Source organism: Streptomyces sp. NPDC059852 (genome assembly GCF_042731455.1).
Taxonomy (GTDB): Bacteria; Actinomycetota; Actinomycetes; order Streptomycetales; family Streptomycetaceae; genus Streptomyces.
The window spans coordinates 1-57671 of the sequence record NZ_JBHWJK010000028.1 but is presented as its reverse complement, the minus strand read 5'-3'; the positions used below and the strand labels follow the sequence as shown (position 1 = coordinate 57671).

Genomic DNA, 57671 nt, shown 5'->3' with positions numbered 1-57671 from the left:
TGAAGGAGAGGTCGTACGACGCCACGTCGTAGCCGGGGTTGCCCAGGTGGGGGTAGAGCCGGTCGCCGACGCCGAGCGGGGTGGCGGGGGCGCTCGCGGCGAGCAGGCAGAGGGAGACGGCGGGGATGAGCAGGGCGGGCACCTTGAGGCGCCGACGGGGTCCGGATCGGGGGCGAGGAGCGCCAGGGGCCGGTCGCTGAGCCTCGCTGCGGGAGGAGAGCAGCATGGACCACGGCTATCAGCGCGCGGCGACGGGACGTGGACGGCGCGCGACCGCCCCACCCGAACGGGTGGCCCGCGCTCTCCTCGGGCCCGCTGCCCCGGCCCCAGGTCGGCTGTCCCTCGGGCCCGCTGTCTTCTCAGGCCCGCTGTCTTCTCAGGCCCGCTGTCTCCTCAGGCCCGCTGGGCCGGGGCGTGCGCCCGGCTGACGTCGTACACGCCCGCGACCTCGCGCATGGCGCGCATCAGGCCGGGGAGCCGGCCCGCGTCGGGCAGCTCGACGGTGTAGGTGTGGCGGACGCGCTGCTGGGTCGGCGGCTCCACGGTCGCCGAGACGATCTCCGCGCCTTCCTGCGCCATCACCTCGGTCAGGTCCGCCAGCAGATGCGGACGGACGAACGATTCGGCGACCAGGGTGACCCGGCACTCCGCGGTGTCCCCCCAGCGCACGCCGACCTCCGCGCGCCGGGCGCCCCGCATCCGCGCCACCGCGGAGCATCCGGCGCGGTGGACGGTGACCGCTCCCCCGCGCACGGCGAACCCGGTGATCTCGTCGGGCGGTACGGGCGTACAGCACCCGGCGAGACGGACGGCGGCGCCGGGCCGGTCGGCCAGGACACCGGCGGCGGCGGGACGGCCGCCGGGCCCCTCGGCGCCGGGCCGGAACGCGGGACCGCTCGGGCTCCCGGCTCCTTCGGCGGGCTGCCGGAAGGGCGCGCCCTGCTCGCCTTCCCCGGGACCGGACTCGCCCGGCGCGGGATGAGAGGCGAGCCACCGCTGGATGGCGATGCGGGCGCCGGGCGTGTGCGCGTGCTCCAGCCACTCGCGGGACGGCTCGGAGGCCGGGTCCTGCCCCATGAGGAGCTGCACGCTGTCGCCGTCGCGCAGGACGGTGCTGAGGGTGGCCAGCCGGCCGTTGACGCGTGCGCCGATGCAGGCGTGCGCGTCCTCGCCGTACTGGGCGTAGGCGGCGTCCACGCAGGTGGCGCCCTCGGGCAGGCCCAGGGAGCCGCCGTCGGGGCGGAAGACGGTGATCTCGCGGTCCTGGGCGAGGTCCTCCCGCAGGGTCGACCAGAACGTGTCGGGGTCGGGTGCGGCCTCCTGCCAGTCCAGCAGGCGGGAGAGCCAGCCGGGGCGGGTCGGGTCGGCGCGCTCGCCGTCGCCGGCCGCGGTCTGCTCCTCCGCGGGGCCGGCGTAGGGGTTGCCGAGCGCGACCACTCCGGCCTCGGCGACCTTGTGCATCTGGTGGGTGCGGATGAGGACCTCGGCGACCTGTCCGTCCTCACGGGCCACCGCGGTGTGCAGCGACTGGTACAGGTTGAACTTGGGGACGGCGATGAAGTCCTTGAACTCCGAGACCACCGGGGTCATACAGGTGTGCAGTTCGCCGAGGACGCCGTAGCAGTCCGCGTCCTCGTTCACCAGGACGAGCAGCCGCCCGAAGTCGGCGCCGCGCAGCCGGCCGCGTTTTCGGGAGACGCGGTGCACGGAGACGAAGTGCCGGGGCCTGATGAGGACTTCGGCCGGGATGCCGGCCTCGCGCAGGACCGTGCGCATCTCGTCGGCCATCTCGGTGAGCGGGTCGTCGGCGCGGGCGGCGTTGCCGGCGATCAGCTCCCGGGTGTGCTCGTACTCCTCGGGGTGCAGGATCGCGAAGACCAGGTCCTCCAGCTCGGTCTTGAGCGCCTGGACGCCGAGCCGCTCGGCGAGCGGGATGAGGACGTCACGGGTGACCTTGGCGATACGGGCCTGTTTCTCGGGCCGCATCACGCCGAGGGTGCGCATGTTGTGCAGCCGGTCGGCGAGTTTGATCGACATCACGCGTACGTCGTTGCCGGTGGCGACGAGCATCTTGCGGAACGTCTCGGGTTCCGCGGCGGCGCCGTAGTCGACCTTCTCCAGTTTGGTGACGCCGTCGACGAGGAAGCGGACCTCCTCGCCGAACTGCTCGCCGACCTGGTCGAGCGTCACGTCGGTGTCCTCGACGGTGTCGTGGAGCAGCGAGGCGGTCAACGTCGTGGTCTCGGCGCCGAGTTCGGCGAGGATGAGGGTCACCGCGAGCGGGTGGGTGATGTACGGCTCGCCGCTCTTGCGCATCTGGCCGCGGTGCGAGGACTCGGCGAGCACATAGGCGCGGCGCAGCGGTTCGAGGTCGGCGTCGGGGTGGTGGGCCCGGTGCGCGTCCACGACGTGGCCGATGGCGTCGGGCAGCCGGCCGCGCGCGGTGGGGCCGAGCAGCGCGGCCCGGCCGAGGCGGCGCAGGTCGATGCGGGCGCGGGACTTCCTGCGGGGCACGGCGGGCGTCACGGCGCCCGATACCGGGCCTGGCGTCGCGGAATTCGTGGCCTCCGCACTCATGGGCACCTCCGGCTGCGTGGACCGGCGGACGGGGTTCCCCATGACGGACTCGGCACAGGGGATGGCGACTTCTCCCCGTCCGGGCCGGTGCTTGATGCTACCGAGCCCATCACGCGCTTCCGACCGCCTCCGGCCGAGCGTGAAACGGATCACCCATTCGAGCGAGGCTGCGCAGGTTTACGGTTTGCGCCATCCTGACGGGGCGGGTGCGCGCCGTCGAACGCGGCGGGACGGCGCTTCCCCGGGAACGGCGGGAGCGCGGGCCGCCCGGCCCGGACACCGGAGCGACCGGAACGCCTCAGCGGCCGAACGATTCCAGCCATTCCACGTCGATCTCGCCCTCGGCCACGATCACGGCGGGGCCGGTCATCTCGATCTCGCCGTCCGGCCGCTCGGTGATGACCAGGGTGCCGCCGGGGACGTCGACGGTGTACGTCGCCGGGGCGCCGGTGACGGCCGGGTCGGCGTCGTCACGGCGGGCGGTGGCCACGGCGACCGCGCAGGCGCCGGTGCCGCAGGAGCGGGTCTCGCCGGAGCCCCGCTCGTGGACGCGCATCGCCACGTGCCGGGGACCGCGGTCCACGACGAACTCGACGTTGACGCCGTCGGGGTAGGCGGTGGCCGGGCTGAAGGGCGGCGCCTCGGTCAGCGAACCGGCGTCCGCGAGGTCGTCGACGAAGGCCACGGCGTGCGGGTTGCCCATGTTGACGTTGCGGGCGGGCCAGCTGCGGTCGCCGACGCTGACGGTGACGTCTCCCTCGGGGAGGCGGGCCCTGCCCATGCCGACGGTGATGCCGCCGTCCTTGTCGATGTGCACCGTCTTCACACCGCCGCGGGTGGCCACCGCGAGGTCGCCCTCGCCGGTGCGCCCGGCGCGCTGGAGGTAGCGGGCGAAGACCCGCACGCCGTTGCCGCACATCTCCGCGACCGAGCCGTCGGCGTTGCGGTAGTCCATGAACCACTCGGCCTCGGCCGCCAGGTGCCGGGCCTCGGGGTGGGCCGCGGAGCGCACGACGTGCAGCAGGCCGTCGCCGCCGATGCCCGCGCGGCGGTCGCACAGGGCGGCGACGGCGGCCGGGGGCAGCTCGATGACGTTCTCCGGGTCGGGGACGATCACGAAGTCGTTCTCGGTGCCGTGACCCTTGAGGAAGGCGATCCGCGTGCTCATTCCTCGATCGTACGGCGCGGGTCCGGCATCCCGTACGGCGGTGGCGGCGCGGGGCCCCGCTCAGCGCAGGCGTGCCACGCGCCAGACGGCCAGTGCGACGATCGCCGCGAGCAGCAGGCAGTACGCCCCGACGACGCGCCAGTCCGGTCTGCGGCCGGAGCCGCGCGGCGGCAGGCCGGGCCAGGTGTAGCCCACGCGGCGGGCGGCCATCATGCCCCAGCCGCCCGCGCAGAGGCAGATCAGCAGCCCCAGCATGGCGATCACGGCACCGCTGTCGCCGAAGTCGAAGGCGAGCGGGAAGGCGAACATCAGGGAGCCGAGCGCGGCCAGGCCCACGATGGGCGCGAGCTGCCACAGGCGCAGCCTGCGCTGCGGGCGGAGCTCGACCTCGACCTCGGGGCCGCCGGTGTACATCTCCTCGGGCGTGGGACCGTCGTCGGTCACACCGCCGTCGGCGTCGGCGTCGTCGGTCACGTCCGGGTCCAGCCGGTCGGCGTCGGGCTCCCGCTCACCGGTGCCGGTGATGCGGTTCCCCGTGCCTTGTGCGGTGTCGCGAGGGCCGGCCTCCATCGCCACGCGCCCTCCCAACTCGGACTCCACTTGGTCGATCGAAGCTCGATGATGGCACGGTGACGCAGGCCCGGATGACGACCGGAGCGTCCCGATGCCATGACGTGATCAGGCTGTGACCGGTCGTTCGACCAACGCCAGGGCCAGCTGCGGAAGTTCTGTGACATCTGCCGCAGCCCCACTCAGCCAGTGCACCCGCGGGTCGCGTCTGAACCATGAATCCTGACGGCGCGCGAAGCGTTTGGTGGCCCGGACGGTCTCCGCGCGGGCTTCGTCGAGGGTGCACTCCCCGGCGAGCGCGGCGAGCACCTGCTGGTAGCCGAGCGCGCGCGAGGCCGTACGCCCCTCGCGCAACCCTTTCGCCTCCAGTGCGCGCACCTCGTCGACGAGCCCGGCGTCCCACATGCGGTCGACGCGGCGGGCGATGCGCTCGTCGAGCTCGGGGCGGGCGACGTCGACGCCGATCTGGACGGTGTCGTACACGAAGTCGTGGCCGGGCAGGTTGGCGGTGAAGGGCCGGCCGGTGATCTCGATGACCTCCAGGGCCCGGACGATCCGGCGGCCGTTGCCGGGGAGGATCGCCTGGGCGGCGTCGGGGTCGGCGGCGGCCAGGCGCGCGTGCAGCGCTCCGGAGCCGCGCAGGGCCAGCTCCTCCTCCAGCCGGGCCCGGACCTCGGGGTCGGTGCCGGGGAACTCGAGGTTGTCGACGGCGCCCCGGACGTAGAGTCCCGATCCGCCGACCAGGACGGGCCAGCGTCCCTCGGCGAGCAGGGCGTCGATACGCGCGCGGGCGAGGCGCTGGTACTCGGCGACGGAGGCGGTGACCGTGACGTCCCAGATGTCCAGCAGGTGGTGCGGGACGCCCTGGCGCTCCTCGGGCGTCAGCTTGGCGGTGCCGATGTCCATCCCCCGGTAGAGCTGCATGGAGTCGGCGTTGACGACTTCGCCGCCGAGTCGCTGCGCCAGGAAGACGCCCAGATCGGACTTTCCGGCCGCGGTGGGTCCGACGACGGCGATGACGCGCGGGGAGGAGGGTGCACTGCTCACCGCCCCAGTCTCGCAAACCTCGAGGGGTGGTCTCGAACGAGTTACGTGACGGTCCGTGTGCGGGGTCGTTGCCTGTTGCGAGGTTTTCGCCGCCGATTCGGTGGGGGCGGCGACCCGGGGGCGCAAACGGACGCACCGGACGACGCGGGATTTCGCCCGCACGAGTACCGTATGGAGTGGATATGGGCGTTTTCGCACGGATTTTTGGCAGGTCGAAGGTCTCGGAGGAGGCGTCGTCCGCCGAGGCCGAGGCCGGTACGGAGACGGCCGAGCCTGCGGCTGAGGCGGCGGAGCCCTCGGGTCCGTCGGGCGCCGAGGTGGAGGAGACGGCCCCCGCGGCGGCCGCCGACACCGAGGGGACCGGCACCGACGACGGCGTCGAGATCCCCAAGCAGCAGTCCGCCGACGAGGCCGCCGACAGCGAGACCGGTGAGGGCGCCCGCAGGTAACTGCCCCGCGCGGGAAGGTGAAGCATGGGTCTGATGGACAACCTGAAAGCCAGGATCGCCCCGGCCAAGGACAAGGTCTCCGACTTCGCACAGCGGCACGAGGACAAGGTGCACCACGGCCTCGACAAGGCCGCCAAGGTCGTCGACGAGCGGACCAAGGGCAAGTACACCGACAAGATCCACTCGGGGACGGGCAAGGCACACGGAGCCATGGGCCGCCTCGCGCACAAGGACGACGGTCCGGCGACGGGCGGGGGCACACCACCGCCGGACGCCCCGCCGCCGACCACCTGACCGGCACCTTCACGGACGGCCGCGGCCTTCGGGCGCGCGGCCGTTCGCCGTGCCCGGCCGGACCGGCCTCTACGACCAGGTGGCGACCAGGTAGCCGACGCCGTACGGCGCGTCCTCGTACAGCAGGGCACCCGCCAGGTCCGCCTCCTCGGCGGCGCCCGCCAGGACCTGCCACGGGGCCCGGCCCGACACCTGCAGCTCCCGGGCCAGCGCGATGTCCAGTTCCTTGAGGGCGGACACGTCGGCCGAACCCAGCGCCCGCGCGACGGACGCGTCGAAGGGCGCCGCCCGCTCGTCCAGATAGCCGGGCGCCTTCAGCGTGCGGCAGGCGCTGGCGTCTCCCATCACCAGCAGCGCCACCCGGCCGGCCCGGGCGGCGAGTTCCCTCCCCGTCCGGATACACCGCTCGGCGCTCGTCGGTTCCCCCACGCCGAGTCCCTCGATCGGGGCGTCCGGCCGGCCGGTGCGCTCCAGCAGCCAGGCGGCGACGGCCAGGGACGGCGGAAGCACGCCCTGGGGCTCCGCTCCGTCGGCTCCCGCACCCAGGCGTACGCCGACGTCCACACCGAAGCCCCGGAAGTCACCCGGCGTGCCCTGCGGGCTCGTCCCGGTCTCCTCGGCGGGCCCGACCACCACCAGCAGGTCCGGCCGGGCGGCGGCGAGCACCCCGAGCGCGTCCGCGCACGCGGCCCGCGCGGCGTCCAGCTCGGGGGCGGCGCCCGCCGCGACCTCGGGCACGAGGAGGGGCGGGCACGGGCAGACTGCGGCGGCGACAAGCATGATCGGCAGCCTACTGCGGCGCCTCACGGCTGCCCGGGACGGCTCCCTCGGCGCCGTCAGTCGATCGCGCAGCCCGAGGTGGCCACCGGCAGCGGCTCGGGCACGCCCACCTTGGGCAGGCCCAGCAGCACACCGGCCGGCTTGGCCTGCTCGGCGGCGTTGCGCTTCTCCCAGGCGTCGCCCGCGCGCGTACGGCGCACGTCGAGGACGGGGCCCTCGGCGAGGAGGTGGTGCGGGGCGGCGTAGGTGATCTCGACGGTCACCACGTCACCGGGGCGGACCTCCTGGTCCGGCTTGGTGAAGTGCACGAGGCGGTTGTCGGGGGCGCGGCCGGAGAGGCGGTGCGTGGCGTCGTCCTTGCGGCCCTCGCCCTCGGCGACCATCAGCTCCAGGGTGCGGCCGACCTGCTTCTTGTTCTCCTCCCAGGAGATCTCCTCCTGGAGGGCGACCAGCCGCTCGTACCGCTCCTGGACGACCTTCTTGGGGATCTGGCCGTCCATCGTGGCCGCCGGGGTGCCGGGGCGCTTGGAGTACTGGAACGTGAACGCCTGCGCGAAGCGCGCCTCGCGCACCACGTGCAGCGTCTGCTCGAAGTCCTCCTCGGTCTCGCCGGGGAAGCCCACGATGATGTCGGTGGTGATCGCGGCGTGCGGGATGGCGGCGCGGACCTTCTCGATGATGCCGAGGTAGCGCTCCTGGCGGTAGGAGCGGCGCATCGCCTTGAGGACGGTGTCCGAGCCGGACTGGAGCGGCATGTGCAGCTGCGGCATCACGTTCGGCGTCTCGGCCATGGCGGCGATCACGTCGTCGGTGAAGTCGCGCGGGTGCGGCGAGGTGAAGCGGACGCGCTCCAGGCCCTCGATGTTCCCGCAGGCCCGCAGCAGCTTGCTGAACGCCTCGCGGTCGCCGATGTCCGAGCCGTAGGCGTTGACGTTCTGCCCGAGCAGGGTGATCTCGCTGACGCCCTCGGCGACCAGCGCCTCGACCTCGGCGAGGATGTCGCCGGGGCGGCGGTCCTTCTCCTTGCCGCGCAGGGCCGGGACGATGCAGAAGGTGCAGGTGTTGTTGCAGCCGACGGAGATCGACACCCAGGCCGCGTAGGCGCTCTCGCGCCGGGTCGGCAGCGTGGAGGGGAACTCCTCCAGCGACTCGGCGATCTCGACCTGCGCCTCCTCCTGCACGCGCGCGCGTTCCAGCAGGACGGGCAGCTTGCCGATGTTGTGCGTGCCGAAGACCACGTCGACCCAGGGGGCCCGCTTGACGATGGTGTCGCGGTCCTTCTGGGCGAGGCAGCCGCCGACGGCGATCTGCATGCCCGGCCGGCTCGCCTTCTTCGGCGCGAGGTGCCCGAGGTTGCCGTACAACTTGTTGTCGGCGTTCTCACGGACCGCGCAGGTGTTGAAGACGACGACGTCGGCGTCGCCGTCGGAGCCCTCGGGCGCGCGGACGTACCCGGCGTCCTCCAGCAGACCGGACAATCGCTCGGAATCGTGGACGTTCATCTGGCACCCGTAGGTGCGTACCTCGTATGTCCTGACGCCCACTGCCTGGCTCCGGTCGCTGCTGCTCATGGGACAAGGGTATGCGGTCGTACGGCCCGCTCTCCCCGGTGTCCCGTATGCCTAGGGCGGGTCCGCGAAGTCCCGTCGTTCGCCCGTAGGGCGGGCCGAGCGGTGTCCGGTGCGTGCTCTCGGTGTGCCGGACGGGCGCCCGCGTACTGGTTGTACGCGGGTGGGCGGCCGGTGCGGCGAGTGGGGGTCCCCCCTGCTCGAAGAGCTCGGGGGAGCGTGCCGGGCGCCGGGCGGCAGGCGGGACTTTGCGGACACGACCTAGGGGGTGCCCTTCCATCCCTGGCGGCGCAGTACGGCGCCCACGTCCGGTGCCTCGTAGTGGTCGCCCTTGAGGACCTTGCCGTCGGCCCGGCGGGCGACCTGGCCGTCCGGGCCGAGCTTGGTCATGTTCGAGCGGTGGATCTCGGCCAGGACGGCGTCCAGGTCGATGCCGTGCACGAGGGCGGTGCCGTAGGCCACGTACACGACGTCCGCCAGCTCGTGCGCGAGCCGGTCGAGGGGGCCGGTGACGGAGACCTCGGCGACCTCCGCGGCCTCCTCGGCGAGCAGCTCTCCCCGGTGGGCGGCGAGCTCCGGCGCCACCTCCGTCGGGGTGGTGCGGGCGGCGAGCCCGAAGGCCAGGTGGAACTCGCGGACCAGGTCGGCGGGAGAGGGACTCATGCGGCCGACTGTAGCGACCGGCGGGCACCGGTCCGGGCCCCGTCTGTGACCCCGGCCCTGGTCAGCGGGTGCGGCGGCTGGCAGGATCGCGGCCATGTCCACAGCTCTCACCCGCATCAGCAGGCGCCGGGCCCTCCAGGGCGCGGCCGCCGGCGTCGTGGCCCTCGGGCTGCTGCTGTGGTGGATGCTGCCCCTGGGCGAGGACCCGCCGAGCGGCACGATCACGTTCAGCACGGGCACGCGCGCGGGTGTGTACCAGGAGTACGGCGAGCTGCTGCGCGAGGAGCTGGCCAATGACATGCCGCAGCTGAAGGTGCGGCTGCTGACCAGCGACGGGTCGCAGGAGAACGTCGAGCGGGTGGCGACCGGCCGGGCCGACTTCACGATCGCCGCCGCCGACGCCGTGGACACCTACCGGATCGGCGGCGAGCCGGTCATGGACCGGCTCCGCGGGGTGGCCCGCCTCTACGACGACTACGTCCAGCTCGTCGTGCCGCCCGACTCGGACATCCGTTCCGTCGCCGACCTCAAGGGCAAGCGGGTGGCCATAGGGCTGCCGGACTCCGGGGTCCGGCTGATCGCCACCCGGGTGCTGGAGGCGGCGGGCATCGACCCGGAGAAGGACATCACGCCCCGCTCGGACGGCATCGACACCGGCCCCGGGCGGCTCGGGCACGAGCTCGACGCGTTCTTCTGGTCCAGCGGGGTGCCCACGAACGGCCTGAAGAAGATCGCGGAGACGTCCTCGTTCCGGTTCGTGCCGATCGACGCCGACCTCGTCGCCAAGGTGCATGCCCAGGGCGACGCGGCCCACTTCTACCGGGCGACGAACATGCCGGAGTCGGCCTACCCCACCGTCCAGAACGGCAGCACGGTGCCGACCATCGCCGTCTCGAACCTGCTCATCACCCGCGAGGACATGGACCCCCGGCTCACCGAGTGGCTGACCCGGACCGTGATCAAGAGCCGCGACGGCATCGGCGCGCATGTGCACTCCGCGCAGCTCGTGGACCTGCGCACGGCGATCTACACGGACCCGCTGGGCCTGCACGAGGGCGCGCGGCGGTACTACCGGTCGGTGAAGCCCTAGGGCGGTTCCGGAAGCGTCGTCAGGTGGCCGGGCCGGTCCTCGGCAGGGTCACCGTCACGCGCAGGCCGTGCGGCTCGTGGTGGGCGTACGCGAGCGTGCCGCCGCCCGCCGCGAGCAGGGCCCGCGAGATCGACAGGCCGAGGCCCGAGCCCTTGACGTTCTGGTGGCGTCCGCTGCGCCAGAAGCGGTCGCCGATGCGGGCGAGCTCCTCGTCGGTGAGGCCGGGTCCGCGGTCGGCCACCTCGATCGTCGACATGTCGCCGTCGGACGCGACGGTCACCTCGACGCTCTCGTCCCGCGGAGTGAACTTCACCGCGTTGTCGATCACGGCGTCCAGCGCGCTGGACAGGGCCACCGGGTCGGCCCAGGCGGTGGTGGCCGGGCAGGTCCCGCGCAGCCGTACGCCCTTCGCCTCGGCGGTCGGCGCCCAGGCGGCGACGCGCTCGGCGGTGAGCGCGCCGATGTCGGTCAGCCGGACGTCGGCCTCGGTGTGTTCGGCGAGGGCCAGGTCGAGCAGGTCGTCGAGGACCTGGGCCAGACGCCGGCCCTCGGCCTGGACCGAGGCGATCTCCTCGTTGCCCTCGGGCAGTTCGAACGCGAGCAGTTCGATGCGCAGCAGCAGGGCGGCGAGCGGGTTGCGCAGTTGGTGGGAGGCGTCGGCGACGAAGGCACGCTGCTGTTCGAGGACGTCCTCGACGTTGTCGGCCATCTCGTTGAACGACCGCGCCAGCCGCCGCAGTTCCGGCGGTCCGCTGGCCACGGCGACCCGGGACTTCAGGCGTCCGCTCGCGATCTCGTGCGTGGTGACGTCGAGGACCCGTACCGGTCTGAGCACCCAGCCGGTCAGCCGGAGGGCGGCTCCGACGGCCACCAGCATGGCGGCGGTCAGACCGGCGCCGATGATCAGCCAGCCGTCCAGGATCCTGGACCGCATCGGCCCGGTGGGCGAGTCGGTGACCACGACGGCGACGACGTCACCGTCGCGGATCACCGGTGAGGCGACGACCAGCCGGCCGCGCTGCCAGGGCCAGACCTGCTGCGGGTCGTGGCTGCGCCGGCTGAGCAGGGACTCCTCGAAGGCGTCGCGGACCTCGCCGCTCCCGGGCAGGAACCAGGTGGCGGGCCCACTGGCCAGCGGGGTGTCGTTGGGCAGGAAGACACCGGCGCGGATGCCGTAGACCTCGTGGTAGTTCTCCAGTTCCCGGCTGAGGACGCCGAGGACGTCACGGGAGCCGGCGGTGGCGTCGGTGGCGGGCCGCGCGATGGCCGCGAAGTACGCCGTGTCGTCGATCCTGTCGACGACGACCTTCTGCTGCTGGGCGGCGGCCAGGCTCACCGCGAGCGGCACGCCGAGCGCGAGCAGCACGGCCGCCATGAGGACGATGAGCAGCGGGAGAAGCCGAGTGCGCACCCTGGCCCGCTACGCCGCCGGGGCCACGAGCCGGTACCCGACCCCGCGCACGGTCTCGATCAGCGCCGGCATCCGCAACTTGGCGCGCAGGGACGCCACATGCACCTCCAGGGTGCGTCCGGTCCCCTCCCAGCTCGTCCGCCAGACCTCGCTGATGATCTGTTCCCGGCGGAAGACGACGCCGGGGCGCTGCGCGAGGAGGGCGAGCAGGTCGAACTCCTTGCGCGTGAGCTGGACGACCGAGCCCTCCACGCTGACCTGGCGGGTGGGCAGCTCTATGTGCACGGCACCCAGGCGCAGCACGCCCTCGCCGCCGGTCGCGGCGTCCTCGGGCACGCTGCGCCGGCTGACGGCGTGGATCCGGGCGAGCAGCTCCCCGGTGTCGTACGGCTTCACCACGTAGTCGTCGGCGCCGAGGTTCAGCCCGTGGATGCGGGAGCGGACGTCGGAGCGTGCGGTCACCATGATCACCGGGGTGCTGGTGCGCTTGCGGATCTTGCCGCAGACCTCGTAGCCGTCCTGGTCGGGCAGGCCGAGGTCGAGCAGGACGACGCCGAAGCCGTTGCCCTCCGGGACCAGCGCCTGCAGGGCTTCCTCGCCGCTGCGGGCGTGCGTGACGTCGAAACCGTGCCGGGCGAGGACCGCGGACAGCGCGGCGGCGACGTGGTTGTCGTCCTCGACGAGCAGCAGTCTCATCCGTGCCTCCTTCGGTTCACCGGGCGTACGTTTCGGGGGGACAGGGGTCCGGGGGCCCCGCGCGTGCACATGGCAGTCACGCTGATGGACGAGGACGCCGTCAAGAGGGTTCCGGTTGCTCGCTGTTTCCGTTATGCAGCCGGTACGCGCACGTTGGCCGGTACTACGACGCGTGTCCGATTGCTATCGGATCGTGATGCTCAGATTCACCTCAGAACTGATGACGCAGGTCGGGAACGGTCACTACTGTCCTCCGAAACCGAGGAGGACGGAGCCTGAGAGCGATGACCGAAGTATCGGTGGCCAAGGACGACGTGGCCGCGTCCGGCGACCTTGTGGTCCTGAAAGATGTGAACAAGCACTTCGGCGCGTTGCACGTGCTCCAGGACATCGATCTGACGATCGCCCGCGGCGAGGTCGTCGTCGTCATCGGGCCCTCCGGGTCCGGCAAGTCCACCCTGTGCCGCACCATCAACCGCCTCGAGACGATCGACTCCGGCTCGATCACCATCGACGGCAAGCCGCTGCCGCAGGAGGGCAAGGAGCTGGCCCGGCTGCGCGCCGACGTCGGCATGGTCTTCCAGAGCTTCAACCTCTTCGCGCACAAGACCGTGCTCGAGAACGTGATGCTGGGGCAGATCAAGGTCCGCAAGGCGGACAAGAAGAAGGCCGAGGAGAAGGCCCGGCAGCTGCTGGACCGCGTGGGCGTGGGGACCCAGGCGGACAAGTACCCCGCGCAGCTCTCCGGCGGGCAGCAGCAGCGCGTCGCCATCGCCCGGGCCCTGGCCATGGACCCCAAGGTCATGCTCTTCGACGAGCCCACGTCGGCGCTCGACCCGGAGATGATCAACGAGGTCCTCGAGGTCATGCAGCAGCTGGCCCGCGACGGCATGACCATGATCGTGGTCACCCACGAGATGGGCTTCGCGCGCTCGGCTGCCAACCGGGTGGTCTTCATGGCCGACGGCAAGATCGTCGAGGAGGCCGTGCCCGACCAGTTCTTCAGCGCCCCGCGCAGCGACCGCGCGAAGGACTTCCTGTCCAAGATCCTGCACCACTGACGGACTGCGCCCCGCAGCCGACGCCCTGCGTCACCCGCCGGCCCGTCTTCAGGGCACGTGTCTCTTCATCACACAAAGGATGTTCACCATGAAGCTCCGCAAGGTCTCCGCCGCGGCCGCCACGGCACTCGTCCTCACCCTCACCGCCACCGCCTGCGGCGGCGACAGCGACAACGAGGGCGGGTCGGGCTCCGGTGGGGGCGACAAGATCAAGATCGGTATCAAGTACGACCAGCCTGGTCTGGGTCTGAAGGAGCCGGGCGGCAAGTTCTCCGGCTTCGACGTGGACGTCGCCACGTACGTCGCCAAGGAGCTCGGCTACAACGCCGACCAGATCGAGTTCGTCGAGACGAAGAGCGCGGACCGCGAGAACGCGCTCGCCCGTGGTGACGTCAAGATGATCGCGGCGACGTACTCGATCACCGACGAGCGCAAGGAGAAGGTGGACTTCGCCGGCCCGTACCTGCTGGCCCACCAGGACCTGCTCGTCAAGTCGGACTCCGACATCTCCGAGGCCACCGACCTCAACGGCAAGAACCTGTGCTCGGTGACCGGCTCCACCTCGGCCCAGAACGTCAAGAACGACTTCGCCCCGAAGGCCAACCTCAAGGAGACCAGCGGCTACTCCGAGTGCCTCGCCGGTCTGCAGAGCGGCTCTGTGGACGCGCTGACCACGGACGACTCGATCCTCGCCGGCTACGCCGCCCAGGCCCAGTACAAGGGCAAGTTCAAGCTCGCCGGACTGAAGCTGAGCAACGAGAACTACGGCATCGGCGTGAAGAAGGGTGACACCGAGACCCTGAACAAGATCAACGCCGCCCTGGAGAAGATGGTCAAGGACGGTGCCTGGGACAAGGCCGTCGAGGCCAACTTCGGTCCCGCCAACTACAAGAACGAGCCCGCGCCGAAGATCGGCAACATCGTCAAGTAGCGCACGGGTCCACCGGCGCGCCGCCGTCCACCGCGATCAGGGCGGCGGCGCGCCGCGCTATCCACACACGCCACCCACCCGGAAGCGCGGGAGATCGTGTTCGACTTTCTTTCTGACTACAACGACCCGACCCTGTTGGGTGCCTTCTGGATGACGGTGAAGCTCACCTTCTTCTCCGCCATCGGTTCGATGATCCTGGGCACGATCCTCGCGGCGATGCGGGTCAGCCCGGTCCCGCTCATGCGCGGGTTCGGTACCGCCTACGTGAACATCGTCCGGAACATCCCCCTGACGGTCATCATCATCTTCACCTCGCTCGGTCTCGCCGACATCTTCGGTGTGACGATGGGCGCCTCCGACTTCGCCGTCCGGGGCTTCCGCCTGGCGATCCTCGGTTTCGTCGCGTACACGGCGGCCTTCGTCTGCGAGGCGATCCGTTCCGGCATCAACACCGTGCCGATGGGGCAGGCCGAGGCGGCTCGCGCCATCGGGCTCACGTTCACGCAGACGCTTCGGCTCATCATCCTGCCGCAGGCCCTCCGGTCGGTCGTCGGCCCGCTGGCCAACGTGTTGATCGCCCTGACCAAGAACACCACGGTGGCGGCCGCGATCGGTGTCGCCGAAGCCGCCTATCTGATGAAGACCATGATCGAGAACGAAGCTGAGACGGTACTCATCGGTGCGGTCTTCGCCTTCGGTTTCGTGGTCCTGACCCTGCCCACCGGCCTGTTCCTCGGCTGGCTGAGCAAGCGACTGGCGGTGAAGCGATGAGTTCCGTTCTCTACGACGCTCCGGGGCCCCGCGCCAAGCGGCGCAACGTGGTCGTCTCGGTGATCTTCTTCGCCCTGCTCGCGCTGCTCGTCTGGTTCATATGGCACACGCTGGACGAGAAGGACCAGCTGGAGTGGGCCCTGTGGAAGCCGTTCACCCAGTCGGAGGCATGGACGACCTACCTGCTGCCCGGACTCGGCAACACGCTGAAGGCGGCGGCCCTGGCCATGGTGATCGGCCTTCCGCTGGGCGCGCTCTTTGGTATCGCACGCCTCTCCGACCATAGGTGGGTACGACTTCCGGCCGCGTGGGTGGTCGAGTTCTTCCGGGCCATCCCGGTCCTGCTGCTGATGCTGTTCGCCAACGAGTTCTACAACCGCTGGACGGACGTCAGCAGTGAGCAGCGGCCCCTGTACGCGGTCGTCACCGGCCTGGTCCTCTACAACGCATCCGTCCTCGCCGAGGTCGTACGTGCCGGCATCCTCTCCCTGCCCAAGGGGCAGTCGGAGGCCGCCATGGCGATCGGCCTGCGCAAGGGCCAGACGATGCGGACCATCCTGCTGCCACAGGCCGTCACCGCCATGCTTCCGGCCATCGTCAGCCAGCTCGTGGTCATCGTGAAGGACACGGCACTCGGTGGCGTGATGATCGGATTCACCGAACTGCTCAACTCGCGTGCGACGCTGGCGGCCTTCTACGCCAACGTCATCCCCAGCTTCGTCGTCGTGGCGATCATCTTCATCGTCCTGAACTTCGCGCTCACCAGCTTCGCGAGCTGGCTCGAGAAGCGACTGCGGCGGAGCAAGCGCAGCACGGGCGCCGTCCTCGGGGCCGAGGACATGGAGGAACTGAACCCGGCCGCCACAGGCGGGACCTTCGGGACCGGGGCAGAGCGCTAGCCGACCAACGGTGTGGCAGAGAGGGCAGTGGCTTGATCGCCGCTGCCCTCTCTGCTCTCCCGCACCCCGGAGCCCCACCTGAACCACCCCGCGTCCGATGACATGATCGCCACAGCCTTCCGTCACTTGACGCAAACACTGGCAATGGGTTGCATACGTTCTGTGATCGTGCACCCTGCTCCATCTTCTTGTTCACTCGCGTCCCTCGGGACACCGTTGCGGGCAGGGGGCGCCGCGCCGTGGACCCGGTGATCATCGTCGGCGCGGGGCCCGTCGGGCTCACCCTCGCCCTGGCACTGGCCCGTCAGGAGGTGCCCTGCGTCGTCCTCGACGAGGGCACCGGCAAGGACGAACCGCGTCTCGCCCGCACCGTCGTCCTCCAGGAGGACACCACCGCCCTCGTGGAACGCCTCACCGGCGCCCCGCTCGACGCGCTCGGCACCCGCTGGGCCGGATGGCGGTCGATGCGGCGCAAGCAGGTGACGCGCGAGGTCTCGTTCGAGGACGCCGCCGCGCGGCCCGAGGGGCACCCGAACCCGGCCCCGCTGCACATCGCCCAGCACGCCCTCACCGGCGCCCTGCGCACCGCCCTCGCCGGCGAACCGCTCGTCAAGCTCGCCGTGGACAGCCGTCTGGACGCGATGGAGCAGGAGCCCTCCGGCGTCACCGTGCACACCCGCGGCCCCCAGGGGACCTGGTGGCGCGGCAGTTACGTGGTCGGCTGCGACGGCCCGCGCTCGACCGTCCGCAAGCTCCAGGACATCCGCTTCCCCGGCCGCACCGCCGTCGAACGGCACGCCGTGGCCGCACTCCGCGTGGAACTCCCCTGGAAGGGCCACGCGTTGCTCCACCGCATGCCGCCGTGGCGGATGTCCGCCCCGTCGGCCGGCGAGATCACCGGACGCCCGCTCCCCGACGGCGTCTGGCGCCTGGACTGGCTGCTGCCACCGGGCAAGGACCTCGTCACGCCGGAACTGCTGGTCACGCACATCCGGGAGACCCTCGCCGGCTGGTGCGACGGCGCGACACCGCCGTACGACCTGCTCGACACCGGGGTGCACACCGTCCACCACCGGCTCGCCCGCCGCTGGCGCGCCGGTCGTGTCCTCCTCGCGGGCGACGCCGCCCACTGCCTGGGCACCCTCGGCACGCACGGCCTCGACGAGGGGCTGCGCGACGCCGACAACCTCGCCTGGAAGCTGGCCCCCGCCTGGCACCACGGCACGCACGAGGCGCTGCTCGACTCCTACCAGACCGAGCGGCGCACGGCCGTCGCCGCCCGGCTGCGGGCCGCCGACCAGGCGCTTCCACTCCTGCGCTCCGGCGGCGGGCTGCGGACGCTCATGCCGGGTTCGGCCCGGGGGCACGAGGCCCTGCTGATGGACGGGCATCTGGGCCAGGGCCCTGTCGGAGCGCCGGGGACGTACGCCGACTCACCGCTCGCCCCGGGCCCGCTGGAGGGCGAGGTCCCTGTCGACACGCCGCGCGGTGCTCCCGTCGCGGACGTGCGGGTCACCGCCGAGGACGGCTCCTTCGCCCGGCTCCGGGACCGGCTCGGGCGCGGTGCGCTGCTCGTCGTCCTCATCGCGCCGGGCACGGGCGTGTGGGACCGCAAGCACTGGGCGACCGCCGGCATCATGCCGCGCCTGGCCGCGGCGGTGACGGCGTTGCCGTACCGGGCCGAACTGCTGGTCGCGGAGAGCTACCCGGGCGCCGCCGCGCACTCGGTGCTGCTGGTGCGCCCCGACGGGCACCTCGTGACCGCCCTCGGCGGGGTACGGCCCGCGGATCTCTACGCGGCGGCCGAGGCCGCCCTCGGCGGACCGGCCACATCCCAGGCCCGGACACAGGCAGGGTCACAGGCCCAGGCGGGTGCGGAACGGGCCGGAGCCGCTTCCCGCTGACGCCTCGCCCCGTCGTCCTCCGCCGTGCCTGCTTCGTACACGGGAGCGGCACTCACCGTCACTGTGCGGTCCGCATAGTGACGGTGAGTTGACCGGTCCCGACCGGCGTGGTGTACTCCCGATCGTGACCGACACCTGTGTGCGCCTGTGGCGGAGGGTCCATATGGACCTCGTCCGCTATGCGGGCTGCGTGTGTCGTCCGTCCTGCTGACTTCGCCTCTTCTCCTTCCGCGTGCGCCGCGACCTTCGTTCGCGCTGCCGCGCGCTCTTCGCGAACTCCCTTCAGGACGGTGCCCCTTGTCTGTCTCCCCTGCCGCCGTTGCCTCCTCGCCGCAGGACTCCACGGCCGACGTCCCCTCCCCGGCCTCCGCGCCGACGCAGGCGGACCTCCTCGACTTCGTACGGCGCGCCGCCGCGGACGCCGAGTTGATCGCCTCGCTCCCGCTGGACCCCGAGGGCCGCACCTGGGTACGGCTCGAAGGCCCCGGCGGCAGCGAGGCATGGCTGATCGGCTGGCCCCCTGGCACCGGCACCGGGTGGCACGACCACGCCGAGTCGGTCGGTGCGTTCGTCACGGCCTCCGGTGAACTCACCGAGCACTCCCTGGCCGTCCGGCTCCCGGCCGGCGGCTGGAAGACCCTGGAACTGGCCGACGACGTGGACCGCTCACGCCGGCTGCCCGCCGGCCAGGGCCGCGCCTTCGGCCGTCACCATGTGCACGAGGTCCTCAACGAGTCGACCGAGCGGCACGCGATCTCCGTGCACGCCTACTACCCGCCTCTCCCGCTCATCCGCCGGTTCAGCCGGAGCGGACCGGTGCTGCGTCTGGAACAGGTCGAGCAGCCCGAGGACTGGCAGTGAGCGAGCGCCGGAGCGGAGGGGAACGACGATGAGCGGTACGCGGAGCAGGGGTGAACGGCCCGTCGGTATCGACGCGTTGCTGGAGCGGGTGCGCGCGGGCTACGAGCGGATCGAGCCGCGGGACGCCTACACGGCCGCCGAGGACGGTGAGGCCGTACTGGTCGACATCCGGTACGCGGCCCTGCGCGAACGGGACGGTCTGATCCCGGGCGCGCTGGTCGTCGAGCGCAACGAGCTGGAGTGGCGGCTCGATCCTCAGGGCAGTCATCGCCTCCCCGAGGCCACGAGCCATGACCTGCGGGTCGTGGTGCTCTGCAACGAGGGCTACGCGTCGAGCCTGGCGGCCGAGTCGCTGCACCGCCTGGGACTGCACCGGGCCACCGACCTGGTCGGCGGCTTCCAGGCCTGGCGCGCGGCGGGGCTGCCGGTGACGCCGGGTGCGGAGGACCAGGGCACCTCCTGAGCTCCCGGCCGGCCCGGGCCGGCCGAGTTCCCCGCCGATGCCCGAAGCCGGACGCGAGCCGAGCCCGTACGCGATGGGCGCCCCCGCGCGTCCACCGTGTACCGCACGCCCGGCATGTCCGGTTCCGGCCGGACCTCAGGCCCCCTCGTCCCCCAGGAAGTCGGTGTCCTCGCCCTCCTCCTCCAGGGCCTGCCGGACCACCCGCAGGGCCATGCCCTCGGGGTAGCCCTTGCGGGCGAGCATGCCCGCGAGGCGGCGCAGGCGCTTGTCACGGTCGAGTCCGCGGGTGGAGCGCAGCTTGCGTGCGACGAGTTCACGGGCGGTCGCCTCCTCCTGCTCGGAGTCGAGCTGGGAGACGGCCTCGTCGATCAGCGCGGAGTCCACGCCCTTGGTGCGCAGCTCCCTGGCGAGTGCCCGACGCGCGAGCCCCCGGCCGTGGTGCCGGGACTCCACCCAGGCGTCCGCGAACGCGCTGTCGTCGATCAGCCCGACCTCCTCGAACCTGGACAGCACCTCCTCGGCGGCGTCGTCCGGGATCTCCCGCTGGCGCAGGGCGTCGGCGAGCTGCTTGCGCGTGCGCGGGGTCCCGGTGAGCAGGCGCAGGCAGATCGCCCGTGCCCGCTCGACCGGGTCCCCCGGAGGCGTCCCCTCCTCGGCCCTCGACGAGGAAGTGGCGCCACCGTCCTCGCCGGACGGCTCCGTACGTCCGCGCCGGCGTCGCCCGCGCGGGCCTTCCGGGCCGTCCGAACCACCCCATGCCCCGCCGCGGTTCCGCCCGCGACGGGAGCCTCCGCGGGAGGCAGCGGCACCGTCGTACGCCGGGCCGCCCTCCCCCTGGGCCCCGCTGTCGATCCCCCCGTCCGCGTCATGGGCCGGGTCCCCGCCGGGGGTGTACCCGCCCGTCCCGGAGGAGCCCTCGTCGGCTCTCCCCCACCCGCGCGGGGCCTCCGGGTGGTCGGTGTACTCGGCCCAGTCCGTTCGCCGTGTCACGGATCAGCTCTTGGCAGCCGCGGCCTTGGTCTTGGCTGCCTTGGCCGCCGGCGCGGGCACCGACTTCGCGGCGTCGTCCGAGGTGGCGGCAGCGGCGTCCGCGCCCGGCTCGGTCGCGGGCTCCTCCGGACGTACGCCGACGCCCAGCTTCTCCTTGATCTTCTTCTCGATCTCGTTGGCGAGGTCGGGGTTGTCCTTCAGGAAGTTGCGGGCGTTCTCCTTGCCCTGGCCGAGCTGGTCGCCCTCGTACGTGTACCAGGCGCCGGCCTTGCGGACGAAGCCGTGCTCCACGCCCATGTCGATCAGGCCGCCCTCGCGGGAGATGCCCTGGCCGTAGAGGATGTCGAACTCGGCCTGCTTGAAGGGCGGCGCCACCTTGTTCTTGACGACCTTGCAACGGGTGCGGTTGCCGACCGCCTCCGTGCCGTCCTTCAGGGTCTCGATGCGGCGGATGTCGATGCGCACCGAGGCGTAGAACTTCAGCGCCCGGCCACCGGTCGTGGTCTCCGGGGAGCCGAACATCACGCCGATCTTCTCGCGGAGCTGGTTGATGAAGATCGCCGTGGTCTTGGACTGGTTGAGCGCGCTGGTGATCTTCCGCAGGGCCTGGCTCATCAGACGGGCCTGGAGACCGACGTGGCTGTCGCCCATCTCGCCCTCGATCTCCGCGCGCGGGACGAGCGCGGCGACGGAGTCGATGACGATGAGGTCGAGGGCGCCGGAGCGGACCAGCATGTCCACGATCTCGAGTGCCTGCTCGCCGTTGTCCGGCTGGGACAGGATCAGGTTGTCGATGTCGACGCCGAGCTTCTTCGCGTACTCGGGGTCGAGCGCGTGCTCCGCGTCCACGAAGGCGACCTGGCCGCCGGCCTTCTGCGCGTTGGCCACGGCGTGCAGGGTCAGGGTCGTCTTACCGGAGGACTCCGGTCCGTAGATCTCCACCACACGGCCGCGCGGCAGGCCGCCGACGCCGAGGGCGACGTCGAGGGCGGTCGATCCGGTCGAGATGACCTCGATCGGCTCCATCGACCGCTCGCCCATGCGCATGACCGCGCCCTTGCCGAATTGCCGTTCAATCTGTGCGAGAGCGGCATCCAGGGCCTTCTCGCGGTCGGTTCCTGCCATGGGTTCCACCCGGTTTGCTTGAGTCGATCGCTTCACGTCAAAGACGCTAACGCCTGCCACTGACAACGCGCCCCGACGCCCGTCCAGCCTGTGGATAACTCGGGGACATCTCCCACCGAACCATGGCGAAACGCCCACCGAGTGGCCTGCCGGAGCCTCCATAAGAATGGATGTTCGATTTTCGTGTCAAGCGCGCCACGCCCCTCCCCGGGCAGGCCCTCAGGAAGCCCCCGGCCCCGGTCCCCCGGGGTTCTCCTGGTCCCCCGAGTCCCCCGGGTCCGCGTCCGGTCCCGGCCCGTCCTCGGCCCCCGGGCCCGACCCCTCTCCCGAGCCCGACCCGGACCGTCCAGCCGAGCCCCCGGTCTGCCGGCCCCACGCCTCGCGCAGCCGCGCGACGAGCCCGCGCCCGGCGCCCCGGTCCCGGTGCCCGTGGACCCGCGGGTCGTCCGTGACGTCGTACCGCTTCACATAGGCGCCCAGGAACGCCTGGAGCGTGGCGACCGCCGGAATGGCGATCAGGGCGCCCACCGCACCGAGCAGGGCGGTGCCCGCGATCACCGAGCCGAAGGCGACGGCGGGGTGGATGTCGACGGTCTTGGAGGTCAGCTTGGGCTGCAGGACGTAGTTCTCGAACTGCTGGTAGACCACGACGAAGATCAGCACCCAGAGCGCGTACCAGGGGTCGACGGTGAACGCGATCAGCATGGGCAGGGCACCGGCGAGATAGGTGCCGATGGTGGGGATGAACTGCGAGACCAGCCCCACCCACACGGCGAGCACGGGCGCGTACGGCACGTCCAGTCCGGCCAGCAGGACGTAGTGGGCTATGCCCGAGATCAGCGCCATCAGACCGCGCGAGTACAGATAACCGCCGGTCTTGTTGACGGCGATCTCCCAGGCACGCAGCACCTCGGCCTGCCGGGCCGGCGGCAGCACGGAGCACAGGGCCCGCCGCAGGCGCGGGCCGTCCGCGGCGAAGTAGAACGAGAACAGCGTGATCGTCAGCAGCTGGAACAGGCCGCCGAGCACCTGGGCGGAGACGTCCAGGACACCGCTCGCGCTGTTCTGCACGTAGTTGCGCAGCCAGTCGGAGCGCAGCAGCCCCTCCTGGACGTCCACCCGCCGCAGATCGGTGTTGAAGTGGGTGTTGATCCAGTTGATGACGGAGTCGAGGTACTGCGGGAAGTCCTCGACGATCTTGATGATCTGCCCGGCGAGCATCGACCCCAGCAGGGTCACGAACCCGGCGGAGACGATCATCACGGCGAGGAAGACGAAGGCGGTGGCCAGTCCCCTGCGCATACCGCGCGAGGCCATCCAGCTCACCGCGGGCTCGATGGCGAGCGCCAGGAAGAACGCGATGAGGATGTTGATCAGCAGCCCGGTGAGCTGGTGGAAGGCCCAGCTGCCGAGCTGGAACACACCGACGAGGGCCAGCGTCAGCACCAGGGCGCGCGGCAGCCAGCGCGGCATGCGCGCGTCCGTCCCGCCACCGGCCTCGCCCGGGGGCGGTGCGGGCGGGGTCGTGCCGGACGGGGGGTCCTGCCGGGTGAGCTGCCCGGTCTCGTCAGTGCGTGCCACGGAGCAAGTCTCGCCCACGGCGGTGACAATCGGACCCGGGCCCGCGATCTCTGTGACAGGTCAGCGCTTCTCCGCCGGGACGTCCATGACCTCGCAGACCACCCGCCAGACGTCCTTGGCGTCCCAGCCGGCCCCCAGCGCCTCGTTCACGGTGCGTTCCCCGAGTTCCGTCATCACATGGTCACGCGCGAACGTCTCGGCGTACCCCGCACCGAAGTGCTCCGCCATCCGTTGCCAGAAGACCGTCAACCGCATGCGTTTTCACTCCATACCCGCCATGGTCTGCAAGTTTCCCATGCTCCACGCCCCCGCACGTACGCACAGTAGAGCCTGGACCCCACCGGCACCGCGCCGCAGGTGAGGCCGCCGGTGAACGGGTGCGCCGGCCCCCGGGGACGGGAGCCGGCGCCGTGAAGGGGCCCGTTACGGGCTGACGCAGCCGATCGAGCCGACGGGCAGGTCGTTGCCGGTGGAGGTGGCGGTGAAGCCGAAGGTGACGCTGCCGTCCGGCGGGATGCTCCGGTTGTGGTCGGCGTTCCTGACCGTGACCGTGCCGTCGGTTCCGGTGCTCAGCGTGCCGTTCCACACACTGTTCAGCCGGGTTCCGGTGCCCGGTTGCCAGCGCACGGCCCAGCCGGTGAGCGCGGCCGTGTTGTGGTTCATCACCTCGACGGAGCCCTGGAAGCCACCGTTCCAGGAGTTCGTCACGGAGTAGACGGCCATGCAGCCGGTGTGCGGGTCGGTCGGGGTGGGAGTCGGCGTGGGCGTCGGGGTCGGCGTCCCGCCCGAGCCGCGGATGCCCGTCACCTCGCCGTTGCCGCCGTCGAAGACGATGTCGGAGCAGGAGAAGAAGTTCTCCTGGCTGTCCGAGCGCACCCACTGGATGAACAGCACCGCGTCACCCGAACGGCCCGCGGGCAGGTTCAGGTTCCAGTAGTAGTGACCGGACTCACTGCCCGGCGAGCCCGACTGGGCGGGGTTGGTGACGGTCTGGATGAGCTCCAGGTCGTCCCAGCCCAGCGCGGTGCTGGGCGAGTAGCCGGGCTTGGACAGATAGACCCGGAAGTCGCCCGGGTGCGCCGCCCAGTTGCTGTACCGGACCTGCATGCTCTTCCCGGAGGTCAGATGCGTGCGGGGCCAGTCGGAGCGGGCGGCGTTGTAGCCGGTGAAGTTGTACGGGGAGCGGTCACCGGCGCTGCACAGCTTGCCGTCCGGCACATAACCCGCGCCGCGCCCGCCCGCGTTGGAGTCGAGCACGGCGAACCAGTTGTAGAGCGCCGTCGATCCGCTCTCCGCCAGCGCCGCCTTGCACGCCGCGTTCGTCGGGTCCAGGGCGCCGCTGCCGGTCTTGGCGTCCAGATAGCAGAGATAGGTCCGCGATCCGGGCATCATCGCCACTCCGTGGGCCTGCGCGCTGCCCTGCCCGAGCAGGGCCAGGCCGAGTCCGCTCAGCAGGGTGGCGAGCACCGCCGCCCAGGAGAGGAGCCGGTTTCTGCTTCGAACCATGGTGCCTCCTGTCGTTCCGTGGCTGTCCGCTGTGGGGCCCCCGCCCGCCCGGGGACGCGGTCGCTCACTCCGGGCGGGCAGGGGAGTCGGGGGGTACGCGGATCAGGCGGGAGGGGCGCCCCAGGCCAGGGCACTGCCGAGGTAGCCGGGGATCGCCGGGGCGTCGGTGTAGGCCGTGGCGGTGCCACGGCTGTGGTCGTCGGTCTCGTCGAACGCGGACCAGTCGGACTTGGCCATCCGGAGCTGGAGGTCACCGGTGTCGCGGCCCGCGGCGAGGGAGCCGGACGAGAAGCCGACCTCCAGGTAGGCGTCCGCGCCCGCGACCGGCGAGCTCAGCGGGACGACCCTGAGCCTGAGGCTGGAGCAGCCGACCGCGGCGTAGTCGCACCAGGCGTTGACCGTGGCCGAGCCGCCGTCCCGGGTGAAGTAGTAGCGGGCGGTCACCTGGGTCAGGTCGAGAGCGGCGCTGCCGGTGTTGGTGATCCGCAGGCCGGGGCGGATGGCGTTGTCGGTGGCCGAGGAGTCGTTGTTCTTGTACGCGACCTTCAGCCCGCCGGCCGGGTCGGGACCGCCGCCCGACTCGGTGGTGACGCTCAGCGCGGCGGAGGCGGCGGAGACGTTCCCGGCCGCGTCACGGGCCCGCACGGTGTAGCTGTAGGCCGTGGCGGCGCTCAGCCCGGTGTCCGTGTACGTGGTGCCGGTGGCCGTCGAGCCGACCCGGGTGCCGTCGCGGTACACGTCGTACCCGGTCACGCCCACGTCGTCGGTGGCCGCGGTCCAGGCCAGGGAGACGCTGCTCGCGGTCTTGGCGGTGGCCCGCAGCCCGGCCGGGGCGGTCGGGGCGGTGGTGTCACCCGGGTCGGTGCCGCCGGTCGGCACGGCGGGGTAGGCGTTGCGCACCAGCATCAGGAACTGGTTGTGGAACCAGTGGCCGGCCAGCGGTGCGTCGGGCAGCGCCCCGGTCTTGTTGTTGCCGGCGTTGGAGGCGGTGTAGTCGGGGTCGCACATCGGGTCCGCGTGCTTGCCCTCCTCATTGGGGATGTCCTTGCTGGCCCCGTCGGACTCCCCCGGCGGCTTGATCCACAGGAAGGCGTCGAGGTACGAGTCGGGGTGTCCGGAGGGCGCGGCCTGCGGCGGCTGTCCGAGTCCGGCTCCGCTCGTGTTGCACCACAGTCCGCGGTGGGCGCGGCGGTCGGCCTTGGACTCGCTGACGTAGGTGTCGAGGCTGGTGCTGGTGCTCACCGCGGTGGGCCGGGCGGCGCCGCCCCAGCCGTTGCGGGAGGTGTCGATCACCAGGCCGGTGGAGGCGGGCCAGCCCGCCGAGACCAGCGCACGGTGCACGTTCCTCGTGAAGTCCACCTCGTCGAAATTCGGGTTCCACTCGTAGAACTTGCCCGACTTGACCGGGTTGCCGCCGACCGTCTTGTCGGGGTCGGTCAGGAACGGCTCCTCCAGGGGCGTGTAGTTGGCGACGTTCGTGATCAGCCCGTCGACGCTGCTCAGTCCGGCCGCGGTGCCCCTGGCCACCTCGGTGTACTGCTGCACCGTCTGACTGAGGTTGTTGTCCCAACCGAGCCAGCCGGAGTGGGCGTAGTCCAGGTACGTGTACACGTTCGGGATCGCGTGCAGCTTGTCCAGGGCGTACTGGACGCCCTTGACGTACAGGCCGCTGCTCTTGGCCTGGGCGCACTCGGGGTCGGAGGTGTTGGTGACCAGGTTGGGCAGGCTGTCGGGCTCGATGACCGTGGTGATGCGGATGTCCTGGTACTTGGGGTTCTTCATGACGTTCGCGATGACGTCGATGTACTCGCTCTTGTAGCGGTCCAGACCCGCCTGGGTGAGCGGGAGTTCGCCGCTGGAGGCGAGCGCGGCGCAGTCCCGTCCCGGCAGGTCGTACACCACGAAGGTGGCGGTGATCGGCTGTCCGGGCTTCTTCTGGGCGAGCGCCAGGTCGAGGTGGTCGGCCAGGCTCTTGCGTCCCGCGTTGTCCTCACCGCCGTGGACGGCCGCGATCCGGTCCATCCAGACGGCGGTCGGATAGCTCTTGACCTTCTCCATCTTCGCCTTGAGCGTGGCGTCGGAGGTCTGCGCGATGGACGTGTCCACGAGCTCGGCGTAGTCGGGGTTGACGTAGAAGGTCGCCCCCGCGAAGGGGTTGTCGACATGGGCTTCCGCCGCTGCCGCGGGCTGTCCCGCGAACTGGCCCGCCACCCCGAGCATCAGGGTGGCCAGGGCGGTGGCCAGGGCTGCCGACCCTCGTCGGCGCGTGCGCGGTAACGAGGTACGGTCGGCTCTGGTCGGATCGGTCATCGTGCCCTCCTCGGTGGTGGGTGCGGGTGCGGGTGTGCCGGTCGTGCGTCAGGACCCGGTGCACTGCGGAGCGGGGGTGCCCCCGGGTCCCGCTCGCGGTGACGCCGGACGAGGTGGTGGCGCCCGGCGGGACGCCGTCGCGGGCCGCGGGGCGCGGGGATGCGCTGCCCGGAGCGCGGGAAGGGCGGCGGCGGCCGTCGGGACCTCACCGGTCGGCGCGCGGGCGGCGGCGCACAGCACTGCGACGGCCGAGGGGCCGCGTAACGGGCTCGGGCTCATGGAAGGGCGGCCTTTCCGGGTGCGGGCCGGAGGGGCGGTGGAGGGGGCCTGCCCCGTGGGTGCGGGAAGGCGGGGGCAGGCCCCGGCGAAGACCGGTGCGGCGCACCGGCGCCGGTCACGCGCTGGTGCAGGCGGTGCCGTTCAGGCGGAACGCGCTGGGCTTGGTGAACGTGCCGCTGTAAGTGCCCTGGAAGCCGAAGGTCTGGCTGCCGCCGGCGGCGATCCGCGCGTTGTGCGCAGCGGGGCTCGCCGTCACGGCGCCCGTGGAACCGGACAGGTCGGCGTTCCAGGAGTTGGTGACGCGCTGCCCGGAGGGCAGGGTGAAGCCGAGCCGCCAGTCGTCCACGGCGGCGGAACCGGTGTTCTTGACGGTGACGTCCGCGGTGAAGCCGCCCTGCCAGACGTTGGTCGCGTAGGTCACCTGGCAGGCCGTGGCGGGCTCGCCGGGGCCGCCCGGGTCACCGCCGCCGCCGAGGTCGACGCTGGAGGAGAAGGAGTTCACGGCCAGTCCGGCGCCGTTCTGCCAGGGCTCGAACCCGGCCTGCACACTGGTCAGGTACCAGTTGCTCTGCGCCATGCCCCGGGCGACGGCCTGGTCGACGAAGTCCATGACGTCGAAGCTCCAGGCGCTGATCGCCGATGGGGCGACGAAGGAGATCACGTCGTTGGAGCCGTTGCTCCCGGTCCACACCTCCCAGGAGCGCCCGCCCACGGAGGCGGTGCCGACCGGGGAGCCGATCGGCTGGATCGACCCGACGCGGTTGAACCAGATCATGATCTCGGTCCGGTTGACGCCGTCGGTGCGGGGGGTCGGGTCCAGCCAGATGTCGTACGAGGCGTTGTAGACGGCGTTCGACACATAGCCGTACGAGATGCTGCTGGGCGCGCTGGAGATGGCGCTGACCTGCGCCGGGAGGGCGGTCCCCGGCGAACAGTTGGTGTAGTGGCAGCCGTTGAAGACCGACGGGTACGACTTCGGCGCGCCGTTGGTCGGGACCGAGCCGTCCGCCTGGCTCACCCGGAAGCCGGTGTCGGTCGCGGTGACGCACTGGGTGGCGCTGGTGCCCCAGCGGTTGTTCTGGACGACGTAGCGCCCCTGGATGACGGTCGATCCGAACTCCTCGCAGATCACGGTGTCGGCCTGGGCCGGCTGTGTCGCCACGAGGAGCGCCGCGACGGCGGCGAGAGCGGTGAGCAGGGCGGCCAGCAGGCCGCGCGCGGTGCGAGAGCTGTGGGGTGACGGTCGCATGCGGGTGCCTCTCGGAAGGAGATCCGGACAGGTCGCGCCTCACGGAAGGATCCGGACGGGTGATTCGGGAGCGCTCCCACTTCCGATGGGATGGGAGCGCTCCCACTCACCAGTCGAGTCCGGACTGTAGGGGCCTCACATGTCCCTGACAACCCCGTGCGCAACGACTGGGGCGACGGATTTTCGAAGCCGCACGTCAGCCCGAGGGTGCCTCGGAGGCCGTCCGAGACTTTGGGAGCGCTCCCGAAATGTTGCGTACGCGGACGGCGCTCAGGCGGAGCCGCGCACCACCAACCGGGTGCGGAGGATGACATGCCGCCACGCCACCTCGGGCTGCTCCATCTCCTCCAGCAACAGCCGCACCATGGTCCGCCCGATCTCCTCCATCGGCTGGCGGACCGTCGTCAGCGGCGGGTCGGTGTGCTGGGCGAGCGGGAAGTCGTCGTAGCCGATCACCGCGACGTCCTCGGGCACCCGGCGTCCGGCGGCCCGCAGCACGCCCAGCGCTCCGGCGGCCATGGTGTCCGAGGCGGCGAACACGGCGTCGACGTCCGGGTGCCGCTCCAGGAGTTCGGCCGTAGCCCGGCGCCCGCTGCTCTCGGTGAAGTCGCCCTCCACGACCAGCGAGGGCAGCGGCTCCAGACCCGCGTCGGCCAGGGCCTCCCGGTAGCCGCGCAGCCGGCACTGGGTGACGTACATGTCGAGCGGGCCGGTGATCGCGGCGATCCTGGAGCGCCCGCCACGCACCAGATACCTCACCGCGTCACGGGCACCGCCCACGTTGTCCGCGTCCACGTAGGTGACGTTCTCGTCGCCCGAGCGGCGCCCGAGCAGCACCGTGGGCAGTCCGGCCTCGGCGAGCATGTCCGGCAACCGGTCCTCGCTCCGCACGGACATCAGCAGGACCCCGTCCACCCGTCCGCCGCGCGCGTACTCCACCAGGCGCCGCCGCTCGGCGTGGGTGCGGACCAAGGTGAGCAGTAACTGGACCGAGGCATCGGCGAGGGCGTCGCCGACCGACTGGACGATCTCCGCGAAGAAGGGTTCCCCGAACAGCCGCCAGTCCCGCTCGGTCATGGCCAGCGTCACGGCGTCCGCACGCCGCCCGGCCAGGGAGCGGGCCGCCAGGTTGGGGACGTAGCCCAGTTCGGCGATGGCCCGCTCGACGGTCCTGCGCGTCGAATCCTTCACGCCCGCCGCGTTGTTGATGACCCGCGAGACGGTTCCCCGCCCGACACCGGCCAGGGCCGCGACCTCTTCCAGTGTCGGCGAACCAGGGCGCTGCCTGCCCATAACCACCCCCAAGGGCACCCGATCCTACGGCCCGTGCGCGCGCGTGATCGAGAGCCGGGTGAACCGTGGGTCCGAGCGAGGGGCCGCGGTCCGCGGGCAGGCACCCGTCGCGACCGTCAACCGCGTGCGTCGGGTATCCCGCCCCTGAGAGTGGGCCTGGGCCGGTACCCCTTGCCGGGACCGCTTTGCGCCCTACGGTCTGTCGCATGCCCGAACCAGGAGCCTCCCCTCTCAGCCAGGCGCCTCCCCCGGCGCGCTCCCCGCTGTTCCACGCCGAGCAGTTCGTCTGGCTGACCGCGCGCGTGCTGGAACAGCGCCTCTTCGCGTACCACTTCCTGAACGGCTCCGCCGACCCGGTGGAGACCGCGCTGGACGCCTACCGCAACGACGACGGCGGGTACGGCCACGGTCTGGACCCGGATCTGCGGGGCCCGGTCAGCCAGCCGCTGCACGCCTCCCGCGCGCTTTGGGTACTGGACGCGATCGGGCGGTGCGGCGGACAGCGGGTGGACCGCGTCTGCCGCTATCTCACCTCGGTCTCGGCCCCGGACGGCGCTCTGCCGGCCGTGCATCCCAGCCTGCGGGGCTATCCGGCGGCGCCGTCCCTGCCGGTCCTGGAGCCGGCGCCCAGCTCACTCCTCGCCACGGGGCCGGTGGTCGGCCTGCTGCATCGCAACGAGGTCTGGCACGCTTGGCTGTTCCGGGCCACGGACTCCTGCTGGCAGGTCGTCGAGTCGCTGGAGAAGCCGCATCCGTACGAGGTGGAGGCGGCGGTGGCCTTCCTGGACGCGGCTCCCGACCGCCTGCGCGCGGAGGCGGCCGCCGACCGGCTGGGCCGGCTGGTGCGCAGGCAGAGCCTGGTGACACGGGGGCCGGGCGGCGGCGCCGGCGGTTCCCCGCTCGCGGAGGGCGCGTCCCACTTCCCGCACGAGTACGCGCCGCGTCCGGACTCCCTCGCGCGCGCGTGGTTCACGGACGAGGAGATGGACCACTCCCTCGACCGGCTCGCCGGCGACCAGCGGGAGGACGGCGGCTGGCCGACCCGCCGCCACGCGTGGGCGCCCGGTACCGCCTTGGAGACCCGCCCTCTGGCGACGATCGAGGCGCTGCGCACCCTCAGGGCGTACGGCCGCCACATCGGCTGACCGGCGCCCTGCGGCCCGCGGACCGCAGTCCCGGTCAGCCACCGATGGCCCGTACCCCCGCCGTGACGAGGACGGCCGCCGCGACGACGAGCAGGAAGGGCGCCCGCAGGATCAGCATGACGGCGGCCGCGGCGAGCCCGCCCACGCGCGCGTCCAGGACGAGTTCCCGTCCGTCGGCGAACGTCTGCTGGGCGGTGAGCGCGGCCAGGAGGGCGACCGGCAGCAGGGCGGCGAGGCGCCGCACCACGGGCCGCTCCAGGGCGCCCGCGGGCACGAGGAGCCCGACGAGCTTCACCGCGTAGCAGCCGAGGGCGGTGACGGCGATCGCGATCCAGACGTTCATCGTCCCTCCTCCGGTACGTCGCCCCGGCGGCCCCGCGCCCACAGCACCACCGGCGCCGCCAGCGCCGCCACGAGGACCGGCACACCGGCGGGCAGGACGGGCAGCAGTCCGAGGCCCAGCACCACGGCCAGCCCGGCCACGGCGCGCTCGGTCGTTGACGTGAGCATCGGCGCGAGCAGGGCGAGGAAGACCGCGGGCCCCGCCGCGTCGAGACCCCAGGCGTCGGTGTCCCCGATGGCCTCGGCGCCCAGGGCGCCCAGCAGGGTCGTCAGGTTCCACAGCACGTACAGGCTCAGCCCGGTCACCAGGAACCCGATCCGGGCGCTGCGCCGGGTCGGCTGTGCCAGCGTGACGGCGGTCGTCTCGTCGATCACCCACTGGGCGGCGAACGGCCGTATCGCGCGCGTGAGGCGCAGCACCTGCGACAGACGCAGCCCGTAGAACGCGTTGCGCACGCCGAGGAAGAAGGCGCCGGCCGCCGCGGTCAACGGGCTGCCGCCCGCGGCGAGCGCCCCGACGAGCGCGAACTGGGAGGCGCCCGTGAAGACCAGCAGGCTGAGCGCGCAGGTCTGCGCGAGCGTGAGTCCGCTGCCGGCGGACGTCACTCCGAAGGCGAAGCCGGACAGCCCGACGGCGACGCCCACCCCGAGGGCGTCGCGCACCACGGCGGCGTCGGGCTTGCCCCGGCCGTCGTCGGGGTCCGTCTCGGGGGCGCGGTCCGGGTCCCCGTCCCGTACGGGGTCCGTCTGCGCATCTGTGCTGGGTGCTGCGAGGGCTTTCCGTTCTGACACGTCCGCCACGCTAGGACGGCTCCCGCCAGGCGTCTTGTACGTTCTTGCGCTCGCGCTGGTAGGCGCCGGGCGGCACGCCGACGATGCGGCTGAAGTGCCGGTTGAGGTGGGGCTGGTCGGTGAAGCCCACGGCGAGCGCGGCATCGGCGGGTGAGACGCCGGCGTCCAGCATCCGGCGGGCGCGCCGCACGCGCGCGTCGGTCAGCCAGGTGTGCGGAGGCATCCCGTAGGTGTCCCGGAACGCCCGTAGCAGGGCGAAGGGGCTGGCGCCCAGGTCGCCGGCGAGCCTCTCCAGGCTGGGCGGCTCGGCCATGCGCCGTTCGAGCACCTCACGCGCGCGTGCCGCGACGCGGGCGCCGGCCGACCGCACCTCGCGCTGCGGCAGCGCGCCGCCGTTCAGCCGCAGCAGCCGGGTCACGGCGACCCGCAGCAGGGTGTCGGCGGCCAGCGCGTTGCCCTCGTCGGCGGCCCGCAGCACCTGGTGCACCAGGGACACGGCGTACGGATCGTCCAGCACGGGCCGTACGAACCCGGGCGTCCCCTTGATCGACGTCGTCTCGGCGGCGATCTCCGCGACGACCTGCGGGGAGGGGTAGACCGCCCCGTACCGCCAGCCCTCGGGGACACCGGCCCGCCCGGTGTGGGGCGTGTCCGGGTTGACCAGCGCGAGCGCCCCCGCCCCGGCGTACTGGTCGGCGCCCCGGTGCTGGAAGACCTCGACGCCGTGGGCGATCGCGGCGATCACGAAGTGCTCGTGGGTGTGCCGCACGAACGCCTTGCGGATGTAGTGGGCGCGCAGCAGGTCGACGTCGGGCAGCTCGGCGTACCGCCAGTGCCGTGCCTTCTCACCGTGCCCTGCCATGCCCCCATTGTCCGCGACCCGCGCCCCCTCCTCGTCCGCACCCGTCCGACCCGTTCGCCGACCCCTTCCAAAAGGCCCGCCCGTGGCCCCGGCGCGGCGGCATCCGCGCAGGTCAGCCGTATTGTCAGTCCCCGGGTGCAGGATGGATGCATGGTCAGCGATCCGCAGCGAGCCCTGGACGGCTTCTCCCCCGCGACCCGTGGCTGGTTCACGGGTGCCTTCTCCGCGCCCACCGCGGCGCAGGCGGGCGCGTGGCAGGCCATCCACGAGGGCTCGGACGTGCTGGTCGTGGCCCCCACCGGTTCCGGCAAGACGCTGGCGGCGTTCCTCGCCGCCCTGGACCAGCTGGCCTCGACGCCCCCGCCGGCCGACCCGAGGCAGCGCTGCCGGGTCCTGTACGTCTCCCCGCTGAAGGCCCTCGCCGTGGACGTGGAGCGCAATCTGCGCAGCCCGCTGACCGGCATCCGCCAGGAGTCCGTCCGGCTGGGCCTGCCCGAGCCGGAGGTCAAGGTCGGCATCCGCTCGGGCGACACCCCGGCGGCGGAGCGGCGGGCGCTGTCGACGCGGCCCCCGGACATCCTGATCACCACGCCCGAGTCCCTGTTCCTCATGCTGACGTCGGCGACCCGCGACGCGCTGACCGGCATCGAGACGGTGATCCTGGACGAGGTGCACGCCGTGGCGGGCACGAAGCGCGGCGCGCATCTCGCGCTCAGTCTGGAGCGTCTGGACGAGCTCCTGCCGAAGCCGGCGCGGCGGATCGGCCTGTCCGCGACCGTCCGCCCGGTCGACGAGATCGCGCGCTATCTCTCGCCGCGCCGGAAGGTGGAGATCGTCCAGCCGGCGTCGGGCAAGGAGTTCGACCTGTCGGTCGTCGTCCCCGTCGAGGACCTGGGCGAGCTGGGCGGCTCCCCGGTGGCCGACGGCTCCGAGGGCCAGGAGCGCCCCTCGATCTGGCCGCATGTCGAGGAGCGGATCACCGACCTCGTCCAGTCGCATCGCTCCACGATCGTCTTCGCCAACTCCCGTCGTCTCGCGGAGCGCCTGTGCAACCGCCTGAACGAGATCGCCTACGAGCGGGCCACCGGCGAGACCCTCGACGAGCATCACTCCCCGGCGGAGCTGATGGGCGGTTCCGGCGCCGCCCAGGGCGCGCCCGCGGTCATCGCCCGCGCCCACCACGGCTCGGTCTCCAAGGAGCAGCGCGCCCTGGTGGAGGAGGACCTCAAGGCGGGCCGGCTCCCCGCGGTCGTCGCCACCTCCAGCCTCGAGCTGGGCATCGACATGGGCGCGGTGGACCTCGTCGTCCAGGTCGAGTCGCCGCCGTCCGTGGCGTCGGGCCTGCAGCGCGTGGGCCGCGCGGGACACCAGGTCGGGGCCGTCTCCACGGGGGTGGTCTTCCCGAAGTACCGGGGCGACCTCGTCCAGGCCGCCGTGGTCACCGAGCGCATGCGCACCGGTGCCATCGAGTCCCTGCGCGTCCCGGCGAATCCGCTGGACGTCCTCGCGCAGCAGCTGGTCGCCATGACGGCGATGGACACCTGGCAGTTCGACGACCTCCTCGCGCTGGCCCGCCGGGCCGCCCCGTTCGCGTCGCTGCCGGAGTCGGCGTTCACGGCGGTCCTCGACATGCTCGCGGGCCGCTATCCGTCGGATGCCTTCGCCGAGCTGCGCCCGCGCGTGGTGTGGGACCGGGTCGCCGGCACCATCACCGGCCGCCCGGGCGCCCAGCGCCTCGCGGTGACCTCGGGCGGCACGATCCCCGACCGGGGCCTGTTCGGGGTGTTCCTCGCCGGTTCGGACCCGAAGAAGGGCGGCGGCCGGGTCGGCGAGCTGGACGAGGAGATGGTCTACGAGTCCCGTGTCGGCGATGTCTTCACGCTCGGCACCAGCTCGTGGCGCATCGAGGACATCACTCGGGACCGTGTGCTGGTCTCCCCCGCCCCGGGTGTGCCGGGCCGCCTGCCCTTCTGGAAGGGCGACCAGCTGGGCCGGCCGCTGGAGCTGGGCCGCGCGGTGGGCGCGTTCCTGCGGGAGGTCGGGTCGCTGTCGAAGGAGGACGCCCGGCTGCGCCTGGTCACCGCGGGCCTGGACGCCTGGGCCGCGGACAACGTGCTGTCGTACCTGGACGAGCAGCGCGAGGCGTGCGGTCACATCCCGGACGACCGCACGATCGTCGTCGAGCGTTTCCGGGACGAGCTGGGCGACTGGCGGGTGGTCGTGCACTCCCCCTTCGGCGCCCAGGTGCACGCCCCGTGGGCGCTCGCCCTGGGCGCGAAGCTGTCCGAGCGCTACGGCATGGACGCGCAGGTCATGCATGCCGACGACGGCATCGTGCTGCGCCTGCCGGACGCGGACCTCATGGGCCTCGACCTGCTGGACCAGGAGCCCCGCAGGGCCGGCACCGAGTACGACGGCGACCAGGCGCCCGTCGGCGCGGCGGACGTCGTCTTCGACAAGGGCGACGTCGACCAGGTCGTGACCGACCAGGTCGGCGGCTCGGCGCTGTTCGCGTCCCGCTTCCGCGAGTGCGCCGCGCGCGCCCTGCTGCTGCCGCGCCGCAATCCCGGCAAGCGCACCCCGCTGTGGCAGCAGCGTCAGCGTGCCGCGCAACTGCTGGAGGTGGCCAGCGAGTTCGGTTCGTTCCCGATCGTCCTGGAGGCCGTTCGCGAATGCCTGCAGGACGTCTTCGACGTCCCCGGGCTCGTGGAGCTGATGGGCGACCTGGAGTCCCGCAAGGTGCGGCTCGTCGAGGTCACCACACCCGAGCCGTCCCCCTTCGCGCGCTCTCTCCTCTTCGGGTACGTCGCCCAGTTCCTGTACGAGGGGGACTCGCCGCTCGCCGAGCGCCGCGCCGCCGCCCTGTCGCTCGACTCACGGCTGCTGGCCGAGCTGCTCGGGCAGGCGGAGTTGCGCGAGCTGCTGGACGCCGAGGTGCTGACCGAGCTGGAGCGCGAGCTGCAGTGGCTCACCGAGGACCGCCGGATCAAGGATGTCGAGGGCGTCGCGGACCTCCTTCGCCTCCTCGGCCCGCTCACCGACGCCGAGCTGGCCGAGCGCGGCGCGGACCCGGCGTGGGCGCGGGAGCTGGCCGGTGCCCGCCGGGCCATCAAGGTGCGCATCGGCGGCGCCGACCACTGGGCGGCCATCGAGGACGCGGGCCGCCTGCGCGACGCGCTGGGCACCGCCCTGCCCGTCGGTGTCCCGGAGGCATTCACCGAGCCGGTCAAGGACCCCCTCGGCGACCTTCTCGCGCGGTACGCCCGCACCCACGGCCCGTTCACGTCGGCGACGGCCGCGGCCCGCTTCGGGCTGGGCGTGGCGATCACCGACGGCGCGTTGCAGCGGCTGGCGGCGAGCGGACGCGTGGTGCAGGGCGAGTTCCATCCGGCCGGCATCGGTCAGGAGTGGTGCGACGCCACGGTCCTGCGCCGCCTGCGGCGCCGCTCCCTCGCCGCGCTGCGCCACGAGCTGGAGCCGGTGCCGCCGGGCGCGCTCGCCCAGTTCCTGCCGCAGTGGCAGCACATCGGCAAGGGCCACGGCCTGCGCGGGATCGACGGACTGGTCCGTGCCATCGAGCAGTTGCAGGGCGCCTCCGTGCCCGCGTCCGCGCTGGAGAAGCTCGTCCTGCCGTCCCGGGTCGCCGGATACCAGCCGGCCATGCTCGACGAGCTGACGGCCGCCGGTGAGGTCGTGTGGGCGGGGGCGGGCTCACTGCCGGGCAAGGACGGCTGGGTCTCCCTCTACATGGCGGACACGGCCCCCCTGCTGCTGCCGCAGCCCCATCCCCTGGAGCTGACGGCGCTCCACCAGTCGATCCTGGACACCCTGTCCGGCGGCTACGGACTGTTCTTCCGTCAGATCGCCGACCAGGTCCGCGCCACGACCCACCCGGAGGCCACCGACCCGCAGCTCGCGGACGCCCTCTGGGAGCTGGCCTGGTCGGGCCGTCTGACCAACGACACGCTCGCGCCGCTGCGTTCGCTGCTGGGCTCGGGCCGCACCGCGGGTTCCACGGCCCACCGTGCCAAGCGCACGGTCCCGCGCGGGCGTTACGGCTCGCTGACCGCCGCCGCCCGCACGGCCTCCCGGACCGGCCCGCCGACCGTCGCCGGCCGCTGGTCCCTGCTGCCCCCGCTCGAACCGGACCCGACCGTGCGGGCCCACGCCCTGGCCCGCACCCTGCTGGACCGGCACGGCGTGGTGACACGCGGCGCGGTCGCCGCCGAGGGAGTCGAGGGCGGCTTCTCGGCGACGTACCGCATCCTGGCCGCCTTCGAGGAGAGCGGCCAGGCCCGGCGCGGCTATGTGGTGGAAGGGCTGGGCGCCGCGCAGTTCGCGATGGACGGCGCGGTGGACCGGCTGCGCGCGGTGTCCAACGCCCGCGACCGCGGAGAGGACCTGCCCGGCCCCCCCGCACTGGGCGCGGACGGCTTCGGCGGCACCCCGGCCGACCCGGACGGCGACCCGTCCTACGCCATCCCCGATCTCGACCACGACTTCCTCGACGCGCACCTGGAGCGGCTCAAGCCGGACGAGTACGTCTCCCCCCTGGACCGCGCCGCCGCCGGCAACCGCCGGGGACCGAACACCCCGTGGCAGAACGGCGCCCGCCGCGCCCGCCCCGCCCCCGACACCCGGGCCGTGGTCCTCGCGGCGGCCGACCCGGCGAACGCGTACGGCGCGGCCCTCCCGTGGCCCGAGCCGCCCACCGGCGCCGGGCACAAGCCGGGCCGCAAGGCCGGCTCGCTCGTGGTCCTGGTCGACGGGGAGCTCACGCTCTACATGGAGCGCGGCGGCAAGACCCTGCTCGCCTGGCCGTCGGCCCCGGAGACCGAGCCCGCCGACGACCCCCGGCTGCGGGCCGCCGCCGAAGCCCTGGCGGCCGCCGCCTCGGCGGGTTCCCTCGGCACGGTCACGGTGGAGCGGGTGAACGGCGCCCAGGCCCTGACGTCCCCCGTGGGCACGCTCCTGGAGGCGGCGGGCTTCATCGCGACCCCCCGGGGGCTCCGGCTCCGTGCCTGACCACCCCGGCACCGCAGGCATCGCGGGACCGGCTCCCCGGTATGCGTCCCGCCCCCTCGTGTCACCCTTGAGTCATGCCCGAAGGTGACACGGTCTGGCAATCCGCGAAGCGGCTCCACACCGCCCTCGCGGGCCGCGTGCTGGCTCTGAGCGACTTCCGCGTGCCGAAGTTCGCCCTGGTCGACCTCTCGGGCCGTACGGTCCTGGACGTCACCGCGCGGGGCAAGCACCTCCTGACACGGGTCGAGGGGGGTGTGACGATCCACTCGCATCTCGGCATGGAGGGCTCCTGGCGGATCTTCGCCGGCACGGAGCGCTGGACGGGCGGTCCGGTCCACCAGATCCGGGCGGTCCTGACCACCACCCCCACCCCGGACGCGGCCACCGCCGAGGCGCGCCCGGCCCGTACGGCCGTCGGCTACCGCCTCCCCGTCCTGGAGGTGCTGCGCACCTCCGAGGAGGACACGGTGGTCGGGCACCTCGGCCCCGACCTGCTGGGCCCGGACTGGGACCCTGACATCGCCCTGGCCAACCTGCTCGCCGATCCGGGCCGTGCCCTCGGAGAGGCCCTGCTGGACCAGCGCAATCTCGCCGGTGTCGGCAATGTCTACAAGAGCGAGATCTGCTTCCTGCTGCGGGTCACCCCTTGGCTGCCGGTCGGCGCGCTCCCCGCCGAGCACACCGCCCAACTGCCCCTGCTCGCCAAGAAGCTGCTGGAGGCCAACCGCGACCGCCCGATCCGCAAGACCACGGGCCTGCGCGGCCAGGACCTCTTCGTGTACGGCCGCGCGAGGCGCCCCTGCGTACGCTGCGGCACCCGGATCCGCGTGGCGCAGCAGGGCGACGGCTCCCGTGACCGCCCCACCTACTGGTGCCCGCACTGCCAGGCGGGCCCCGCCCCGACCGGCCCGTCCCCACGCCCCGGAGACCGCGACCGCGCGGTGAGTTGACGACCCGTCAGATATGCGGCCCGGCGGCCCCGCCCTCACGGTCCCCTCACGCCCGTCACCGCGTACGACCTCACCAGCGGCACCGCGTTCGTCGCCGGTGCCGCCGGGGGCATCGACCGCACCTCGCCCCTCCTGCTCGCCCGGGCCGGCACGACCGTGCACCGTGCCGACCGGGACGCGCGGGCCTGCACGAGACGGCGGCCCTGGACCCCGTCCTGGACGTCGATTTCGCAGGTGTGCGGTACGCCTGCCAGGAGGCGTACCGCGCCATGCTCGGCCGGGGCATCGTCACGGCCTCGGGCACCGTGGACACCGGGCGCCCGGCCTTCTCGCGTGCGGCGCGGCCAAGGCGGCCGTGGTTCAGCTGACGAGGACCCTCGCGGCGGAGCTGGGCCCGCACGGCATCCGTGTGAACGCCGTCGCCCCGGGCTGGATCCGCACTTCCATCACCGACCGGCACGACGCTGACGTACAGGCGCGGACGGAGTCATCCTGCGCCCGAACGGTGGTGTGGCGATGCCGTGGTAGCGCGGCCTGTGCGCCAGGCCCGTACCCACCGCTTCGCGTCGACGGCCCCGTCCGCCTGGTCCTTCGGTTCGCAGTGCACCGGCAGCAGGCTCAGCCCCCAGCCACCGGCGGCGACGGCCGCCTCCAGCGCTCCCGCGCCCGGTACGCACACGAGCCGCACCACGGCCCACCACCACAGCACCGAGCCCCCGAGAACCACCCCCCAGCGCGCTATGGGCCGTGCCATCCGCTCACCTCCAGCCCTGCGCCGGATCGCGCCTCGCGCCATCAGGAGGCGTACACGGCGCGGGCGACCTCGTCACCGCGCGTCGATGCGCCGTCACACGTCCACCCTGACCGGCGCGCGGCACCTCGGCAAGCGCGCCCCGACGGCTCACGGAAGCCCGGACAGCACGAAACCCCGACCCGCACTCTCCAGATCCGACTGGAGGAGCCCTGGCCGGGGCCTCACACCACACCTCAGCGCATGGTCAGTTCACACGCACGAGTGGCACCGTCACGCGGCGACCACGTCCACCGCTTCGGACGGCGCCTTGATGGTCACCCGTTCCGGTGGCACACCGGTCACCGATACGGAACCCAGCATCGGACGGACCGACGTGGGAACAGGTTCGCTGGGGGTGGCCGCAGCAGACTGGGCCAGCTCGGCGAGGGCGAGCTCGTCGCTCACTTCCCGCATGAGCTCGGACATCCGTACGTCCAGCGCGTCGCAGATCGCGGCGAGCAGCTCGGAGGAAGCCTCCTTCTGCCCCCGCTCCACCTCGGAGAGATAGCCGAGCGAGACTCGGGCGGACGAGGAGACTTCGCGCAGAGTACGGCCCTGGCGCTGGCGCTGCCGACGCAGCACGTCACCCAGCAGGCGACGGAGCAGAATCATCGGTGGCTCCCTCCTCGGACCGCGTAGCCGCATCCTTCACGCCCCACCGTACCGCCTTGCGCCGCGGCCGTGCGGGGAGCGATGTCGTGTTCACTCAGGGCTGCAAACATCAAAACCCCCCGTTCCGTTCCGTATCCTGTGTCCGCTCATTCCCACTGTGTTCGCCCGACAGCTCCCTCAGAAGCAGTGCGAGCACGCTCCGTACACTCTCCATACGAATTTCCGCCCGGCCGCCGTTCAACCGCAGGGCCTCCACTTTTCCGCCACCGGCGGAACCGGAACCCGGACGGACGGGGCCGTCCACGGCCACGAAGACGGTGCCCACGGGCTGTCCGTCCTGCGGATCAGGCCCCGCCACACCCGTCGTGGCGATGCCCCAGTCGGCTCCCAGCGCCTTGCGTACGCCGGCCGCCATCTCCGCCGCGACCTGCGCGTCCACCGCTCCGCGGCGCTCCAGCACGGTGGCGTCCACGCCGAGCAGCCGGTGCTTGAGCTCGGTGGCGTAGGCGGTCACCGAGCCGCGGAAGACCTTGGACGCCCCCGGAACGCCGGTGATGTCCGCCGCGACCAGGCCGCCGGTCAGCGACTCGGCGACGGCAAGCGTCTCGCCCTTCACCGTGAGTAGTCGCACGACGTCCGCGGCGCGAGAGTTCACGCTTCGGTCTCCTCCAACGCTGCCCTGCGCTCCGCGATTCCCTGCCGCCTCAGCACAATGGCCTGTCTCACATAGTCGAGTCCGGTCACCACCGTCAGCACGACGGCGGCGGCCATCACCCACCAGCGCAGCGTCGCCAGCCACCCCGTCAGCGCCAGGATGTACATGCCGACGGCCACGCCCTGGGTGAGCGTCTTCAGTTTGCCACCGCGGCTCGCCGGGATGACGCCGTACCGGATGACGATGAAACGCAGCAGGGTGATCCCGAGTTCCCGGCCGAGGATGACGCCCGTGACCCACCACGGCAGATCGCCGAGCCCGGACAGGCAGATGAGGGCGGCCCCCATGATCGCCTTGTCGGCGATGGGGTCGGCGATCTTGCCGAAGTCGGTGACCAGGTCGTACGCCCGGGCCAGATGCCCGTCGAACAGGTCGGTGATCATGGCGATGGCGAAGGCCGCCCAGGCGAACGAGCGCCAGGCGGGGTCGTAGCCGCCGTCGGCCAGCATCAGGGCGACGAAGGCCGGCACGAGGACCAGCCGGAGCATGGTCAGCAGATTGGCGATGTTCCAGATGCTCGCCTGGTTGACGGCCGCGGCCGCGATCTTGGCGCCCCGCGCGGGCCGGCCGTCGCCCTCGGCGCCCTGGTCGGCGCCCGCGGGCCGGGGCGCACCGGCCTGGGACGCACCCGTCGGGTTCGCCTTCCCCGTCGTACCCACCGCGCTCACCTTGCCCGTCGCACCCGCCGGGGAGGGGCCGCCCGCGGCGGACGCCGGTACTCCGGTCATCTGCCCGACTCCTCACTACACGCGAGCGTGCCCTGGAGCGGTTCGGCCACCAGATCGACACCTTCGGTGCCGACCACCTTCGCCTCGACCATACGACCGATGCTCAGGCCCGCGCCGCTCGTGAGCAGCACCTGGCCGTCGGTCTCCGGCGCCTGGTGCGCACCGCGCCCGTACACGCCGTCCTCGTCGATGGACTCGACCAGCACCTGCACCGTCTCGCCGAGGCGCTCCTCGGCGCGCTGCGACACCAGTTCCTCGGCCAGCCGGGACACCCGGGCCAGCCGCTCGGCGACGACGTCCTCGGGCAGCTTGCTGTCGTAGGTGGCGGCCTCGGTTCCCTCCTCGTCGGAGTAGCCGAAGACGCCGATCGCGTCGAGCCGGGCCCCGTTCAGGAAGCGCTCCAGCTCGGCGAGGTCGGCCTCGGTCTCGCCGGGGAAGCCGACGATGAAGTTGGAGCGGACGCCGGCCTGCGGCGCCTTGCCGCGGATGGTGTCGAGCAGCTCCAGGAAGCGGTCGGTGTCTCCGAAGCGGCGCATCGCGCGCAGCACGTCGGGCGCGGAGTGCTGGAAGGAGAGGTCGAAGTAGGGGGCGACCTTGGGCGTCGACGTCAGGACGTCGATCAGACCGGGCCGCATCTCGGCCGGCTGCAGGTAGCTGACGCGGACCCGCTCGAGGCCGTCGACCTCGGCGAGCTCGGGCAGCAGGGACTCCAGCAGCCGGATGTCGCCCAGGTCCTTGCCGTACGACGTGTTGTTCTCGGAGACCAGCATGATCTCCTTGACGCCCTGCTCGGCGAGCCACCGCGTCTCGTTCAGCACGTCGCTCGGGCGGCGCGAGATGAAGGAGCCACGGAAGGACGGGATGGCGCAGAAGGAGCAGCGCCGGTCGCAGCCGGAGGCGAGCTTCACGGAGGCGACGGGGGCACCGTCGAGGCGGCGGCGCAGGGGCGCCCGCGGCCCGGAGGCCGGAGCGAGCCCGTCCGGAAGGTCGGCCGGCGCGTGTCCGGGCAGCGCGACCCCGGCCGCGGACTCCTGCCGCTCGGCGGGGCTGATCGGCAGCAGCTTGCGCCGGTCCCGCGGGGTGTGCGCGGCGTGGATGCCGCCGGACAGGATGGTCTGGAGGCGGTCGGAGATGTCGGCGTAGTCGTCGAAGCCGAGCACGCCGTCGGCCTCGGGAAGGGCCTCGGCGAGGTCCTTGCCGTAGCGCTCGGCCATGCAGCCCACCGCCACGACGGCCTGGGTTCTCCCGTGGCCCTTGAGATCGTTGGCCTCCAGGAGGGCGTCGACGGAGTCCTTCTTGGCGGCGTCGACGAAGCCGCAGGTGTTGACGACGGCGACGTCCGCGTCGGCGGCGTCCTCCACGAGGTCCCAGCCGTCCGCCTCCAAACGGCCTGCGAGCTCCTCCGAGTCCACCTCGTTGCGGGCGCAGCCAAGAGTGACGAGTGCGACGGTACGGCGTTCAGGCATGGGCTCAAGACTACTTTGTCTCACTGACGGCCCACGTCGACGGGGTTGGCCGATCCCGGCCGACCCCGTCCACGGCGCCCCTTGTGGTCCGGACCTATCCGGCCTGCGGGTCGCCCTTGGTGTAGGTCAGGCGCTCCACGGCGCCCGGCTGCCAGTCGTCCTCGATCTTCTTGCCGTTGACGTACAGGTCGATCGCGCCGGCGTCGCCGAGGACCAGGTTGATCTTCTCGCTGTCCTGGAAGGTCTTGCTGTCGCCCTGCTTGAGGAGGCCGTCGAAGAGCAGCCGTCCGTTGTGGTCCTTGGCGGCCACCCAGCTGCGTCCGTCGGCGGCGCTGACCCGCACGGTCACCTTGTCCTGCGGGACGGCGGCGATGGCGCTGTCGGAGGGCTCGGGCTCGGGGTCCTTCGGCTTGTCGGTCTTGGGGGTCGGCGTGCTCTTGTCGGCCGACGGCGTCGAGCCGCCCTCGGCGACGGCGGACTTCCCGCCCTCGTCGTCGCCGCCCTTGAAGGCGGTGAAGCCGACGAACCCGATCACGGCGACGATCGCGGCGACCATGGCCGCGGTCCAGTTCGGCCCGCGTCGCTCGGGACGGATGCGCTCCGCCTCGAACAGGGGGGCCGCCGGGGTGGGCGCCGGCCGTCCGCCGTGGGACGCGTCGTACTGCGCGAGCAGCGGGGCCGGATCGAGGTGGACGGCCTTGGCCAGGGTCCGGATGTGGCCACGGGCGTACACGTCGCCACCGCAGGGGGCGAAGTTGTCCGCCTCGATGGCCTGCACGATGGCGATGCGGACCCGGGTGGCGGTGCTGACGTCGTCGACGGTCAGCCCGGCGTCGAGACGGGCCTGCCGCAGGGCATGCCCGATCGAGGGCCGGGAGTCGTCGGACTCGTCGTCGAACGGACGCTCGTCTTCAGGGGAGTTGCCGATGGACACGGGGGCGCCTTTCGAGCGTTGAGCCACCTGTGCTGGAGGTTCAGTCTAGGGGGGCGACAAAAGGGTGGGGCAAGCGGGCGGTGCGACTTTGTACGCCATCGGAAGGGCCGGACACGCCGATGGCGGCCAAGAGTTTGTCGTTTCGCTCAACTTGACGTACGTCGAAGGGAAACGGTTGCTCAATGATCCCCTACGCGTGAGTCACGATCAGGCATCGACTCATCGCCTACCCGGCCCGCTCGCCACCAAGGGTCCGCTTTTCCCTGAGGGACACATTCAAGCCTCCCCACGGATCACCGCGAGTACGCCGTCCAGCTCGTCGGCCTTCACGAGGACGTCCCGTGCCTTCGACCCCTCGCTCGGCCCCACGATGCCGCGCGACTCCATGAGGTCCATCAGGCGCCCCGCCTTGGCGAACCCGACCCGCAGCTTGCGCTGGAGCATGGACGTCGAGCCGAACTGCGTGGACACGACCAGCTCCGCCGCCTGGCACAGCAGGTCGAGGTCGTCGCCGATCTCCTCGTCGATCTCCTTCTTCTGCTTGGTCCCGACGACCACGTCGTCCCGGAAGACGGGTGCCATCTGGTCCTTGCAGTGCTGGACGACCGCCGCGACCTCCTCCTCGGTCACGAACGCGCCCTGCATCCGGGTCGGCTTGTTCGCGCCCATGGGCAGGAACAGGCCGTCGCCCTTGCCGATCAGCTTCTCGGCGCCCGGCTGGTCGAGGATGACCCGGGAGTCGGCGAGCGAGGAGGTGGCGAAGGCGAGCCGCGAGGGCACGTTCGCCTTGATTAGGCCGGTGACGACGTCGACCGACGGCCGCTGGGTGGCGAGCACCAGGTGGATGCCGGCCGCGCGCGCGAGCTGCGTGATGCGCACGATCGCGTCCTCCACGTCCCGCGGCGCGACCATCATCAGGTCGGCGAGCTCGTCCACGATGACCAGCAGGTACGGGTAGGGCTGGAGCTCGCGCTCGCTGCCCTCCGGGGCCTTCACCTTGCCGCTGCGGACGGCCTGGTTGAAGTCGTCGATGTGCCGGTAGCCGTACGCCGCCAGGTCGTCGTACCGCAGGTCCATCTCGCGGACGACCCACTGCAGCGCCTCGGCGGCCCGCTTCGGGTTGGTGATGATGGGCGTGATCAGGTGCGGGATACCCTCGTAGGCGGTCAGCTCGACGCGCTTGGGGTCGACCAGGACCATGCGGACGTCCTCCGGGGTCGCCCTCATCATGATCGAGGTGATCAGGCAGTTGATGCAGGACGACTTTCCGGAACCGGTCGCACCGGCGACCAGGACGTGCGGCATCTTGGCGATGTTCGCCATGACGTAGCCGCCCTCGACGTCCTTGCCGAGCGCGACCAGCATCGGATGGTCGTCCTCGGCTGCCGCGGCGAGCCGCAGCACGTCTCCGAGGTTGACCATCTCGCGGTCGGTGTTGGGGATCTCGATGCCCACCGCGGACTTGCCGGGGATGGGGCTGATGATCCGCACGTCGGGGCTGGCGACGGCGTACGCGATGTTCTTGGTGAGCGCGGTGATGCGCTCGACCTTGACGGCCGGGCCCAGCTCGACCTCGTAGCGCGTGACCGTCGGCCCGCGCGTGAAGCCGGTGACGCGGGCGTCGACCTTGAACTCGGTGAAGACGGTGGTGAGCGACGCGACGACGGCGTCGTTGGCGGCACTGCGCGACTTGCCGGGTCCGCCGCGCTCGAGCAGGTCGAGCGACGGCAGCGCGTAGGTGATGTCCCCGGACAGCTGCAGCTGCTCCGCGCGCGGGGGCAGATCGCGGATCTCGTCGGGTACGGGCGCGGCCTTGGTGAGGTCGGGGACCTCGGTCTTGGTGAGGTCGGCGGCCTTGGACCCGGGCAGCCGGTCCTGCTGGGGACGCGCCGCCGGGACCGGCGTCGGCACGGGCGTGGTGTCCTCGCGGTCGCCCACGCCGACGCCCTGGGTGAGGTCGGCGACGATCGGTGAGGGCGGCATGCCGTGCATCACGGCGCCGTCGAGCGCGGCCGCCGCCGCGGCGGCGACGTCCACGGCGTCCAGGGGGCGGTCCATCTCGGGCTGGGGCACCGCGGAGCGCCTGGGACGCCCGCGACGCCGCGAGAGGGCCTCCTGCTCGGCGTCTTGGGGGTCGTACGCCTCAGGGGCTCGGCCGCCCCGCTTGCGCCCGCGCGCGGCGGGCAGCGCCTCGCGCCACTGCTCGTCGTAGCGCTCGTCGTCGTCGGTGAAGTACTCGTCGTCCTCCGGGTCCGGCAGCAGGCCCAGCTTCACGCCGAGCAGCCGCAGCCGCTGCGGGATGGCGTTGACCGGGGTGGCCGTGACGACCAGCAGGCCGAAGACCGTCAGCAGCACCAGCAGCGGTACGGCCAGGACCTCGCCCATGGTGTACGTCATCGGGGTGGCCGCGCCCCAGCCGATGAGCCCGCCGGCGTCCCTTATGGCCTGCATGCCGGCGCTGCGGGCGGGCGAGCCGACCGCGATGTGGACCTGGCCGAGCACGCCGATGACGAGCGCGGACAGGCCGATGACGATACGGCCGTTGGCCTCGGGCTTCTCGGGGTGCCGGATGAACCGCACGGCGACGACCGCGAGCAGGATCGGCACCAGCAGGTCGAGCCGGCCGAAGGCACCGGTCACGATGATCTCGACGAGGTCCCCGACGGGGCCGCGCAGATTGGACCAGGTCCCGGCGGCGACGATCAGGGACAGGCCGAGCAGCAGGAGGGCGACGCCGTCCTTGCGGTGGGCGGGGTCGAGGTTCTTCGCGCCCTGCCCTATCCCGCGGAACACCGCGCCGACGGCGTGGGCGAGCCCGAGCCAGATCGCGCGCACGAACCGGTACACGCCCCCGGTGGGGCTGGGCGCCGGCTTGGGCGGGGGCGCAGCTTTGCGGACCGCGGCCTTCTTCGCCGGCGCCTTCTTCGCGGGGGCTTTCCTGGCGGCGGCCTTCTTCGCCGGAGCCTTCGCCGGAGCGGCCGCCTTCTTCGCGGGCGGCTTCTTGGCTGCGGAGGAACGTGAGGCCATGGAGGTGAGGTTACCGGTGGAGGAGACAGTGGACACGTGTGCCCACTGCTTCACCCGTTCGTGTCGCCCGTGCGGAGGCGGCGAACTGACGCCGACTCACACATCCGGACATAGCGCCGCCGGTCACCAACCGGGGGCGCCCCGCGGTCAGTTCTGCGACGACACCGACGACGCGTTGCCGGCGCCCGGCTCCAGCGCGTCCAGCGCCCGCCGCAGACCCGTGAGTTTGCGTTCGAGATGGGCCGCCGTGGCCACCGCGGCCGCGTCGGCCGAGTCGTCGTCGAGCTGCTTCGAGAGCGCCTCGGCCTGCTCCTCGACGGCCGCCAGGCGCGCCGACAGCTCGGCGAGCAGCCCCGCGGGCTCCTTGGACTCGGCGCCGGCCGCCTTCCCGCCGTTGCCCTCCAACTGGAGCCGGAGCAGTGCCGCCTGCTCGCGCAGCTGGCAGTTCTTCATGTACAGCTCGACGAAGACCGAGACCTTCGCCCGCAGCACCCACGGGTCGAACGGCTTCGAGATGTAGTCCACCGCGCCCGCCGCGTATCCGCGGAAGGTGTGGTGCGGACCGTGGTTGATCGCGGTGAGGAAGATGATCGGGATGTCCCGGGTCCGTTCCCGTCGCTTGATGTGCGCCGCGGTTTCGAAACCGTCCATTCCCGGCATCTGGACGTCCAGCAGAATGACCGCGAAGTCGTCCGTCAGCAGTGCTTTGAGCGCTTCCTCCCCGGACGATGCCCGCACCAGGGTCTGATCGAGCGCAGAGAGGATCGCCTCCAGCGCCAGCAGATTCTCCGGCCGGTCATCGACCAGGAGGATCTTGGCCTTCTGCACCATGGCCCGCCCTCCTCGCCCCGGCAGTGCACCGGGCTCCGCCCCAGGGGACAGCTCCCTTACGCCGTCCGCCCTCGTGCCGGTCATGGTAGCCGCACCCCGCCTGTCGCCACACCCTGTCACCGCGATGTCACTGTGCACGTAGCAGAAACGTAGCGGGAGACCAGAAGGTTCCCCGAATCCCGCACTTCTACACAGCTTCGAGCACCCTGAGTCAACAAATCCACTGCACTCCGGTCCGTTCCTGTCACTGCTCCCTCATCCACTGGTTCATCACCGTGAGCAGATGATCGGGGTCCACCGGCTTGGTCACGTAGTCGGACGCACCCGACTCGATCGCCTTCTCCCGGTCGCCCTTCATCGCCTTCGCGGTGAGCGCGATGATCGGCAGCCCGGCGAACTGCGGCATCCTCCGGATCGCCGTGGTCGTCGCGTACCCGTCCATCTCGGGCATCATGATGTCCATCAGCACGACCGCGACGTCGTCGTGCTGCTCCAGGACCTCGATGCCCTCCCGGCCGTTCTCCGCGTACAGCACGGACAGCCCGTGCTGCTCCAGCACGCTGGTCAGCGCGAAGACGTTGCGGATGTCGTCGTCGACGATCAGCACCTTCTCGCCGCCGAAGCGGATGCCCCGCTGCGTCCGGCCCGTCGCGCCGGTGTCGGTGACGGCCGGCCGCAGCTCCGGCTGCGCGGGCCGCGGCTCCAGCTCCGCGGCCCGGCGCCGGCGCCGGAAGAGCGCGGCGGCCCCGTTCTGCGTCTCCCGGTACGACCGCACCTCGGCCGGCGTCTCGATCTCGGCGTCGGACAGCTCCGACAGATCGGCCGCCGACGCCACCAGGTCACCCGGGTCCAGGGGCGGCAGCTGCTGCTGATACCCCTGCGGAGGCAGTTCGCTGGGGTGCAGAGGCAAATACAGCGTGAACGTCGAACCACGCCCCGGCTCGCTCTGCGCGTGGATCTCCCCGCCGAGCAGCTGGGCGATCTCCCGCGAGATCGACAGCCCCAGACCCGTACCGCCGTACTTGCGGCTCGTGGTGCCGTCGGCCTGCTTGAACGCCTCGAAGATCACCCGCATCTTGCTCGCGGCGATCCCGATGCCGGTGTCCGTCACCGAGAACGCGATCAGCGGGGCGTCGGCCTCGGCCAGCGACCCGGCCTCCAGCAGCTGCTCCCGGATCGACTGCGGCACGTCCGAGCCCGCGGGCCGGATGACCAGCTCCACCGACCCGGAGTCGGTGAACTTCACCGCGTTGGACAGCAGGTTCCGCAGCACCTGCAGCAGCCGCTGCTCGTCGGTGTGCAGCGTGGCCGGCAGCTCGGGCGAGACCCGTACGGACAGGTCCAGGCCCTTCTCCGCGGTCAGCGGCCGGAACGTGGCCTCCACGTAGTCCACCAGCTGCACCAGCGCGATCCGCGTCGGCGAGACGTCCATCTTGCCCGCCTCGACCTTCGACAGGTCGAGGATGTCGTTGATCAACTGGAGCAGGTCGGAACCGGCTCCATGGATCGTCTCGGCGAACTCGACCTGCTTCGGGGACAGGTTCCCCTCGGCGTTGTCGGCGAGCAGCTTCGCCAGGATCAGCAGCGAGTTGAGCGGCGTGCGCAGCTCGTGCGACATGTTGGCGAGGAACTCGCTCTTGTAGCGCATCGACACCGCGAGCTGCTCGGCGCGCTCCTCCAGGACCTGCCGCGCCTCCTCGATCTCGGTGTTCTTCACCTCGATGTCGCGATTCTGCTGGGCCAGCAGCTCGGCCTTCTCCTCCAGTTCGGCGTTGGACGCCTGGAGGGCCTTCTGCCGGTTCTCCAACTCGGCCGAGCGCTCCCGCAGTTGCTCGGTCAGCTCCTGCGACTGGCGCAGCAGCACCTCGGTCTTGGTGTTCACCGAGATGGTGTTGACGCTGGTCGCGATCATCTCGGCGATCTGGTTGAGGAAGTCCTTCTGGATCTGCGTGAACGGTGTGAACGAGGCCAGCTCGATCACACCGAGCACCTTGCCCTCGAACAGCACCGGCAGCACGATCACCTGCGCGGGCGGCGCCTCACCGAGCCCGGAGGAGATCTTCAGGTAGCCGCTGGGCGCGTTCTCCACCAGGATCGCGCGCTTCTCCAGGGCCGCCGTCCCGATCAGCCCCTCACCCGGCCGGAACGAGGTCGGCATCGACCCCATCGAGTAGGCGTACGACCCCAGCATCCGCAGCTCGTACTGGTCCTCGCCCTCGGCGCTGATGTCCTTGCCGTCCACCAGCGGCATCGCCAGGAAGAACGCGCCGTGCTGCGCGGACACCACCGGCGTCAGCTCGCTCATGATCAGCGAGGCCACGTCCTCCAGGTCCCGGCGGCCCTGCATCAGCGCCGAGATCCGGGCCAGGTTGCCCTTGAGCCAGTCCTGCTCCTTGTTGGCGATCGTGGTGTCGCGCAGGTTGGCGATCATCTTGTTGATGTAGTCCTGCAGCTCCTGGATCTCGCCGGACGCGTCGACGTCGATCTTCAGGTTCAGGTCGCCGCGGGTCACCGCGGTCGCCACGCGCGCGATGGCGCGCACCTGCCGGGTCAGGTTCCCGGCCATCTCGTTCACGGACTCGGTCAGGTCGCGCCAGGTGCCGTCCACGTCACGCACGCGTGCCTGGCCGCCGAGCTGCCCCTCCGTGCCCACCTCGCGGGCGACGCGGGTGACCTCCTCGGCGAACGACGACAGCTGGTCGACCATCGTGTTGATCGTGGTCTTCAGCTCCAGGATCTCGCCCCGGGCGTCGATGTCGATCTTCTTCGTCAGGTCGCCCTTGGCGATGGCCGTCGTGACCATGGCGATGTTGCGGACCTGACCGGTCAGGTTGGACGCCATCTGGTTCACGGACTCGGTGAGGTCCTTCCAGGTGCCCGCCACACCCGGGACGTGCGCCTGCCCGCCGAGGATGCCGTCCGTGCCCACCTCACGGGCCACCTTGGTGACCTGGTCGGCGAACGAACTCAGCGTCTTCACCATCGTGTTGAACGTGTCGGCGAGCTGCGCGACCTCGCCGCGCGCCTCGATCGTCACCGTCCGCGTCAGATCGCCGTTGGCGACGGCGGCGGCGACCTGCGAGATGTTCCGCACCTGCATGGTGAGGTTCTTCGCCATCAGGTTCACATTGCCGCTGAGGTCCTTCCAGATGCCCGTGACCCCCGGGACGTGCGCCTGGCCGCCCAGGATGCCCTCGGTGCCCACCTCACGGGCCACCCGGGTCACCTGCTCGGCGAACGACGACAGCTGGTCGACCATCGTGTTGACCGTCGTCACCAGTTCGAGGATCTCGCCCTTGGCGTCGACGGTGATCTTCTTGGACAGGTCGCCCTTGGCGACCGCGGTGGTGACCTCGGCGATCTGGCGCACCTGGATGGTCAGGTTGTTCGCCATGAAGTTCACGGACTGGGTGAGGTCCTTCCAGGTGCCGGAGACCCCCTGCACCTCGGCCTGACCGCCCAGCTCGCCCTCGGTGCCCACCTCGCGGGCGACCCTGGTGACCTCCTCCGCGAACGACGACAGCTGGTCCACCATCGTGTTCAGCGTGTTCTTCAGCTCGAGGATCTCCCCGCGCGCGTCCACGGTGATCTTCTGCGAGAGGTCACCGCGCGCCACCGCCGTCGCGACCTGCGCGATGTTGCGCACCTGGGCGGTGAGGTTGCCGGCCATGCCGTTCACGGAGTCCGTGAGATCCCGCCACACACCGGCGACACCGGGCACCTGCGCCTGACCGCCGAGGCGGCCCTCGGTGCCCACCTCACGGGCCACCCGGGTCACCTGGTCGGCGAAGCCGGAGAGCTGGTCGACCATCGTGTTGATGGTGTTCTTCAGCTCGAGGATCTCCCCGCGCGCGTCCACGTCGATCTTCTGCGAGAGGTCACCGCGCGCCACCGCCGTCGTCACCTGGGCGATCTGCCGCACCTGGGACGTCAGGTTGCCGGCCATGAAGTTGACCGAGTCGGTGAGCTCCTTCCAGGTGCCCGACACCCCCGGTACGACGGCCTGACCGCCCAGGCGGCCCTCCGTGCCCACGTCCCGGGCCATCCGCGTCACCTGGTCCGCGAACGACGACAGCTGGTCCACCATCGTGTTCACGGTGTTCTTCAGCTGGAGCATCTCGCCGGACACGTCCACGGTGACCTTCTGCGACAGGTCGCCGTTGGCGACCGCCGTCGTCACCTGCGCGATGTTCCTCACCTGTCCGGTGAGGTTCCGGAACGCCGTGTTGACGGAGTCCGTCAGGTCCTTCCACGTCCCCGCGGCCCCCGGCACCTGCGCCTGGCCGCCCAGCTCACCCTCGACACCGACCTCACGGGCGACCCGGGTCACCTCGCTGCCGAACGACGACAGCTGGTCGACCATGCCGTTGACGGTGTTCTTCAGCTCCAGCATCTCGCCGGCCACGTCGACCGTGACCTTCTGCGAGAGGTCACCACTGGCCACGGCGGTCGTGACCGCCGCGATGTCCCTCACCTGAATGGTCAGATTCCGGAACACGGTGTTGACGGAGTCCGTCAGGTCCTTCCAGGTGCCGGCCGCGCCCGGCACATTCGCCTGACCGCCGAGCTGCCCCTCCGCGCCGACCTCGTTGGCCACGCGTGTGACCTCGTCCGCGAAGATCCGCAGCGTCTCGGTCATCTGGTTGATCGTGTCCGCGAGCTGGGCGACCTCGCCCCGCGCCGACACCGTCACCTTCTGCGACAGGTCACCGTTGGCGACCGCCGTCGTCACCTGTGAGATACCGCGCACCTGGGCCGTCAGATTGCCGGCCATCAGGTTCACCGAATCGGTGAGGTCCTTCCACACACCCGCCACACCGGGCACCTGCGCCTGGCCGCCCAGCTCGCCCTCGGTGCCCACCTCGCGGGCGACGCGCGTCACCTCGGACGAGAACGACGACAGCTGGTCCACCATCGTGTTGACGGTGTTCTTCAGCTCCAGCATCTCGCCGGCCACGTGCACCGTGACCTTGCGCGACAGATCACCCTTGGCGACCGCCGTCGTCACCAGCGCGATGTCCCGCACCTGAGCGGTCAGCCGGTACGCCATCGTGTTGACGGAGTCCGTCAGGTCCTTCCACGAACCCGACATGCCCCGCACCCGGGCCTGCCCGCCGAGCTTGCCCTCCGTGCCCACCTCGCTGGCCACGCGCGTGACCTCGTCGGTGAACGTCGACAGCTGGTCGACCAGATTGTTGACGGTACGGCCGACCTTCAGGAACTCGCCCCGCAGCGGATGCCCCGTGCCGTCCGTGGCCTGCGTCCGCAGCTCCATACGCGGCGACAGATCACCCTCGGCCACCGCCGACAGCACCCGCCCGACCTCGGACACCGGCCGGACCAGGTCGTCCACCAGCGCGTTCGAGTTGTCGATCGCGGCCGCCCAGGAGCCCTCGCAGGCCCCGGTCTCCAGCCGCTCGGTCAGCTTGCCCTCCCGGCCGACCATCCGGCGCACCCGCGCCAGCTCACCCGTGAGGTGGAGATTGCGGTCGGCCACCTCGTTGAAGACGGCCGCGATCTCCGACATCACGCCGTCGCCGGACACCGTGAGCCGCTTGCGGAAGTTCCCGTCGCGCATCGACACCAGGGCCGCCAGCAACCGGTTCAGGGCCGCCGTGTCCACGGCGGTGGTACCGCCGCGACTCTTGCGTTCCCTCCTCAGGGACTGTCCGCCTTTCGCGCGCGTCTCAGTGCCCCGCGTCGCTGCGCCAGACTCCACTGTGTCCCTCCCGCAGGGGTCGACCATCACTGTCGTGCTCGGTGCTGCTGCTTCCGCGTACCCGTTGTCCACCGGGTGGCCCGCCCGGACGAACCGGGCCGCACCTCGGGCTGCTGCCCACCGGGCGCGCCTCACACTCGGCCTGCCCGGACCTTCACCAGAAGCCTGCCCAGTGTTTCACCCCGGCCGAACCCGGCCATAACAGTTCGGCAGCTTCGCACATCGTCCGCACACCCTCCGGACGGAAACACTGCAGACCGGCATCCGCAGGGACCGCGAAGGTAAGTAACCTTGCATGCGGCTGTCCAGCCGCGCCGGTCCGTCCGGCCTGGGCGGTGGCAGGAGGAGCACGAGCGGGCAACGGAGGGGCGGCCGGACATGACCACCGGACTGATTCCGGGGGCACCGACCCCGGACGGGCCGACGGGCGGACAGATGCCGCACCAGCGGCACGGCCCGGCCGGCCGCGAAGCCCTGCACGTCGACGACCGGACGAGGAGTTCAGTGATCACCGCGCGCGCGGCAGCCAGCTTCGAGCCCGTCGGGCGATCCGTCGCGAGCGCCCGCTCCTTCGTCCGCGACACCCTGCAGGGCTGGGGCTTCGCCGACATCGTCGACGACGCCGTGGTCCTCACCAGCGAACTGGTGACCAACGCCGTCGTCCACGCCGGCACCTCCGCGGACGTCCTGTGCCTGCGCAGCGAGGACGGCGTACGGATCGAAGTCGCCGACCGCTACCCCGAGCGCGAGATCCCGCTGCAGGGCTCCCCCGTCAACATGGGCAGCCCCGACCGCGAGGGAGGCCGCGGCCTCCAGCTGTGCGCCGCGCTCGCCGGCCGCTGGGGCGTCGACTACTCCCCCACCCACAAGCAGGTCTGGTTCCAGCTCGACCTTCCCGAGCGCCCCGTCGGCACCCGCGCCGCCGGACCGGCGCTCCCCCTCGACCTCCTCCCGCTCGCCGACGGCCGCGTCCGCGTCGCCGTGATCCAGATCGACCGGACCGGCGCCATCTCCTCGTGGAACGAGGACGCCGAGGACCTCTTCGGCTACGCGGCCGAGCAGGTCGTCGGCAAGCCCCTCACCGACTTCGCGGCCTGGCCGCACACCCCCGGCACCAGCACCGGCATCGCCGAGGCCCTTCAGCTCTCCCGCTGGGAGGGCAGCTACGGCATAAGGGGCGCCGACGGCCGCGTCACCCCGGTGTACGCCTCCCACCTGCGCGTCCGCGACACCGACGGCGAGCCCTCCACGGTCTGCCTCCTGGTCCGCAACCACGAGCGGGCCGTCCTGCAGACCCCCCTGCGCATGCCGTCCGGCGACTCCGCCTCCGAGTCGACGAGCACCGACCCGTTCGAGGTGTTCATCGGCTCCCCCGCCCCGGACGACCTCGACGGCCTGCTCCAGCGCACCGTGGAACGCGCCCGCGACATGCTCGACGGCGACTCCGCCTTCCTGCTGCTCGCCACCGACGACGAGACCGAACTGGAGGTCCGCGCCTCCACCGGCCTGCCCTCCGCCCGCCAGCGCTTCGCCCGCGTCCCGGTCGAGGCCGGCCCCGGCCGCTACGGTTCGGCCCGGATGCCCGCGGTCCACGAAGACCTCACGATGGTGCCCGGCGCCGTCCCCCTGCTGCGCGGCACCGGCATGCGCTCCGTCGTCACCGTCCCCCTCAAGGTCGAGGGCCGCCTCACGGGCTCCCTCGGCGTCGCCGCGGAGGGACCCGGCCGGTACTCCAACGAGGAGGCCCTGCGCCTCCAGTTCGCCGCCGACCGCATCGCCCTGGCCGTCGAGTCCGCCCGCCTAGGCGAACTCGAACGGCTGCGCAGGGGCTCGCTCAGCTTCCTCGTGGAGGCGTCCGACCTGCTGGCCGGCACCCTGGACCGCGACCAGACGCTGGCGCTCATGGCCCAGATGACCGTCCCGACCCTCGCTACCTGGTGCGCGGTCTACACGATCGCCGACCAGGCCTCCGAGCCCTACCTGTCGTACGTCCTGCACGAGGACGAGGAACTCATCGACGGCATCAAGTCGTTGCTGTCGAAGATCCCCCCGCCGGACCCGGTACCCACCCCGGGCGCCCGTATCTGGTCGGCCCCCGCCGAGTCGGCGCACCAGGCCGCCCTGCGCACGTCCATGCGCAGCCTCGGCCTCGGCGAGCCGGTCGGCCGCGTCAGCGCGGGCATCGGCCCCACGCTCGCCACCGCCTCCGCTGTCGGCGGCGAGACGGTGGTCCTGCCCCTGGTCGCCCGCAACCGCGTCATCGGCATGCTGACGCTGGGCAAGCCCACCGACGAGCACTTCCGCCAGGAGATCCTCGAACTCGCCGAGGACCTGAGCCGACGGGCCGCGCTCGCCCTGGACAACGCCCGCCTCTACTCCGAGCGCACGGCCATCAGCCAGTCCCTCCAGCGCAGCCTCCTGCCGCCCGAGCTGCCCGAGATCGACGGCGTCGAGGTCGAGGTCATCTACCGCGCCGCCGGCGAGGGCAACGAGGTCGGCGGCGACTTCTACGACCTCTTCCCCATCAGCGACGGCGCCTACGGCTTCGCCATCGGCGACGTCTGCGGCACCGGCCCCAACGCCGCCGCCGTCACCGGCCTCGCCCGGCACGCCCTGCGCCTGCTCGCCCGTGAGGGCCTCAGCGGCCCCGCGGTCCTGGAGCGCCTGAACTCCGCCATCCTCGACGAGGGAGCCCGCAGCCGCTTCCTGACCCTCCTCTACGGCGAGATGCGCCCGCAGGAGGACGGCAGCGCCGAGCTGAAGGTGGTCTGCGCCGGCCACCCGCTCCCCCTGCGCCTGCGCCAGGACGGCACCGTCGAACCGGCCGCCGAACCCCAGCCGCTCCTGGGCGTCATGGAGGACCTGGAGCTCTACGAGCAGACGGTCACCCTCGATCCGGGCGACGTCCTGCTGTGCGTCACCGACGGGGTCACCGAACGCCGCGAAGGCACCCGCATGCTGGGCGACGACGGCCTCGCCGACGTCCTCACCACCTGCACGGGCCTCACGGCCGGCGCGGTCGCCGCCCGCATCATGCGCGCGGTCGAACGCTTCGCCTCCGACGCCCCCTCCGACGACATGGCGATCCTGGCCATGCGGGTCCCGGAAGTCCACCAGGACTGACAGAAGACGGAAGACGGGCATGAAAAAGGCCCCGCCCGAAGGGGCGGGGCCTTTTTGCTATGGAGCCCCCAAACGGAATCGAACCGTTGACCTTCTCCTTACCATGGAGACGCTCTACCGACTGAGCTATAGGGGCCGGCTGCCTTGCGGGGTTTCCCTCGCGGCAACGAAAGAGATCGTACCCTGAACGCGCCCGTGCTCCCAAATTCCGTCAGAAGGCGGGCTGGAGCAGTCCGCCCAGCGCATTGCAGGCCGACACCACGCGCTGCAACTCCCGCTTGGTGAGGGAGGTGTCGACGGGCAGTGCCAGCGTTTCGTCGGCGGCCCGCTCGGTCTCCGGCAAGGACACACACCGCCGATGGTCGGGCAGCCGGTGCACCGGCGTCTTCACCGGCACCCGGCACTCAACCCCTCTGAGGCGCAGGGCCCGTGCGAAGGCATCTCGGTCCGGCCGCCCGTTCCCGGGCACCCGCACCACGTACTGCTGATACGTGTGCCTGTCACCCCCGTCGGGCACCAGCACACCCTTCAACCTGGCGTCCAGATAGGCCGCCCGCTGCCGTCGCTGCGCCACCTCGTCGTACGGCGCCTCGGACTCCCCCTGCTCCAGCACCAACAGCCCATGCCGGCCTCCGACGGCACGCAACCCCGGCACATCCGCCACCCGCCCGAAGCGGTGCACGGCGACGACGGCGGCCGTCCGCGGACCGACGACCGCGTCTACGGCAGCGGCGTCCAGGCAGTACGTCAGCGGGTCTATGTCGGCGAACACCGGCAGCGCACCCGCGAGGACCACGGCCTCGGCCACCTCGACGTTCCCGAAGGCCGATACGACGACCTCGTCGCCGACACCGATGCCGGCGGCCCGGAGCATTGCAGCAGTACCCATGTCACGGATGCTGCGCGCGACACGTGAACGTCAGATGACGGGAAACAAAAAAGGGCTGGACCCAAAACCTAAGTTTTGGATCCAGCCCTCTAAAAGGAGTTCGGCGGTGTCCTACTCTCCCACAGGGTCCCCCCTGCAGTACCATCGGCGCTGTAAGGCTTAGCTTCCGGGTTCGGAATGTA

General features: G+C 71.8%; 46 protein-coding genes, 1 tRNA gene, 1 rRNA gene and 1 pseudogene (1 of these 49 running past the window's edge). 16 read left to right on the top strand and 33 right to left on the bottom strand.

Translation table 11 applies throughout. From position 1 onward, the window contains the following. From ACFV46_RS28315 to miaA, 5 genes are all read right to left on the bottom strand, one after another. Window positions 1-226, bottom strand: the 5' portion of a protein-coding gene (locus tag ACFV46_RS28315; RefSeq protein ID WP_385500330.1) for a M1 family metallopeptidase. Its footprint begins 1361 nt before the window's first position; 226 of the gene's 1587 nt are visible here — the first part of the coding sequence; its start codon is at window positions 224-226; its stop codon lies beyond the left edge, outside the window. 167 nt (window positions 227-393) lie between these two features. Next, window positions 394-2577, bottom strand: a complete 2184-nt coding sequence (locus ACFV46_RS28310; protein ID WP_385500329.1) for a RelA/SpoT family protein — start codon at window positions 2575-2577, stop codon at window positions 394-396. A 298-nt stretch (window positions 2578-2875) separates the two neighbouring features. Continuing rightward, entirely contained in the window at window positions 2876-3745 is an 870-nt protein-coding gene (gene dapF, locus ACFV46_RS28305) for a diaminopimelate epimerase (RefSeq protein WP_385500328.1), read from the bottom strand. Between the two features lie 60 nt (window positions 3746-3805). Then, a complete protein-coding gene (locus ACFV46_RS28300) occupies window positions 3806-4315 on the bottom strand; it encodes a hypothetical protein (RefSeq protein WP_361927742.1) in 510 nt (169 codons plus the stop codon). Window positions 4316-4423: 108 nt separating this feature from the next. After that, window positions 4424-5362 (bottom strand): tRNA (adenosine(37)-N6)-dimethylallyltransferase MiaA, encoded by a 939-nt coding sequence (gene miaA / locus ACFV46_RS28295; RefSeq protein ID WP_361927417.1) that lies wholly within the window; start codon window positions 5360-5362, stop codon window positions 4424-4426. A 182-nt stretch (window positions 5363-5544) separates the two neighbouring features. Between miaA and ACFV46_RS28290 the strand changes: the two genes are divergently transcribed. Then, a complete protein-coding gene (locus ACFV46_RS28290) occupies window positions 5545-5811 on the top strand; it encodes a hypothetical protein (protein ID WP_385500326.1) in 267 nt (88 codons plus the stop codon). Between the two features lie 24 nt (window positions 5812-5835). Beyond that, entirely contained in the window at window positions 5836-6105 is a 270-nt protein-coding gene (locus ACFV46_RS28285) for an antitoxin (RefSeq protein ID WP_361927411.1), read from the top strand. Between the two features lie 69 nt (window positions 6106-6174). Here the strand turns inward: ACFV46_RS28285 and ACFV46_RS28280 are convergent, their stop codons facing one another. The 3 genes from ACFV46_RS28280 to ACFV46_RS28270 all read right to left on the bottom strand — a co-directional run bounded on the left by ACFV46_RS28280 (window position 6175) and on the right by ACFV46_RS28270 (window position 9116). Beyond that, window positions 6175-6885, bottom strand: coding sequence for a class III extradiol dioxygenase subunit B-like domain-containing protein (locus tag ACFV46_RS28280; RefSeq protein ID WP_385500325.1), 711 nt, complete (start codon window positions 6883-6885; stop codon window positions 6175-6177). A 56-nt stretch (window positions 6886-6941) separates the two neighbouring features. Next, on the bottom strand, window positions 6942-8456 hold the full coding sequence (miaB, locus tag ACFV46_RS28275; RefSeq protein ID WP_086865798.1) for a tRNA (N6-isopentenyl adenosine(37)-C2)-methylthiotransferase MiaB: 1515 nt from the start codon (window positions 8454-8456) through the stop codon (window positions 6942-6944). A 258-nt stretch (window positions 8457-8714) separates the two neighbouring features. Further along, window positions 8715-9116: a MazG nucleotide pyrophosphohydrolase domain-containing protein gene (locus ACFV46_RS28270; protein WP_376730061.1), complete on the bottom strand. Its 402-nt coding sequence runs from the start codon at window positions 9114-9116 to the stop codon at window positions 8715-8717. A 94-nt stretch (window positions 9117-9210) separates the two neighbouring features. Here ACFV46_RS28270 and ACFV46_RS28265 point away from each other — a divergent pair, with 94 nt between their 5' ends. Continuing rightward, the gene (locus ACFV46_RS28265; protein WP_385500323.1) at window positions 9211-10206 is read left to right on the top strand and encodes a TAXI family TRAP transporter solute-binding subunit; all 996 of its coding nucleotides are present in this window, start codon (window positions 9211-9213) and stop codon (window positions 10204-10206) included. A gap of 19 nt (window positions 10207-10225) precedes the next feature. Here ACFV46_RS28265 and ACFV46_RS28260 read toward each other — a convergent pair whose 3' ends face one another. Continuing rightward, complete coding sequence (locus ACFV46_RS28260; RefSeq protein ID WP_385500322.1) at window positions 10226-11617, bottom strand: sensor histidine kinase; 1392 nt, start codon at window positions 11615-11617, stop codon at window positions 10226-10228. 9 nt (window positions 11618-11626) lie between these two features. Continuing rightward, entirely contained in the window at window positions 11627-12313 is a 687-nt protein-coding gene (locus tag ACFV46_RS28255; protein WP_361927395.1) for a response regulator transcription factor, read from the bottom strand. 284 nt (window positions 12314-12597) lie between these two features. Between ACFV46_RS28255 and ACFV46_RS28250 the strand changes: the two genes are divergently transcribed. From ACFV46_RS28250 to ACFV46_RS28215, 8 genes are all read left to right on the top strand, one after another. Then, the gene (locus ACFV46_RS28250) at window positions 12598-13374 is read left to right on the top strand and encodes an amino acid ABC transporter ATP-binding protein (protein ID WP_055622141.1); all 777 of its coding nucleotides are present in this window, start codon (window positions 12598-12600) and stop codon (window positions 13372-13374) included. Window positions 13375-13462: 88 nt separating this feature from the next. Next, entirely contained in the window at window positions 13463-14305 is an 843-nt protein-coding gene (locus tag ACFV46_RS28245) for a glutamate ABC transporter substrate-binding protein (RefSeq protein WP_385500320.1), read from the top strand. A 96-nt stretch (window positions 14306-14401) separates the two neighbouring features. Further along, on the top strand, window positions 14402-15076 hold the full coding sequence (locus tag ACFV46_RS28240; protein WP_385500318.1) for an amino acid ABC transporter permease: 675 nt from the start codon (window positions 14402-14404) through the stop codon (window positions 15074-15076). Continuing rightward, window positions 15073-15975: an amino acid ABC transporter permease gene (locus ACFV46_RS28235; protein WP_385500317.1), complete on the top strand. Its 903-nt coding sequence runs from the start codon at window positions 15073-15075 to the stop codon at window positions 15973-15975. The genes ACFV46_RS28240 and ACFV46_RS28235 overlap by 4 nt, the downstream gene beginning before the upstream one ends. 239 nt (window positions 15976-16214) lie before the next feature. Further along, window positions 16215-17879, top strand: a complete 1665-nt coding sequence (locus ACFV46_RS28230; RefSeq protein ID WP_385500315.1) for an FAD-dependent monooxygenase — start codon at window positions 16215-16217, stop codon at window positions 17877-17879. After that, window positions 17848-18090 (top strand): putative leader peptide, encoded by a 243-nt coding sequence (locus tag ACFV46_RS28225; RefSeq protein WP_361927385.1) that lies wholly within the window; start codon window positions 17848-17850, stop codon window positions 18088-18090. The genes ACFV46_RS28230 and ACFV46_RS28225 overlap by 32 nt, the downstream gene beginning before the upstream one ends. An 86-nt stretch (window positions 18091-18176) precedes the next feature. Beyond that, entirely contained in the window at window positions 18177-18740 is a 564-nt protein-coding gene (locus ACFV46_RS28220; protein WP_361927382.1) for a cysteine dioxygenase, read from the top strand. Between the two features lie 28 nt (window positions 18741-18768). Then, window positions 18769-19203 carry a rhodanese-like domain-containing protein gene (locus tag ACFV46_RS28215; RefSeq protein ID WP_376730066.1) on the top strand — a complete coding sequence of 145 codons (435 nt, stop codon included), beginning with the start codon at window positions 18769-18771 and terminating at the stop codon, window positions 19201-19203. 135 nt (window positions 19204-19338) lie between these two features. On the opposite strand, the gene recX is transcribed toward ACFV46_RS28215, so the two are convergent. The 8 genes from recX to ACFV46_RS28175 form a co-directional block, all read right to left on the bottom strand. Continuing rightward, window positions 19339-20193 carry a recombination regulator RecX gene (gene recX / locus ACFV46_RS28210; RefSeq protein WP_385500313.1) on the bottom strand — a complete coding sequence of 285 codons (855 nt, stop codon included), beginning with the start codon at window positions 20191-20193 and terminating at the stop codon, window positions 19339-19341. A gap of 3 nt (window positions 20194-20196) precedes the next feature. Beyond that, window positions 20197-21318, bottom strand: a complete 1122-nt coding sequence (gene recA, locus ACFV46_RS28205; protein WP_361927374.1) for a recombinase RecA — start codon at window positions 21316-21318, stop codon at window positions 20197-20199. Window positions 21319-21537: 219 nt separating this feature from the next. Beyond that, window positions 21538-22899: an AI-2E family transporter gene (locus ACFV46_RS28200; protein WP_385500312.1), complete on the bottom strand. Its 1362-nt coding sequence runs from the start codon at window positions 22897-22899 to the stop codon at window positions 21538-21540. A gap of 60 nt (window positions 22900-22959) precedes the next feature. After that, entirely contained in the window at window positions 22960-23154 is a 195-nt protein-coding gene (locus tag ACFV46_RS28195; protein ID WP_385500310.1) for a DUF3046 domain-containing protein, read from the bottom strand. 168 nt (window positions 23155-23322) lie between these two features. After that, complete coding sequence (locus ACFV46_RS28190) at window positions 23323-24405, bottom strand: lytic polysaccharide monooxygenase (RefSeq protein ID WP_385500309.1); 1083 nt, start codon at window positions 24403-24405, stop codon at window positions 23323-23325. 102 nt (window positions 24406-24507) lie between these two features. Further along, the gene (locus tag ACFV46_RS28185; protein ID WP_385500307.1) at window positions 24508-26715 is read right to left on the bottom strand and encodes a glycoside hydrolase family 6 protein; all 2208 of its coding nucleotides are present in this window, start codon (window positions 26713-26715) and stop codon (window positions 24508-24510) included. A 394-nt stretch (window positions 26716-27109) separates the two neighbouring features. Beyond that, window positions 27110-28243 (bottom strand): cellulose binding domain-containing protein, encoded by a 1134-nt coding sequence (locus ACFV46_RS28180; RefSeq protein WP_385500306.1) that lies wholly within the window; start codon window positions 28241-28243, stop codon window positions 27110-27112. Between the two features lie 270 nt (window positions 28244-28513). Beyond that, the gene (locus ACFV46_RS28175; RefSeq protein ID WP_385500304.1) at window positions 28514-29536 is read right to left on the bottom strand and encodes a LacI family DNA-binding transcriptional regulator; all 1023 of its coding nucleotides are present in this window, start codon (window positions 29534-29536) and stop codon (window positions 28514-28516) included. Window positions 29537-29742: 206 nt separating this feature from the next. Here ACFV46_RS28175 and ACFV46_RS28170 point away from each other — a divergent pair, with 206 nt between their 5' ends. Then, a complete protein-coding gene (locus tag ACFV46_RS28170; RefSeq protein ID WP_385500302.1) occupies window positions 29743-30681 on the top strand; it encodes a hypothetical protein in 939 nt (312 codons plus the stop codon). Between the two features lie 34 nt (window positions 30682-30715). Here ACFV46_RS28170 and ACFV46_RS28165 read toward each other — a convergent pair whose 3' ends face one another. The 3 genes from ACFV46_RS28165 to ACFV46_RS28155 all read right to left on the bottom strand — a co-directional run bounded on the left by ACFV46_RS28165 (window position 30716) and on the right by ACFV46_RS28155 (window position 32677). After that, window positions 30716-31024, bottom strand: coding sequence for an AzlD domain-containing protein (locus ACFV46_RS28165; RefSeq protein WP_376730074.1), 309 nt, complete (start codon window positions 31022-31024; stop codon window positions 30716-30718). Beyond that, window positions 31021-31689 (bottom strand): AzlC family ABC transporter permease, encoded by a 669-nt coding sequence (locus ACFV46_RS28160; protein ID WP_361927736.1) that lies wholly within the window; start codon window positions 31687-31689, stop codon window positions 31021-31023. The genes ACFV46_RS28165 and ACFV46_RS28160 overlap by 4 nt, the downstream gene beginning before the upstream one ends. Window positions 31690-31825: 136 nt before the next feature. Continuing rightward, the gene (locus ACFV46_RS28155) at window positions 31826-32677 is read right to left on the bottom strand and encodes an AraC family transcriptional regulator (RefSeq protein WP_385500300.1); all 852 of its coding nucleotides are present in this window, start codon (window positions 32675-32677) and stop codon (window positions 31826-31828) included. 150 nt (window positions 32678-32827) lie between these two features. On the opposite strand from ACFV46_RS28155, the gene ACFV46_RS28150 reads away from it, so the two are divergent. The 3 genes and pseudogenes from ACFV46_RS28150 to ACFV46_RS28140 all read left to right on the top strand — a co-directional run. Next, window positions 32828-37702, top strand: a complete 4875-nt coding sequence (locus ACFV46_RS28150; RefSeq protein WP_385500299.1) for an ATP-dependent helicase — start codon at window positions 32828-32830, stop codon at window positions 37700-37702. 74 nt (window positions 37703-37776) lie between these two features. After that, window positions 37777-38652, top strand: a complete 876-nt coding sequence (locus ACFV46_RS28145; RefSeq protein ID WP_385500298.1) for a DNA-formamidopyrimidine glycosylase family protein — start codon at window positions 37777-37779, stop codon at window positions 38650-38652. Between the two features lie 54 nt (window positions 38653-38706). Further along, window positions 38707-39154: pseudogene (locus tag ACFV46_RS28140) on the top strand (SDR family NAD(P)-dependent oxidoreductase); the annotation flags it as partial. Here the strand turns inward: ACFV46_RS28140 and ACFV46_RS28135 are convergent. From ACFV46_RS28135 to ACFV46_RS28095, 9 genes are all read right to left on the bottom strand, one after another. Further along, the gene (locus tag ACFV46_RS28135; protein WP_385500296.1) at window positions 39140-39406 is read right to left on the bottom strand and encodes a hypothetical protein; all 267 of its coding nucleotides are present in this window, start codon (window positions 39404-39406) and stop codon (window positions 39140-39142) included. The pseudogene ACFV46_RS28140 and the gene ACFV46_RS28135 sit on opposite strands and share 15 nt — an antisense overlap. A gap of 270 nt (window positions 39407-39676) precedes the next feature. Next, entirely contained in the window at window positions 39677-40057 is a 381-nt protein-coding gene (locus ACFV46_RS28130; RefSeq protein ID WP_019756312.1) for a helix-turn-helix domain-containing protein, read from the bottom strand. 109 nt (window positions 40058-40166) lie between these two features. Continuing rightward, entirely contained in the window at window positions 40167-40712 is a 546-nt protein-coding gene (locus tag ACFV46_RS28125; protein ID WP_361927345.1) for a CinA family protein, read from the bottom strand. Then, the gene (gene pgsA, locus ACFV46_RS28120) at window positions 40709-41500 is read right to left on the bottom strand and encodes a CDP-diacylglycerol--glycerol-3-phosphate 3-phosphatidyltransferase (RefSeq protein ID WP_361927343.1); all 792 of its coding nucleotides are present in this window, start codon (window positions 41498-41500) and stop codon (window positions 40709-40711) included. Before pgsA ends, ACFV46_RS28125 begins: the two co-directional genes overlap by 4 nt. Continuing rightward, entirely contained in the window at window positions 41497-42966 is a 1470-nt protein-coding gene (gene rimO / locus ACFV46_RS28115) for a 30S ribosomal protein S12 methylthiotransferase RimO (RefSeq protein ID WP_361927341.1), read from the bottom strand. The genes pgsA and rimO overlap by 4 nt, the downstream gene beginning before the upstream one ends. Window positions 42967-43060: 94 nt before the next feature. Further along, a complete protein-coding gene (locus ACFV46_RS28110; protein ID WP_361927338.1) occupies window positions 43061-43900 on the bottom strand; it encodes a RodZ domain-containing protein in 840 nt (279 codons plus the stop codon). 276 nt (window positions 43901-44176) lie between these two features. Continuing rightward, window positions 44177-46927: a DNA translocase FtsK gene (locus ACFV46_RS28105; protein ID WP_385500294.1), complete on the bottom strand. Its 2751-nt coding sequence runs from the start codon at window positions 46925-46927 to the stop codon at window positions 44177-44179. Between the two features lie 147 nt (window positions 46928-47074). Further along, on the bottom strand, window positions 47075-47758 hold the full coding sequence (locus ACFV46_RS28100; protein WP_062673055.1) for a two-component system response regulator: 684 nt from the start codon (window positions 47756-47758) through the stop codon (window positions 47075-47077). Between the two features lie 244 nt (window positions 47759-48002). Next, entirely contained in the window at window positions 48003-53477 is a 5475-nt protein-coding gene (locus tag ACFV46_RS28095) for a HAMP domain-containing protein (protein ID WP_376730079.1), read from the bottom strand. Window positions 53478-53855: 378 nt separating this feature from the next. On the opposite strand from ACFV46_RS28095, the gene ACFV46_RS28090 reads away from it, so the two are divergent. Beyond that, complete coding sequence (locus ACFV46_RS28090) at window positions 53856-56600, top strand: SpoIIE family protein phosphatase (RefSeq protein WP_385500292.1); 2745 nt, start codon at window positions 53856-53858, stop codon at window positions 56598-56600. A 60-nt stretch (window positions 56601-56660) separates the two neighbouring features. Here the strand turns inward: ACFV46_RS28090 and ACFV46_RS28085 are convergent. The 3 genes from ACFV46_RS28085 to rrf all read right to left on the bottom strand — a co-directional run. Next, window positions 56661-56736: transfer RNA gene (locus tag ACFV46_RS28085), tRNA-Thr, on the bottom strand. 75 nt (window positions 56737-56811) lie between these two features. Next, complete coding sequence (locus ACFV46_RS28080) at window positions 56812-57474, bottom strand: DegT/DnrJ/EryC1/StrS family aminotransferase (protein ID WP_385500348.1); 663 nt, start codon at window positions 57472-57474, stop codon at window positions 56812-56814. 113 nt (window positions 57475-57587) lie between these two features. Then, a 5S ribosomal RNA gene (gene rrf / locus ACFV46_RS28075) occupies window positions 57588-57671 on the bottom strand; the annotation flags it as partial.

Excerpts from the sequence above, each read along its gene's own strand:
- ACFV46_RS28090 (WP_385500292.1), top strand. The coding sequence starts at position 53,856 with ATGACCACCGGACTGATTCCGGGGGCACCGACCCCGGACGGGCCGACG.
- ACFV46_RS28165 (WP_376730074.1), bottom strand. The coding sequence starts at position 31,024 with ATGAACGTCTGGATCGCGATCGCCGTCACCGCCCTCGGCTGCTACGCG.
- ACFV46_RS28270 (WP_376730061.1), bottom strand. The coding sequence starts at position 9,116 with ATGAGTCCCTCTCCCGCCGACCTGGTCCGCGAGTTCCACCTGGCCTTC.
- ACFV46_RS28080 (WP_385500348.1), bottom strand. The coding sequence starts at position 57,474 with ATGCTCCGGGCCGCCGGCATCGGTGTCGGCGACGAGGTCGTCGTATCG.
- ACFV46_RS28195 (WP_385500310.1), bottom strand. The coding sequence starts at position 23,154 with ATGCGGTTGACGGTCTTCTGGCAACGGATGGCGGAGCACTTCGGTGCG.
- ACFV46_RS28180 (WP_385500306.1), bottom strand. The coding sequence starts at position 28,243 with ATGCGACCGTCACCCCACAGCTCTCGCACCGCGCGCGGCCTGCTGGCC.
- ACFV46_RS28155 (WP_385500300.1), bottom strand. The coding sequence starts at position 32,677 with ATGGCAGGGCACGGTGAGAAGGCACGGCACTGGCGGTACGCCGAGCTG.
- ACFV46_RS28130 (WP_019756312.1), bottom strand. The coding sequence starts at position 40,057 with ATGATTCTGCTCCGTCGCCTGCTGGGTGACGTGCTGCGTCGGCAGCGC.
- ACFV46_RS28175 (WP_385500304.1), bottom strand. The coding sequence starts at position 29,536 with ATGGGCAGGCAGCGCCCTGGTTCGCCGACACTGGAAGAGGTCGCGGCC.
- ACFV46_RS28280 (WP_385500325.1), bottom strand. The coding sequence starts at position 6,885 with ATGCTTGTCGCCGCCGCAGTCTGCCCGTGCCCGCCCCTCCTCGTGCCC.
- ACFV46_RS28215 (WP_376730066.1), top strand. The coding sequence starts at position 18,769 with ATGAGCGGTACGCGGAGCAGGGGTGAACGGCCCGTCGGTATCGACGCG.
- ACFV46_RS28105 (WP_385500294.1), bottom strand. The coding sequence starts at position 46,927 with ATGGCCTCACGTTCCTCCGCAGCCAAGAAGCCGCCCGCGAAGAAGGCG.
- ACFV46_RS28245 (WP_385500320.1), top strand. The coding sequence starts at position 13,463 with ATGAAGCTCCGCAAGGTCTCCGCCGCGGCCGCCACGGCACTCGTCCTC.
- ACFV46_RS28145 (WP_385500298.1), top strand. The coding sequence starts at position 37,777 with ATGCCCGAAGGTGACACGGTCTGGCAATCCGCGAAGCGGCTCCACACC.
- rimO (WP_361927341.1), bottom strand. The coding sequence starts at position 42,966 with ATGCCTGAACGCCGTACCGTCGCACTCGTCACTCTTGGCTGCGCCCGC.
- ACFV46_RS28250 (WP_055622141.1), top strand. The coding sequence starts at position 12,598 with ATGACCGAAGTATCGGTGGCCAAGGACGACGTGGCCGCGTCCGGCGAC.
- dapF (WP_385500328.1), bottom strand. The coding sequence starts at position 3,745 with ATGAGCACGCGGATCGCCTTCCTCAAGGGTCACGGCACCGAGAACGAC.
- ACFV46_RS28290 (WP_385500326.1), top strand. The coding sequence starts at position 5,545 with ATGGGCGTTTTCGCACGGATTTTTGGCAGGTCGAAGGTCTCGGAGGAG.
- pgsA (WP_361927343.1), bottom strand. The coding sequence starts at position 41,500 with ATGACCGGAGTACCGGCGTCCGCCGCGGGCGGCCCCTCCCCGGCGGGT.
- ACFV46_RS28255 (WP_361927395.1), bottom strand. The coding sequence starts at position 12,313 with ATGAGACTGCTGCTCGTCGAGGACGACAACCACGTCGCCGCCGCGCTG.
- ACFV46_RS28285 (WP_361927411.1), top strand. The coding sequence starts at position 5,836 with ATGGGTCTGATGGACAACCTGAAAGCCAGGATCGCCCCGGCCAAGGAC.
- ACFV46_RS28235 (WP_385500317.1), top strand. The coding sequence starts at position 15,073 with ATGAGTTCCGTTCTCTACGACGCTCCGGGGCCCCGCGCCAAGCGGCGC.
- ACFV46_RS28265 (WP_385500323.1), top strand. The coding sequence starts at position 9,211 with ATGTCCACAGCTCTCACCCGCATCAGCAGGCGCCGGGCCCTCCAGGGC.
- miaB (WP_086865798.1), bottom strand. The coding sequence starts at position 8,456 with ATGAGCAGCAGCGACCGGAGCCAGGCAGTGGGCGTCAGGACATACGAG.
- ACFV46_RS28300 (WP_361927742.1), bottom strand. The coding sequence starts at position 4,315 with ATGGAGGCCGGCCCTCGCGACACCGCACAAGGCACGGGGAACCGCATC.
- ACFV46_RS28190 (WP_385500309.1), bottom strand. The coding sequence starts at position 24,405 with ATGGTTCGAAGCAGAAACCGGCTCCTCTCCTGGGCGGCGGTGCTCGCC.
- ACFV46_RS28170 (WP_385500302.1), top strand. The coding sequence starts at position 29,743 with ATGCCCGAACCAGGAGCCTCCCCTCTCAGCCAGGCGCCTCCCCCGGCG.
- recA (WP_361927374.1), bottom strand. The coding sequence starts at position 21,318 with ATGGCAGGAACCGACCGCGAGAAGGCCCTGGATGCCGCTCTCGCACAG.
- ACFV46_RS28310 (WP_385500329.1), bottom strand. The coding sequence starts at position 2,577 with ATGAGTGCGGAGGCCACGAATTCCGCGACGCCAGGCCCGGTATCGGGC.
- ACFV46_RS28100 (WP_062673055.1), bottom strand. The coding sequence starts at position 47,758 with ATGGTGCAGAAGGCCAAGATCCTCCTGGTCGATGACCGGCCGGAGAAT.
- ACFV46_RS28150 (WP_385500299.1), top strand. The coding sequence starts at position 32,828 with ATGGTCAGCGATCCGCAGCGAGCCCTGGACGGCTTCTCCCCCGCGACC.
- ACFV46_RS28185 (WP_385500307.1), bottom strand. The coding sequence starts at position 26,715 with ATGACCGATCCGACCAGAGCCGACCGTACCTCGTTACCGCGCACGCGC.
- ACFV46_RS28135 (WP_385500296.1), bottom strand. The coding sequence starts at position 39,406 with ATGGCACGGCCCATAGCGCGCTGGGGGGTGGTTCTCGGGGGCTCGGTG.